43 protein-coding genes, 3 tRNA genes and 4 pseudogenes (2 of these 50 cut by a window edge) are annotated in these 57,671 nt (G+C 68.5%); 23 read left to right on the top strand and 27 right to left on the bottom strand.

All coding sequences use genetic code 11. From position 1 onward, the window contains the following. Positions 1-674, bottom strand: partial view of a glycosyltransferase gene (locus OG811_RS16780; protein WP_406066985.1) — the 5' portion only. 343 nt of this gene lie to the left of the window's left edge; only the first 674 of its 1,017 coding nucleotides appear in the window; it begins with the start codon at positions 672-674; its stop codon lies off the left edge, out of view. Between the two features lie 137 nt (positions 675-811). On the opposite strand from OG811_RS16780, the gene OG811_RS16775 reads away from it, so the two are divergent. The 3 genes from OG811_RS16775 (at position 812) to OG811_RS16765 (ending at position 3,410) form a co-directional block, all read left to right on the top strand. Beyond that, entirely contained in the window at positions 812-1,639 is an 828-nt protein-coding gene (locus OG811_RS16775; protein ID WP_406066984.1) for a DUF72 domain-containing protein, read from the top strand. A 194-nt stretch (positions 1,640-1,833) separates the two neighbouring features. Next, on the top strand, positions 1,834-2,259 hold the full coding sequence (locus OG811_RS16770; protein ID WP_406066983.1) for a VOC family protein: 426 nt from the start codon (positions 1,834-1,836) through the stop codon (positions 2,257-2,259). 458 nt (positions 2,260-2,717) lie between these two features. Continuing rightward, entirely contained in the window at positions 2,718-3,410 is a 693-nt protein-coding gene (locus OG811_RS16765; protein WP_406066982.1) for a hypothetical protein, read from the top strand. Positions 3,411-3,513: 103 nt separating this feature from the next. On the opposite strand, the gene OG811_RS16760 is transcribed toward OG811_RS16765, so the two are convergent. Together OG811_RS16760 and OG811_RS16755 are read right to left on the bottom strand one after the other, a co-directional pair. Beyond that, a complete protein-coding gene (locus OG811_RS16760) occupies positions 3,514-6,213 on the bottom strand; it encodes a ricin-type beta-trefoil lectin domain protein (protein ID WP_406066981.1) in 2,700 nt (899 codons plus the stop codon). Between the two features lie 366 nt (positions 6,214-6,579). Next, a complete protein-coding gene (locus OG811_RS16755) occupies positions 6,580-9,564 on the bottom strand; it encodes a glycoside hydrolase family 3 C-terminal domain-containing protein (protein ID WP_406066980.1) in 2,985 nt (994 codons plus the stop codon). Between the two features lie 357 nt (positions 9,565-9,921). On the opposite strand from OG811_RS16755, the gene OG811_RS16750 reads away from it, so the two are divergent. Continuing rightward, the gene (locus OG811_RS16750) at positions 9,922-11,601 is read left to right on the top strand and encodes a Na+/H+ antiporter (RefSeq protein ID WP_406066979.1); all 1,680 of its coding nucleotides are present in this window, start codon (positions 9,922-9,924) and stop codon (positions 11,599-11,601) included. Positions 11,602-11,712: 111 nt separating this feature from the next. Here OG811_RS16750 and OG811_RS16745 read toward each other — a convergent pair whose 3' ends face one another. Next, complete coding sequence (locus OG811_RS16745; protein ID WP_406066978.1) at positions 11,713-14,193, bottom strand: M14 family metallopeptidase; 2,481 nt, start codon at positions 14,191-14,193, stop codon at positions 11,713-11,715. A gap of 438 nt (positions 14,194-14,631) precedes the next feature. On the opposite strand from OG811_RS16745, the gene OG811_RS16740 reads away from it, so the two are divergent. Continuing rightward, positions 14,632-15,126, top strand: a complete 495-nt coding sequence (locus tag OG811_RS16740) for a hypothetical protein (protein ID WP_406066977.1) — start codon at positions 14,632-14,634, stop codon at positions 15,124-15,126. A gap of 718 nt (positions 15,127-15,844) precedes the next feature. On the opposite strand, the gene OG811_RS16735 is transcribed toward OG811_RS16740, so the two are convergent. The 3 genes from OG811_RS16735 to OG811_RS16725 are packed head-to-tail and all read right to left on the bottom strand — an operon-like array spanning position 15,845 to position 18,614. After that, on the bottom strand, positions 15,845-17,410 hold the full coding sequence (locus tag OG811_RS16735; protein WP_406066976.1) for a hypothetical protein: 1,566 nt from the start codon (positions 17,408-17,410) through the stop codon (positions 15,845-15,847). After that, positions 17,407-18,051 carry a hypothetical protein gene (locus OG811_RS16730; protein ID WP_406066975.1) on the bottom strand — a complete coding sequence of 215 codons (645 nt, stop codon included), beginning with the start codon at positions 18,049-18,051 and terminating at the stop codon, positions 17,407-17,409. Before OG811_RS16730 ends, OG811_RS16735 begins: the two co-directional genes overlap by 4 nt. After that, on the bottom strand, positions 18,048-18,614 hold the full coding sequence (locus tag OG811_RS16725) for an RNA polymerase sigma factor (RefSeq protein ID WP_406066974.1): 567 nt from the start codon (positions 18,612-18,614) through the stop codon (positions 18,048-18,050). Before OG811_RS16725 ends, OG811_RS16730 begins: the two co-directional genes overlap by 4 nt. Positions 18,615-19,177: 563 nt before the next feature. Here OG811_RS16725 and OG811_RS16720 point away from each other — a divergent pair. Further along, positions 19,178-19,732, top strand: a pseudogene (locus tag OG811_RS16720) (XRE family transcriptional regulator); the annotation flags it as partial. Between the two features lie 6 nt (positions 19,733-19,738). Here OG811_RS16720 and OG811_RS16715 read toward each other — a convergent pair. The 3 genes and pseudogenes from OG811_RS16715 to OG811_RS16705 all read right to left on the bottom strand — a co-directional run. Next, positions 19,739-20,419 (bottom strand): YdcF family protein, encoded by a 681-nt coding sequence (locus OG811_RS16715; RefSeq protein WP_406066973.1) that lies wholly within the window; start codon positions 20,417-20,419, stop codon positions 19,739-19,741. 126 nt (positions 20,420-20,545) lie between these two features. Further along, positions 20,546-20,950: a hypothetical protein gene (locus OG811_RS16710; RefSeq protein WP_406066972.1), complete on the bottom strand. Its 405-nt coding sequence runs from the start codon at positions 20,948-20,950 to the stop codon at positions 20,546-20,548. Positions 20,951-22,566: 1,616 nt separating this feature from the next. Further along, a pseudogene (locus OG811_RS16705) lies at positions 22,567-24,057 on the bottom strand (RHS repeat-associated core domain-containing protein); the annotation flags it as partial. Between the two features lie 35 nt (positions 24,058-24,092). Here OG811_RS16705 and OG811_RS16700 point away from each other — a divergent pair. The 4 genes and pseudogenes from OG811_RS16700 (at position 24,093) to OG811_RS16685 (ending at position 27,859) form a co-directional block, all read left to right on the top strand. Then, positions 24,093-25,385, top strand: coding sequence for an IS256 family transposase (locus tag OG811_RS16700; protein WP_406066971.1), 1,293 nt, complete (start codon positions 24,093-24,095; stop codon positions 25,383-25,385). Continuing rightward, positions 25,382-26,431: pseudogene (locus OG811_RS16695) on the top strand (TRM11 family SAM-dependent methyltransferase); the annotation flags it as partial. The gene OG811_RS16700 and the pseudogene OG811_RS16695, both read left to right, overlap by 4 nt. After that, the gene (locus OG811_RS16690; RefSeq protein WP_406066970.1) at positions 26,428-26,637 is read left to right on the top strand and encodes a helix-turn-helix transcriptional regulator; all 210 of its coding nucleotides are present in this window, start codon (positions 26,428-26,430) and stop codon (positions 26,635-26,637) included. The pseudogene OG811_RS16695 and the gene OG811_RS16690, both read left to right, overlap by 4 nt. A gap of 3 nt (positions 26,638-26,640) precedes the next feature. Beyond that, positions 26,641-27,859 (top strand): annotated as a pseudogene (locus tag OG811_RS16685) (tyrosine-type recombinase/integrase). Between the two features lie 151 nt (positions 27,860-28,010). Here OG811_RS16685 and OG811_RS16680 read toward each other — a convergent pair. After that, positions 28,011-28,086 (bottom strand) — tRNA-Lys (locus OG811_RS16680). 187 nt (positions 28,087-28,273) lie between these two features. Here OG811_RS16680 and OG811_RS16675 point away from each other — a divergent pair. Both OG811_RS16675 and OG811_RS16670 read left to right on the top strand, forming a co-directional pair. Continuing rightward, positions 28,274-29,539 carry an Ig-like domain-containing protein gene (locus OG811_RS16675; protein WP_406066969.1) on the top strand — a complete coding sequence of 422 codons (1,266 nt, stop codon included), beginning with the start codon at positions 28,274-28,276 and terminating at the stop codon, positions 29,537-29,539. Between the two features lie 251 nt (positions 29,540-29,790). After that, complete coding sequence (locus tag OG811_RS16670) at positions 29,791-31,077, top strand: Ig-like domain-containing protein (RefSeq protein WP_406075766.1); 1,287 nt, start codon at positions 29,791-29,793, stop codon at positions 31,075-31,077. A gap of 113 nt (positions 31,078-31,190) precedes the next feature. Here the strand turns inward: OG811_RS16670 and OG811_RS16665 are convergent. Both OG811_RS16665 and orn read right to left on the bottom strand, forming a co-directional pair. After that, a tRNA-His gene (locus OG811_RS16665) sits at positions 31,191-31,263 on the bottom strand. A gap of 112 nt (positions 31,264-31,375) precedes the next feature. Next, the gene (gene orn / locus OG811_RS16660) at positions 31,376-31,966 is read right to left on the bottom strand and encodes an oligoribonuclease (RefSeq protein ID WP_406066968.1); all 591 of its coding nucleotides are present in this window, start codon (positions 31,964-31,966) and stop codon (positions 31,376-31,378) included. A 72-nt stretch (positions 31,967-32,038) separates the two neighbouring features. Between orn and OG811_RS16655 the strand changes: the two genes are divergently transcribed. Beyond that, the gene (locus tag OG811_RS16655) at positions 32,039-33,307 is read left to right on the top strand and encodes a glycosyltransferase family 87 protein (protein ID WP_406066967.1); all 1,269 of its coding nucleotides are present in this window, start codon (positions 32,039-32,041) and stop codon (positions 33,305-33,307) included. Between the two features lie 32 nt (positions 33,308-33,339). Here OG811_RS16655 and OG811_RS16650 read toward each other — a convergent pair whose 3' ends face one another. From OG811_RS16650 to OG811_RS16640, 3 genes are all read right to left on the bottom strand, one after another. Beyond that, a complete protein-coding gene (locus OG811_RS16650; protein WP_406075764.1) occupies positions 33,340-34,392 on the bottom strand; it encodes a hypothetical protein in 1,053 nt (350 codons plus the stop codon). 146 nt (positions 34,393-34,538) lie between these two features. Beyond that, complete coding sequence (locus tag OG811_RS16645) at positions 34,539-35,276, bottom strand: YcnI family protein (RefSeq protein ID WP_406066966.1); 738 nt, start codon at positions 35,274-35,276, stop codon at positions 34,539-34,541. A gap of 17 nt (positions 35,277-35,293) precedes the next feature. After that, positions 35,294-36,958, bottom strand: a complete 1,665-nt coding sequence (locus OG811_RS16640; protein WP_406066965.1) for a copper resistance CopC/CopD family protein — start codon at positions 36,956-36,958, stop codon at positions 35,294-35,296. A gap of 172 nt (positions 36,959-37,130) precedes the next feature. Here OG811_RS16640 and OG811_RS16635 point away from each other — a divergent pair, with 172 nt between their 5' ends. Genes OG811_RS16635 through OG811_RS16620 form a run of 4 tightly spaced genes read left to right on the top strand, consistent with a single transcriptional unit; the run spans position 37,131 to position 40,084 of the window. Next, the gene (locus OG811_RS16635; protein ID WP_406066964.1) at positions 37,131-37,721 is read left to right on the top strand and encodes a sigma-70 family RNA polymerase sigma factor; all 591 of its coding nucleotides are present in this window, start codon (positions 37,131-37,133) and stop codon (positions 37,719-37,721) included. A 32-nt stretch (positions 37,722-37,753) separates the two neighbouring features. Further along, a complete protein-coding gene (locus tag OG811_RS16630) occupies positions 37,754-38,272 on the top strand; it encodes a MauE/DoxX family redox-associated membrane protein (protein WP_406066963.1) in 519 nt (172 codons plus the stop codon). Beyond that, positions 38,265-38,981: a DsbA family protein gene (locus OG811_RS16625; protein WP_406066962.1), complete on the top strand. Its 717-nt coding sequence runs from the start codon at positions 38,265-38,267 to the stop codon at positions 38,979-38,981. Before OG811_RS16630 ends, OG811_RS16625 begins: the two co-directional genes overlap by 8 nt. Continuing rightward, positions 38,978-40,084 (top strand): hypothetical protein, encoded by a 1,107-nt coding sequence (locus tag OG811_RS16620; protein ID WP_406066961.1) that lies wholly within the window; start codon positions 38,978-38,980, stop codon positions 40,082-40,084. Before OG811_RS16625 ends, OG811_RS16620 begins: the two co-directional genes overlap by 4 nt. A gap of 181 nt (positions 40,085-40,265) precedes the next feature. On the opposite strand, the gene OG811_RS16615 is transcribed toward OG811_RS16620, so the two are convergent. From OG811_RS16615 to OG811_RS16600, 4 genes are read right to left on the bottom strand one after another with little or no spacing between them, the layout of a single operon-like run. Beyond that, positions 40,266-41,039, bottom strand: a complete 774-nt coding sequence (locus OG811_RS16615; protein WP_406066960.1) for an energy-coupling factor ABC transporter ATP-binding protein — start codon at positions 41,037-41,039, stop codon at positions 40,266-40,268. Then, complete coding sequence (cbiQ, locus tag OG811_RS16610; RefSeq protein WP_406066959.1) at positions 41,036-41,806, bottom strand: cobalt ECF transporter T component CbiQ; 771 nt, start codon at positions 41,804-41,806, stop codon at positions 41,036-41,038. Before cbiQ ends, OG811_RS16615 begins: the two co-directional genes overlap by 4 nt. Before the next feature lie 15 nt (positions 41,807-41,821). After that, the gene (locus OG811_RS16605) at positions 41,822-42,247 is read right to left on the bottom strand and encodes a PDGLE domain-containing protein (protein WP_406066958.1); all 426 of its coding nucleotides are present in this window, start codon (positions 42,245-42,247) and stop codon (positions 41,822-41,824) included. Then, on the bottom strand, positions 42,244-42,960 hold the full coding sequence (locus tag OG811_RS16600; RefSeq protein WP_406066957.1) for an energy-coupling factor ABC transporter permease: 717 nt from the start codon (positions 42,958-42,960) through the stop codon (positions 42,244-42,246). Before OG811_RS16600 ends, OG811_RS16605 begins: the two co-directional genes overlap by 4 nt. Positions 42,961-43,231: 271 nt before the next feature. Here OG811_RS16600 and bcp point away from each other — a divergent pair, with 271 nt between their 5' ends. The 3 genes from bcp to OG811_RS16585 all read left to right on the top strand — a co-directional run bounded on the left by bcp (position 43,232) and on the right by OG811_RS16585 (position 44,483). After that, positions 43,232-43,708, top strand: coding sequence for a thioredoxin-dependent thiol peroxidase (gene bcp, locus OG811_RS16595; RefSeq protein ID WP_406066956.1), 477 nt, complete (start codon positions 43,232-43,234; stop codon positions 43,706-43,708). Between the two features lie 72 nt (positions 43,709-43,780). After that, positions 43,781-43,863 (top strand) — tRNA-Leu (locus OG811_RS16590). Positions 43,864-43,955: 92 nt separating this feature from the next. After that, positions 43,956-44,483: a GNAT family N-acetyltransferase gene (locus OG811_RS16585; protein ID WP_406066955.1), complete on the top strand. Its 528-nt coding sequence runs from the start codon at positions 43,956-43,958 to the stop codon at positions 44,481-44,483. 4 nt (positions 44,484-44,487) lie between these two features. On the opposite strand, the gene OG811_RS16580 is transcribed toward OG811_RS16585, so the two are convergent. After that, a complete protein-coding gene (locus OG811_RS16580; protein ID WP_406066954.1) occupies positions 44,488-45,477 on the bottom strand; it encodes an expansin EXLX1 family cellulose-binding protein in 990 nt (329 codons plus the stop codon). 115 nt (positions 45,478-45,592) lie between these two features. Further along, entirely contained in the window at positions 45,593-46,411 is an 819-nt protein-coding gene (locus tag OG811_RS16575; protein ID WP_406066953.1) for an MOSC domain-containing protein, read from the bottom strand. A 242-nt stretch (positions 46,412-46,653) separates the two neighbouring features. Between OG811_RS16575 and OG811_RS16570 the strand changes: the two genes are divergently transcribed. Beyond that, entirely contained in the window at positions 46,654-47,718 is a 1,065-nt protein-coding gene (locus OG811_RS16570) for an LCP family protein (protein WP_406066952.1), read from the top strand. Positions 47,719-47,956: 238 nt separating this feature from the next. After that, a complete protein-coding gene (locus tag OG811_RS16565) occupies positions 47,957-49,387 on the top strand; it encodes a sugar transferase (RefSeq protein WP_406075763.1) in 1,431 nt (476 codons plus the stop codon). Positions 49,388-49,593: 206 nt separating this feature from the next. Here the strand turns inward: OG811_RS16565 and OG811_RS16560 are convergent, their stop codons facing one another. The 3 genes from OG811_RS16560 to OG811_RS16550 all read right to left on the bottom strand — a co-directional run bounded on the left by OG811_RS16560 (position 49,594) and on the right by OG811_RS16550 (position 53,313). Next, positions 49,594-50,856, bottom strand: a complete 1,263-nt coding sequence (locus OG811_RS16560) for a DUF1501 domain-containing protein (protein ID WP_406066951.1) — start codon at positions 50,854-50,856, stop codon at positions 49,594-49,596. A 1-nt stretch (position 50,857) separates the two neighbouring features. Continuing rightward, positions 50,858-52,126: a DUF1800 family protein gene (locus tag OG811_RS16555; RefSeq protein ID WP_406066950.1), complete on the bottom strand. Its 1,269-nt coding sequence runs from the start codon at positions 52,124-52,126 to the stop codon at positions 50,858-50,860. Positions 52,127-52,449: 323 nt separating this feature from the next. Further along, the gene (locus OG811_RS16550; RefSeq protein WP_406066949.1) at positions 52,450-53,313 is read right to left on the bottom strand and encodes a GH25 family lysozyme; all 864 of its coding nucleotides are present in this window, start codon (positions 53,311-53,313) and stop codon (positions 52,450-52,452) included. Positions 53,314-53,801: 488 nt separating this feature from the next. Between OG811_RS16550 and OG811_RS16545 the strand changes: the two genes are divergently transcribed. Next, a complete protein-coding gene (locus OG811_RS16545; protein ID WP_406066948.1) occupies positions 53,802-55,850 on the top strand; it encodes a S8 family serine peptidase in 2,049 nt (682 codons plus the stop codon). A gap of 88 nt (positions 55,851-55,938) precedes the next feature. Here the strand turns inward: OG811_RS16545 and OG811_RS16540 are convergent, their stop codons facing one another. Together OG811_RS16540 and OG811_RS16535 are read right to left on the bottom strand one after the other, a co-directional pair. After that, positions 55,939-57,045, bottom strand: a complete 1,107-nt coding sequence (locus OG811_RS16540) for a glycosyltransferase family 4 protein (protein ID WP_406066947.1) — start codon at positions 57,043-57,045, stop codon at positions 55,939-55,941. A 53-nt stretch (positions 57,046-57,098) separates the two neighbouring features. Next, positions 57,099-57,671, bottom strand: the 3' portion of a protein-coding gene (locus tag OG811_RS16535; protein ID WP_406066946.1) for a glycosyltransferase family 2 protein. 258 nt of this gene lie beyond the right edge of the window; 573 of the gene's 831 nt are visible here — the last part of the coding sequence; the start codon falls outside the window, past its right edge — the gene reads right to left on this strand; it ends in the stop codon at positions 57,099-57,101.

Raw genomic sequence — 57,671 nt, 5'->3', positions numbered from 1 at the left:
ACCCATGGATACACGCTTACGTGGTCCGGGATCTCGCCAAGCTGCTCCAGGGGCACCCGACCCGCCGCGACTACCACCTGCGCGTCCATCGTCGCCAACCCGGCGACCGCCGTGCTGAGCAGCTCCGGCGTCCCGAACGCGGTGCCGAGGGACAGATAGATCAACGGCCGGGACGTCCGACGGCTCGGCCACCCGGGCAGCGGGGACGGTGTCGAGAACGGGACCGGTCGCAGCGCGATCCGACGTTCCGTGGCGAGGAAGTTCCTGTCCTGGAGGGAAGGCGGGCAGATGTCGACGTGCGGCCGACCGGTGACCTCGGTGTTCCTGGTGGGGAGTTCGAGGCCGATGCCGTCGGGGAACAATCGGCCAAACCCGTGCCAGATGCCCGGGATGCCGGCCCGATGAGCGGCGATGGCCGCCCCCGGCAGCCCCCACTCATGCACCACCAGGTCGGGGCGGAGCCGCGCCAACTCCGGTTCGAGATCCTCGGCGTACATCTCGTAGAAGGCGTCGCCGGGGCGGAACGGTCGTAGGCCGTTCGCGGCGAGCGGCGCGTGCACCGCCGGACCGGCGGCGAAGTGGACCTCGTGACCGGCCTCCCGGGCGGCAATCGCCAGCGGAATCAGCGGGTAGGTGTGACCGACGGACGCAAGACTGGCGAACAGGACACGCATGGCGCCGGACCCTACCTGTCGCACCGCCGGTCCGGTCGCGTCCGGTCGCGTCCGGTGACGCGCGTATACGGTGGGCTGCGGTCAGGCGCGGTTCACCGACGGGAAGGGCGGCCATGCGTCTTCACATGGGGTGCGCGATGTGGACCCACAGGTTGTGGCAGGGTCGCCTGTTGGCGCATCCGCTACCGCCTGCGGAGCGCCTGCGGCACTACGCCAGCTGGTGCGACGCCGTGGAGGGAAACACGACGTTCTACGCGACCCCGGCCCGGGACACCGTGGCGTCGTGGGCCGCGCAGACTGATCCCGATTTCCGGTTCGTCCTCAAGCTTCCCAAGGTCATCACACACGAACGCCGACTCACCGACGTCGGCGAACCGCTGCGCGCCTTCCTGGACGCGATCGAACCGCTCGGCCCCCGCGCCCACGCCCTCTGGATCCAGCTGCCCGGCTCGTTCGCGCCCGCCGACGTCCCGACCCTGAGCCGCTTCCTGGATCAACTCCCGCAGGCTCACCGGTACGCGGTGGAGGTCCGCCACCCCGCGTTCTTCACCGACGCCCACGCGACCCGGCTGCTCGAGGCGACCCTCACCGCCGCGTCAGCCGAGTGGATCCCCTTCGACACGACCGCGTTCTTCGCGAGCCCACCGACCAGCGACGCGGAGCGGGACGCCTGGACCAGGAAACCGCGTGTGCCACTCCGGTCGCTCGCGCTGACCGACCGGCCGATCGTCCGCTACCTCGGCCGGGACGACTCGACGCGCACGGTCGAGGGGTGGCAACGCTGGATCGACGTCACCGTCACCTGGCTACGCGAGGGACGCTCGCCGACGATGTTCATCCACACCCCGGACAACGCCGACGCGCCAGTGCTCGCCCGCCGGTTCCACGACGAGGTACGGGCACGCGTACCCGAGCTTGACGCGCTGCCCGAGCCGATACCGGTCGAGACCCTGACGCTGTTCTGACCCGAGCGGTCAGCGCTGCTCGTCGAACAGGTCGTCGAGGTGCCGTCCTCGGGCGATCAACCGGTGCTGGTCGGTGGCGCGTTCACCGGCGACGGGCATTCGATGTCGTCGGGTGCGAGCTGGAATTGCGGAAGCGCACCTTCCGCAATCGCAGATAACGTCGAACACCGAAGACATCAACGAGAGGACACCCGGTGAGCCTGCGAGGATTTGCCACACTCAACATCTGGGCAGACGACGTGGCGGCAGCCACCGCGTGGTACGCGGACTTCCTCGGCGTGGAGTCGTACTTCATGCGCCCGGGGCCTGACGGACGCCCGGCCTACACCGAGTTCCGCATCGGCGACTACCAGGCCGAGCTGGGCATCATCGACCGCAGGTACGCGCCGCCCGGTGCTGCGACGGGGCCTGGCGGCGTAATCATGCACTGGTACGTCGACGATCTCGACGCCACCGTCGAGAGGCTGTTGGCGATGGGAGCCACGGAGTACCAGCCGATCACTCCCCACGGGGACGAGGGGTTCATCACCGCAGCGGTCGTCGACCCGTTCGGCAACGTGCTGGGCGTCATGAAGAACCCGCACTACCTCGACGTCCTCGCATCGCTGAAGGCGATCTGACGCGGACGTGCTCGACCTTCCCGACGCGGCGGCGTGGGCTCGACGCACACGCCGTTCCGCCCGCCCGGATGCCTACCCTGCTCCGACACCAGGCGCCGTACGTTCTCAACCCCACAGGGCGTTGCCATGCCGACCCCCGCCCTCAACGCAACGGCGTTGCTACTTACTCGCGAACCCACGGGCCGCCCGACCGGAGGGCCCCGCGGACCTCGGCGCGCCGTCGATCCACGAGCAGCTCCCCGCAGACCGACTGACGCGGACGTGGCCGCCGGACCCGGTAGGGGTCCGGCGGTCACCGCCATCACCAGACGGCAGGATGAGTACGAGCACTCATCCTGCCGCCACCGCCGGCCGGCATGCTCGACGCCATGGCCTTTCTTCACCACAGCCGCCGACGCTTCAGATCCACGCCTCTGACCTGCGCTGCGGTGGTGCTCTGCCTGGTGTCGGCAGGATGCGTGCAGTCCAGCGATGGCGACTCGATGGCGCGGGACATCGCCGCCACCTCAGCAGAGCTCCTCGCCAAGGACCTCGGACATCGCAATCGCGTACGGGACGCCGAGTACATCGCCGCGACCGAGATCCTCAAGGCGGTGGACGGCGAGAATTCGAACGTCCGACGTGAGCCGCTGGCCTGGTCGGGTCGGACCGCCGGAAGCGAGCAGGCCACCATCGACGTCCGCTTCGTGGTGACAGTGGCAGAGGACAACGGGGCGTCCTTCGGCGACCTCGGCAACTCCGCCGGCCAGGCCACGCGGTGCTACCGCTACCTGCTCGAACTCTATCGCTACACCAAATTTGAGGAGATCGACTGCCCGGCGGTGGCGACTCCTCCGGTGCCCACCGCCGTGCCGTTCCCGACGCTGCCCCCCGATGCGCGTGACCGTCTCACCGCGGCGCTGCGCACCGCCACACCCGACACCCTCGCGGGCGCGGTGCGGGCCGCATTTCCCGAAAAGCACGTCACCGTCGACACGGTCACCCACGAGAATGCCCTCGTTGCCACGGTAGGCGTACCCGCCGAGCGGGACTGCCTCCTGCTGGTCCGGACTCCCGGCGGAGCCATCGAAATGCCGGGGTACGACCAGATCTGGCTGGAGCCGGGCGAGATGGGGTGCAGGACCGGGCTGTACGTCTCGCCACCGCGTTGAACGGGAAGCGCCCGGGTCCGCGCGTACCTTGAGGGTGGTTCAAGGACCTTGGGAGGGGTCTGGCCCGGGGCCGGGCCGGGTCGGCCCGGCCCCGGGTGGTTGGTCAGCTGCGCAGGCTCCACTGCTGGTTCGCGCCTCCATTGCAGGACCAGAGGATGACCTTCGTGCCGTTGGCGGTGGCGGCGCCATTGGCATCGATGCAGAGCCCGGACTGGACGTTCGTGATGGTGCCATTTGTGTTGACGTTCCACTGCTGGTTGAGCCCGCCATGGCAGTCCCAGATGATGACCGCGGTGCCGTTGGCCGTGCCCGCCCCGGACGCGTCCAGGCACTTGTTGCCGTACACGGTCAGCTGCTTGCTGGCGGTGTAGCTCCATCGCTGGTTCGTGCCGCCGGAGCAGTCCCATAGCTGCATCTGGGTGCCGTTGGCGGTTGTGGAGTTGGGCACGTCGACGCACCGGCCTGACTGGCCACCCACGAGTTGCCCGGTCCGCTGACCGCTGCCGGTGCCCTGTTGCCTGACGATCGAGGTTGACTCCACTGATCGATTGCCTTGAGCGTCAAGGACGTAGAGCCGGTACTCGCCCTGCGACGTCGGCACGGCAATCGAGGTGGCGATGCCGCCCGCGCTGGTCATCGTCGGGCCGGCGGCGAAGGCGGTCGTACCGGAGGGAGCGAGCCAGACCGTCCTGGTCGCGTCGCCGGTGCTTCGGATCGGGATCGACGACGTTCCGCTGCTGACGAACGTGCTGGCCGGGAGGACGTAATTCGGCGTGGAGAGATTGTTCGCCGGGATGATGTCCCGGAATGAGTCCTCAAGGCCGGAGCTCGCGGCGATGCCATAGGCCGCCGCCGGCCAGACATAATCGGAGGAGACGAGGATGTCGTGGATCGTGCTGTTCGGCAGGGTCTTTTGGGAGACCTTGTTGATGGGGCCGTAGGTCTGCGTGATGTTCAGGTCGTGCTTGCGCCCGAAGTCGTCAGAGTTGATGAGCCACGTGACATTCTTGTCCACGCTCAGGACGTTGTCGCGGAACGTGATGTATGCCGAGCCCTCGTCTGGGTGAAGTCCGTACTTGTGGCCGGCGGGAACGCCCTGGAGGTAGTTGTTGGTGATCGTGGTCCCCGGCTGACTGCCCAGCGTGTAGATGGGAGCCGTGTCGCTGAGGCGCTGCACCGTGTCGATGATGTGGTTGTAACTGATGTTGTTGTTTCTCGCCGTCGTGGTAGGCCGGTTGGGCACGATCGAGCCCGACGATCCGTCGAAGTTCCACCAGCCCCAGCCGAGGGTGATGCCTGACCACGGGGTTTTCTCGATCCGGTTGTGCTGGATGGTGAGGGTGTCGGCGAAGTATGCCGAGATGGGGCTGTGCCCGTTGAACAGGACAGCACTGTCGTAAATGTAGTTGTTCTTGATGTCGATGTTCTTCGGCAGTCCTTCGACCTGCGCGGAGTACTTCTCGCGATTGGTCGACGTGCCGTCTCCGATGTAGACGTGCTGGGGATGGCCCACGGTGATGGCGGAACCGGCGATGTCGTTGGTGTAGTTACCGATCAACTGCGTGCCCTGCACGTCGTTGACCATGTTGATCCCATCCGCGCCGGTGTGCTCGATCCGGTTGCGTTGCAGGAGGATCCCGTCGGCGTTCTGTATCTGGACGATGCCGGGGGTAACGTCGACATTCCGGTAGTAGTAGACGTGGAAGTTGCCTTTCGCGTACGCGTTGGCGCTGAGATTGCCCTGCTGCGCCTGCTTGAAAGCCGAGCCGGCGACGTTGACCAGGTTCCAATCGGAGTGCCGCACCGTCAGGCCGGAGAACGTGACATTACGCGCGTGGCTGCTCGTCGAGGTGCCGGCGACCCGCAGCACGGTGGTCACGTTGTTCGGCGCATAGACCGTCGCGGTCGACATGTTCTCGGTACTGGCCTTGTAGTAGTAGACCGTCCGGCTGCTCTTGTCGAAGTAGAACTCGCCGGGCGAGTCCAGGAACTCGTAGGCGTTCATGACCTTGTGGGTGCCGCCAACCTGGGCATTGCCGTTGTACGCACCCTGGGCGATGGCCGCACCTGGTTGCTGGAACAGGGCAACCCGGTTCGCGCCGTCGGAGCTCGTGGTCACCTGGCGGACTCCCACGATGGCCGTGGTCCAGGTCGTCCCCGTTTCGATCTCGATATCGTCGTGATTGCGGGCGACGGCGGGGAAATCGGCCATGCTGTATTTGGCGCCATCACACTGCGATCCTGATTCCCAGGCCCATGCCGCCTGGCCGGCCGTGATGTTGTACGTCCCGTAGCAACCCGCCGAGCTGATCGTCTTCGAAGCCATGTACGCCCGCTTGTCATTGACATAGAGCGCCCGCAGCTTACTGGCGCGGTCAAGCGGCGCTTTCCAGATGTTACCGCTGTGCTGGGTCCACCCGGTCACCTGGACACCACCGTCGAGGACCGGCTTCTCATTGGGGTAGGCAGCATAGATCACCCGGAATCCGTTGGTGCCGGAGTCACCCGGACCGAATTCGACCGTGCTGCTGACCGGATAACTCCCACCACGAAGGTAGACGTTGATGTCGCCGGTCATACTCGCATTTACGGTACGAACGACATCCCGCGCGCGTTCCAGAGTCCGGAACGGGGATTGGATCGTCCCCGGGTTGGCGTCATTACCATCCGGGGCGACGTAGTAGGTCGCTTGGGCTGCGGCCGAGGCCGGCATTGGATTTGCCAGCACGGCCGGCAGCACGGCGGAGACGAGCACCGCAACCGCCAACAATGACGTTCGGGCGGCGGATATGACTGGTTTCACGTGCTGTTCCTTCCACTTGTCGTCGACATGGTGTTCGATGCGCGTATCGAGCGACGAGTACGGAACAGCGACGCCACTAAGGGCCGGCGGGGGACTTCCGTCGCCCGACCGTACTACTTGCCAATCGCTACGAAAGTCTTCCTCGGAGCGTAGGTCATACGTGTGACGAATGCAATCATCAATTGGAGACCGTCTATGTACAAATACCCTTGGATCGGGGCAGAGCGCCCAGCCTGACCCCAGACCCTGCTGGCATCATCCGACGAATCCGCGCTGGTTTGGTGACCCCTCCCGCAGCCACCGGGCGGCGTAGCGGTCAGGACCGACCCGGGCCGGGGTCGACGACCGCCCCGGCCCGGGCTCCGGTCACCTGATGGAGAAGTCGGCCAGCCGCAGCGCGGAATCGAACACCAGGTACACGTCGTGGGTGCCGGCAACGCCGGCCACTTCGGTGCTGACGCTGACATACCGGTAGTCGTCACCGGTGCCGGGCACGGTGGCCGTACCCAGCAGCCGGCCGGTGGGCGAGCCCAGCCGAATCTGGATCGTGCCGGCGTCCGCGCCGGCCTTGGCGACCTTCGCGGTGAAGGTGTGGGCACCAGGGTGCAGGGCGGAACCGGCAAAGGAGATCCACTGGCCGGCAGCGGTGGCACCGACGGCCGTACCGCGAGCCTTCGTCTCGTCGACCAGCCGGACCCCCGCGTACCGGTCGAAGTTCTCCGCCCTGGTGGGCCGGGACAGGTCACGGGCCGGGATCGTCTCACCGCGCACCCGAACCGCGGTCCGGGCCCGGATGTCCTCGGCGGACGCACCGACCGACAGGTCGTAGGTCGACGACTCGACCACCCACCGGCTGCGGGTGACGTCCCAGTGCGCCAGGTCGGCGGCCGGCAGTCGCAGCGTCACGGTCCGGGTCTGCCCGGATGCCAGTTGCACCCGCTGGAACGCCTTGAGCTGGCGGATCGGCGTCCTGTCCCGCGAGGTGCGTTGGTGGGTGTAGAGCTGGACCACCTCGGACCCGGCCCGGCTGCCGACGTTGGTCACATCAACACTGACCGTTATGGTGCCGTCGGCCGCGACCGACTGGGCGCCGGTGCGGAGCTGGCCATACCGGAAGCCGGTGTACGACAGCCCGTGGCCGAACGGGTAGAGCGGCTTCGCGGTGTTGTACAGGTAGGTCTGCCCGGACGAGATGATGTCGTATTCCAGCAGGTCCGGCGGCAGTTGCCCGTCCGAGCGGTACCAGGTCTGGGTGAGCCGGCCGGACGGGTTGCGGTCGCCGAACAGGACGTCGGCGACAGCGTGCCCGGTCTCGGCGCCCGCGTGGGTGGTCCAGACGATGGCCGGGACGTGCTCCTGCTCCCAGGCCATGGTGACCGGGTAGCTGGTCTGGAGCACCAGCACCGTCCGTGGGTTGGCCTTGACCACGGCCTTGACCAGCGCCTCCTGGCCGGCGCTCAGCGCCGTGGAGGTCCGGTCATGCGCCTCGCGTCCGTTGATGAACGGGTTGCTGCCAACGACCAGCACGGCGGTGTCGGCTGCCTTGGCCGCCGCGACGGCCCGGTCGATCCCGCTGCTGACCACCTCGCGGCTGAAGTGGGTCGCGGCGGCCGGGGTCGACGAGCCGAGTTTGAGGGCACCGTCGTCGCCGACCGTCACGTACTTCTCGGCGCCGAACCAGCTCTCCTTGGTCTCGTAGCCGACGTAGCGCAGCACCACGGTCCCGTCGGCCTGCGGCTCCACCTTGAACTGCTGCTGCACGTACCAGCCGTTCGGCTGCTCGTCGCGGGTGAGGAACGGCCCCCAGTTGTAACCGAGGTATCGGCCGTTGGCGGCGTTGCGCAGCGTCACCACGTCCTGGCCCCAGTCCACCACGTCGAACTGCGCGGCGAGCGACGCGGTGGCACCGGTGGCGGTGACCGGGTCGGCGTCGGTGGTGCCGGTGGCCGTGACGTACCGACCGGTCGCCGCATCCTTCAGGGCGATCCGGTCCGCCCCGTCGAGCCCGCTGACACTGGCAGAGCCGCCCAGCCGCTCGCGGATGCCGTCGAGCGCAGTCACCTGATACGGCAGGTCGCCGCCGTACCAGTCCGAGTAGAGAGTGTCGGCCAGCGGACCGAGCACGGCCACCTTGCGGGTTCGCGCCGGGTCCAGCGGCAGTGCCTGCCGGAAGTTCTTCAGCAGCACCATCGCCTCTCCGGCGGCCTGCCGGGCAAGTCGCTGATGTTCCGGGCTGTTGATGACGTCCGGGGTGATGCCGCCGTACCGGCCGCCGCCCGGGTCGAACTCACCCAACCGGAACCGCACGTTGAGGATCTCCCGGATCCGGGCGTCGATGTCTCGCTCGGTGAGCAGGCCGGTCGCCAGTGCCTGCTTGATGGCGGTGATGGTCGGCTGCGCGTTCGTGTCATCGGTGATGAAGCTGTTGAGGCCGGCCTTGACGATCGCGGCGTTCGCCTCGGCCTGGGTGGCGTAGTACCCCTGGGAGGCAACGAGATTGTTCGGCGCCCAGGCGTCCGTGACGTTCATCAGCGGCTGGTCGGTCCAGTTGCGCACCACCGTGGCCAGGTCCGGGTCCACCGTCGCGGGACGACCGTTGACCAGGTTGTACGCGGCCATCACCCCGGTCGCCGCGTCGGCGGCGATGGCCGGCCTGAACGCGGCTCGGTCGTACTCGTTGAGCACCCGAGGGGGCACGTTCGACGAGGTCACGTCGCGACGGATCTCGTTGTTGTAGGCCAGGTAGTGCTTGAGGGTCGGGGCGCTCTTCAGGTGGTCGGGGTCCCCGCCGGTCATCCCCGAGCCGTACGCGGTGGAGATCGCGGCGGTGAGCAGCGGGTCCTCGGAGTAGCCCTCCTCGTTGCGGCCCCAGCGGGGGTCGCGCAGCAGGTTGACCACCGGGGCCCAGAGGTTGAGACCCCAGACTCGGGGATTCTGCGCGTGGTAGCCGCGTGCCTCGTCGCCGACGGCTGAACCGACCTGCTGGATCAGGTCGGTGTTCCAGGTGCTGGCCATGCCCACCGGCTGGGGAAAGGACGTACCGCTGGCCTTCACCACCGCGCCGTTGTTGTCGATGTCGGTCGACCAGGCCACCCCGTGCAGCGCCTCGGTGCCGGTCTTGAACAAGCCGATACCCAGCCGGGGGATGGCTGGCTGGTACTGATGCAGCCACGAGATCTTCTCGTCCTGGGTGAGCCGCCCGAGCAGATCGTCGACCCGGGCGTTCACGGGCAGGTGTGGATCTCGGAACGGGTAGGTGGGCTCGGCGTGCGCGGTGCCGGGAACGGCCGGCAGGACCAGCAGGGCGAGCGCGAGCGCGGTGATTCCGCGCCGGAGGCGCCTGTTCCGCATGTGGTTCTCCTCATGTCGTACGACAGGCGCCCAGTGGGCGCCGAGACCGGTGCGGCCAGGCTCGACACCCGGTTGACGGGCCTGAGCGACGGATCGTCGAAGCGCTTCGACGATCCGGCCGCGTGACCACGGCCATGATTGTTGTGATGCGCGCAACTATAGACGTGCGCCGATAGGTGGCACCAGCGCGATCCAGTTGATCAAACGGTAGGCTCGGCACTGCTGCAGGCTGAGCTGCCCGGCACCAACGGCGTCGACGGATGTCACCGATCGGATGCGACTGGCCGGCTCGGCCGCGAAGCCCACAGCCGAGTCGAAGAACTCGCGCCTCGCGCCGCTGCAGGGGGAAGTAACCAGGTGAGCACCCACTCGATATTGCTGTTCGTGCTCGCCGCCGTCGCGGTCATCGTCGCCGTGCGGTGGGTGGCGGCCCGCACCGGCCTGCCGGCGGCGGCGCTTCTGCCGCTCATCGGCATCGTGTACGCGCTGCTCCCCGGCCCCAACATCGGCCTTGATCCCGACCTTGTGCTCATGGTCGTGCTGCCGCCGTTGCTCTACAGCGCCGCACTGAACTCCTCGCTGTTGGACATCCGCCGGAACCTCCGCATCGTGGTCAGCCTGTCCGTGGTGCTGGTGCTCCTCACCGGGATGCTCGTCGGAGTCGGGTTCCACCTGTTCGTCGCCGGGGCGACACTGGCTGCCGGGATCGCGGTCGGCGCCGCCGTAGCGCCGCCCGACCCGGTGGCCGCCCTGGCGGTGGGCCGCCGGGTCAACCTGCCGCCGAAGATGGTCACGATCATCCAGGGCGAAGGGCTGCTGAACGACGCCACCGCGCTGACGATGCTCAGCGTCGCGGTGGCCGCCGCCGTGGGTGGTGAGTTCTCGTTCCCAGGGGCCGTCGGAAAGTTCGTGCTGGCCGCGGTCGGCGGGGTGGCGGTGGGAGCGGCCGTCGCCTGGGCGATCCGGCTGGCCCGACCGCTCACCGCAGACCCGTTGTTGTCCAACGCCATCTCGCTCGCGACACCGTTCGTGGCCTACCTGCTGGGCGAGGAGCTACACGTCTCCGGGGTGCTCGCTGTGGTGATCGCCGGGCTGATCGTCGGCCATCAGACGCCCCAGCTCGGGTCCGGCGCCGCCCGGCTGCAGACCAGCGCGGTGTGGCGGCTGGTCGACTTCCTCCTCGAAGGCTTCGTCTTCCTGCTGATCGGCCAGCAGCTTCCCGCGGTCGTCAAGGGCCTGCGCCAGTACGACACGTCGACCATCGTCGTCGCCGTCGCGGTGTCCGTCGGCGTGGTGCTGCTGCTGCGCCCCGCGTGGCTGGTGTTGACCCAGTCCCTCCCCCGGTCACTGCACAGCCGGTTGGGCGGCGTGTCGGAGCAGGACGATCCCGACGAGCCCGGGAGCGCCCGACAGGTCGCGCGCACGGACCGCAACGCCCGCCGGCTCAACCCCCGCGAAGTGGTGGCGCTGAGCTGGTCCGGCACGCGTGGCGTCATCAGCCTGGCCGCGATCTTCACCCTGCCGCTGACCACCAACAGCGGCGCGCCCTTCCCCGACCGTGACCTCCTGCTGCTCTGCACCTTCGTGGTCGTCCTGGTGACACTCGTCGGGCAGGGCCTGACGTTCGCGCCGCTCGTGCGGATGCTGGGCCTGCGCGCCAACGAGAGCGACCAGGCCCGCGTACGCAACGAGGCCCGCTCGGCGGCGGTCGAGGCCGCCCTGGCCCGCCTCGACGAAGTTGCCGCCGACGAGCCGGACAGCGCGGTGGCCGTCAACACCATCCGTACACAGCTGCTGGCCCGACTGGCGCGCTACCGCGGGCGGCTCGACCTTCTCGAGCAGAGCGGGTCATCCGAGATGCCCACCTCACCGCAGTACGAGACGGCGCTTCGTGTCCGGCGGACCACCATCGACGCGCAGCGCGAGGAGCTCGTGCGCTGGCGAGACTCCGGCCGGCTGCCCGACGAAGAACTCCGCGTTCTGGAGCGTGAACTCGATCACGAGGAACTGCTGCTTCCGAAGCGGTCATCCAGCTGACCTGTGGCGGCACGGGCCGCGTGACCTCAGCGCAGTGCGGGAAGCCTGTGCGCGATCATTGCCTCGCCAGTGCGTGGACCCACTGACGAGGCAATGATCACGGGAGGAGCACTACTTCTTGGCGATCTCGATCGTCGCCGTGCGGTAGTTGTTGCGCTTGTCGTTCTTCGTCGGGTCGTAGTTCTTCTCGATGTTGCCGGCGCTGTCCACCGAGAACCAGCGGAACGTCGTCGTCTCGGTCACGTGGAACACCTGCCCCGGCTCACGGAACTCGGTCGCCGCATAGCGTGGCGACTCGAGCGTGGGCCGGCTGCCGTCCGTGGTGTAGTAGATGGTGGCCGGTTCGCTCGTCTCGAAGTGCACGTCGACGGGCCCGCGGTACTTCCCGTCGCCGGGGATGAGCTGGGACGTCGGATTCTTCTTGTCCTTGCCCCAATCCGCCGCGACCCGGAACATCTCCATGATTCCGTTGGCGTACTCCATCGTCTCGGCGTGGCCGCTGACGAGGTTCGGATTGCCCTCCCACGCCGGCTGGAACGAGCCTCCCTGCCAGTTGCCGGTGGCCGGGTTGTAGACCGAGCCGCCGACCTCCCAGCCGAAGGCGTAGATCCCATAGGTGTGGTACAGGTCCTCGCGCACGTTGCCCGCGGAGGAGTAGAGGACGTCGGACGAGCCGCCGACGTTCTCTGGCGTGACGACGGTTTCCCGGTGCGCCTTGACCTGCGACAGGATCCTGGCGGCCGACTGCCAGTAGAACGCCTCGTCACCCAGCGGCGGGCGCGGCGTGGTGATCCGGCCGTCCGCGATGTAGGCGCCGGGCTGCCAGAACAGCTGACCGCCGTTGGAGTGCACCGACATCATGAACTTGATGTTCGAGTACTTCTCGACCAGCCAGATGATGTTCTTCGACTCGGGCTCGGACAGCTCCTCCGGCCCCTGGTAGGTGTCGCTGACGCAGCTGGTTGACCCACCCGCGTAGCCGTCGTGACCCGACCCGACCCGGTAGTTCCGGTTCAGGTCGACGCCCCAGGAGTTACGCCGGGCCGGATCGGCGTTCTCATCCGGGCAGTGGTTCGTCATGTTCCGGCGCTGCGAGGCGAAGTTGTAGAAGCTGTAGTTCGCCCCATCGGGGTTGTTGGACAGGATGAAGAAGACATCGGTGTTATCGACGATCTTCTTTGTTTCCTTGTCCGACTTGTAGTTGTGCACCAGACGCTCGGCCGACTCCAGCGAGGTCGTCGCGGGCACCCACTCGCGGGCGTGGTCCTGCGCCTGGATCAGCACACCGGGCTTCTTACCGTCACGGTGCTTGCCGATCCGCAGGACGGGGATCGTGACCGGGCCTCGCGGCACCTCGCCCTCCGGCGCGCCGACGCGCTTCTGGTCGAGGAAGTCGGTCAGCGCGACCGGGCCGGCCGTCGGCGCGACGATGCCGGTGCCCGCGTTGGTGCGGTACGGGTGCGCCCGGTCGATGAGGCCCTGGGACTGGGCCCGCAGTGCGTCCGCCACCTGGGTGGCCGTACTCGCCAGCCCACCGGAGGCGCCCTTCGCGAGGAGGACGCGGACCGCCTTGCCCGCGACCTCCACCGCGAGCGGGAGGTCCGCCCCCGGCCGGTCCGCGAACTCCACCGTGACGTCGTTGCCACCCTCGTGGCCCCACGCCGCCGAGCTGACGACGACCGCCGCCTGCCCCGTACCGCCGATCGTGGCCTGCGCCTTGCGCTGGTAGCCGTTCGTCTGGTTCGGCAGGTAGACGATCTCGGCGATGTCCGGGTACTGGCGGGCAATCTCCTTGGCGCGGCTGTAGAGCTGCTGCGGGTGCCGGTAGCCGTCCACGAAGTCCGACTTGTAGGACGGGTTCGCCGTCAGCGGTGGCGGGGCGTCCTCAAGCCAGTTGGAGACGAAGCCGGTGGCGACGCCACCGGTGGAACTCGTGACCTGGATCTGGTTCGGGCGAGCGTCGAGCTTGAACAGGTTCCGATGGAACATGTACTGCCCGGAGTCCACGAACCGGCTCATCGTCCGCGCGAAGCCGAACGGCGTGCCCTTGCCCGAGTCGTTTTCGAGCTGCATCCCGACGATCGGGGCTGCCTGCTGCCCCTCGGTGGTCCGTGCCTCGACGTAGAGGAAGCCCTGGCCCTTGGTGGTGAACCAGTCGGCCCGAGCGATCCGTACCGTCGCCTCGTGGCCCGAAGGCTGGGCCGCCCGCGCGGCAGCGCCCTGGATACCGCCGTCGGCCTCGTCGCTCCACGCGAAGCCCACGTCCTCGCCGAGGACCTCGACGCCCATCGCCTTCAGTTCGGTGATCTGCTCGGCGGTGACCACCGCCTCGCCCTCGATGCCGGTCGGCACGCGCTTGAGGCCGTGCTCAAGGTCGAAGCCGGCGGCGACCACCTTGTCCAGCATGTCGGCGCCGGCCAGCTTGATGTGTACGAGGCGTGCCTGCTCCCGATTTTCGAGCTGGGATAGCCCGGAACCGACTGCGGCTGTCGACCCCGTGGGATCCGCGCCAGCGGGCCCGGTCGTCACGAAGACGCCCGCCACCAGGGCGGGCAGCGCCAGGAACGCGATGCGCCGTTGTATGCGTCGCATACTCCCCCTCTTTCTGCTTGCGATGGGTGATTTGAAAGTGCTTGTCAGCTATCCAAAAAGGACAAGTGGTTGGCATTCGCGTACGTTGGGCCTGAGTACGGCGGTGGTTGGCGTTGCGAGAGGTTGAAAGGGCCCCGCGCGAGCCGAGTTCGGTGAGCGTAAGTGCGTTTTCGCCGGCATTGGCGCAGGTGAACCGAATTTGAGCATTACTTGAGGCACAGCGCGACGCCGTAGCCGGTGTCGGGACGGCCCCTACACGCCCTCACCATCCGCCAACCCCGGCCAGCAGCGACGACAGCACCCGCCGGCCCGACCTGCACCGAGCACACCCAGCAGCGCGCAGTCGCCCAGGCCGCCATGCGCGATCCCCCTTGCGGGGGAGCCGGTTGATTCCTGCGCGGGAGGGTTTTGGGCCCGGGGCTGCGCTGGAATCAGCGCATGACCTCGATGAAGTCCTCGAAGGCCGTCTGGTTCGGAACTGCTGCGCTGGCTCCCTACATCCTGATGAAGACCTACTGGGCGTTCGGCGGGAACGCTGGCCGACCGGCAGGTGAACTCGCCGCCTTGATGCGCGCCAACGGCGCGCCCGAGGCGCTGGTGTGGATGGAGCAGCATGGGATCGACTTCACCGTGCTGGGCGCCCTCGGCGGAGTACTGCTGCTGACGGCACTTACCCGGCCCTGGGGCGAGCGGCTGTCACGCTGGGCGCTGCTCGTCCCGGGCTGGGCGGGTGCCGTGGCCCTCACCCCCTACGGCTTCGCCACCATGATCGCCTCGGCCGCCGGCTTCACAGTCGGCGACGCCGAAGGCTGGTCCCGTTGGGTCGGCTACGTGGGCGGACTCGCCTTCGCCGGTCTGGGCCTCTCACTCGCCCTCTGCACCCGCTCCTACCAGCGCCGCACCCGCCCCCCGGCCGTCCTCGCCCGCTCCTGAGCGCCTCCGCTCCGCCCGCTCACGAACGCGCGCGGCTCCCCCCGATCGGCCCGTAGTCAGCGGGCGGGCTGTTCGTGGCCTTCACGCCGAAGCTCGTCACCGGGGCCGTGCTGGCAACCGGAGGGCTCACGGCCGAGAGGTTCGAGGAGCTGCACCGCTGACGTACGAGCACGGCACACCGTGCGACGCGGCGTACCAACCAGCCGCCGGAGACGCGCTGCGGTCGGCGGAGGGCATCGTGCGACGTGCGCCAACGCCCGGCGGATCATTCCGGCGCACCGGGTGCCGTTCACGAACGCCCGAGAGGCCCGTGGTGCGGGCTACCGCGCCTGCAAGAGCTGCCGGCCCCTGACGGTCTGAGCACGACGTTCCGCCCCACCAGCAAAAGCGGCAGCGACGTGACGCGGGCCGGGGCGGCCGCGCGATGCTGCACGGCCGCCCCGGTCGTCGATCTACACGTACGCGGTCGGAAGGGTGTTGGGGTTTGTCGTCACCTGGGGATCATCAAGATTTTCCGGTCAGGCCCGTCAGGGATGATGCAGGTCCTTTCTGCTGGACGGTCAGGTAGGCGTCACCGATGATCTGGCTGACCGTGTTGCCGGCGGTGTCCGAGGCCTCGTATCGCAGTGAGACCGCGCCTGCGGCTGGTTGGCGGTAGGTTGCCCGCCAACGGTCTCCGGTCCAGTAGGTCGGGACCGGCTGCCACCGTTTGCCGCCGTCAACAGAGATCGCGATTGAAGCGCGGGTCACGGGTGAGCTGGTGTGGACGGAGATGGCGGCAGGCGCGCCTGCGGTCGCGCGGTTGAGTTCGTCGAGCCGCAGGTCGTAGCGGACGCTGGTGAGGGGTAGCGGCGCCGGTGCGCCGGTGGTGGCCGAGTGGAACGTCCACGTCGTTTCGGTCCTGGGGCTCAGCACCGACCACGGCACGGTGCGCTTCGCGATCGCGGTCAGCCGATAGGTGCCCGGTGACGGCGGCACTGTTGCAGTCGAACGCCTCGAGGGTGTCCGAACCACAGAGCCTTACCCCGTCGGCGGACAGGGCGACATCACCGATCACCCCGTCGTACGGGCCGCCGAAGTCGACGTGTCCCCGCTGCGAGTCGGCGTACATCGGCAGCCGGACGCTGACCGTGTCACCGTGACGAATCGCGGGCGGCTCGCCGACCTGATTTGGCGTGACCGGTGCGATCGGCGCGGTGTTCCAGGCGGCTCGGGTCGTGCCGGCCTTGCGGTACGTGCGTGCCGGGCCGGTCTGGTAGCCGGTCTGCTCGAACGTGCAGTCGCGGTCGGTCTGGCCGAACTCGGTGTACCAGGAGACGTCCGGGTTCGGCAGGTAGTACTCGATCCGCTCGGCGGGCAGCGCGAACCGTGTGCCGTAGGAGACCGTACTCGGCCGGCCCTGCAGGACCGCGCCGAGGTAGGTGCCGCCGCAGGCGTCGACGCCCTGCGCGGCGTACACGGTGCGCACGGCCGCCATCGCCGCCACCCGTACCCGGTAGCGCAGCACAGCGGGCACCCTCCCGGCCGTGCTGTGCACCGCGTTGTACACGTCCGGACGGTCGGGCCGGGTCCACGCCGTCTGCACGTACGTGCTCAGATCGGCCCGAGCTGCGGACGGGGTCACGAAGAACTGGCCCGGGTCAAAGCGTTCGCCGCCCATCTCGTGGCGTACCAGCCGGCCGGAACCGGTCCGCTGCAGGATGCTGACCATGGCGCTGACCTGCACGGCGCGCGGCTCGTCCAGCGTCACGGCCACTGGCACGGCGAGACGTGCGTCCAGCGCGACGACCATCGTCGCGGCCTGAGACGGCGTGCCCAGCACCACCTCAGGTATCAGCACGAGCGTGCGTGACGCCGGCGCCGTGACCGAGCCGGGCGTGACGACGTTGGCGCGCACGGCGTACCGGCCTGTCGGCAGGTCGACCGCGGTGCCCTCACCCAGTCGGCCCCAGGCGACCTGCGCACCGGTCTCCAGCTCGATGATCGAGTAGGAACTCCGCCCGTCCACCGCCGGCCGGCCCCGACGATCGGTGCCCTGCAGCGCGACGGGCCACGTCGTCGCGCCAGTTCGCCTCGGCACTGCGGGCAGCGCCCGGCTGTCGCGCGTGTCGAGCACGCGGATGCCGGCGAAGGGCCGGCCACCACCCGAGGTCGCGGCGGTCGACGTAGCAGCGGTCGGTTCCATCGCCACGGCAGGCGCCGGACCGACCAGCAGCTCACCGCCGCTCACGGCGAGCGCGGTCAGCACTGCCAACACCGCCCCCGTACGACGCCGGGCGGTCACCGGCCGCCCGCCGTCGTCGGTGCTGCGGCGGACGGCGTCATCGAGGAGGTGCCCGCCGGCGTGGCCCCGTCGGCCGGCCCTGGCGGCGGGACGTTGGTGCCCGTTGGCCCTGGCACGAGATTCGCTGGCGCGACGAACATGTCGATCGTCGCGCAGGCCTGCGCCGCGCCGCCGTACCCGTCGCCCGGGATGACGACGACGCCGCCACCGGTGCCGCCCTTGCGGTACACGCAGGGGAACAGCTTCTCGGGCGCCGTGCCGGTCGTGTCGATCCAGTACTGGCGGCAGGTGTCGGCGGGGTCGGTTCCCGCCGTCCAGTGCTGGAAGGCCAGGTCGGCCTCGGCGCTGCGCTCGTTTGCGCAGGCGACCGTGCCACCCGGCACGGTCCACGTCGGCGGCGGCTCAGGGGCGAGGGCCACGACTGCGGCCGCGGCCGTGCCGGCCAGGACCGCGACACCACCAGCGGCGAACAGCACCGGCCGAAGCCGCCATCGCCGCAGACGGCGACTGTGGTCGTTCGCTGACGTCGCGGAGGTACCGGTCAGCACGTCGGTGAGGACCCGCTGGCCCTCGGCGCCGCGCGCCCATCCGGTGTCCACCGCGGGCCGGCCTCGTCGCACCAGGTCGTCGATGTCCTTCATCGGGTTCCTCCAGGAGTGCTCACAGTGCGTGGGCCGGCGGTGGCCGGCGCGGGGGACGGGCCCTGCGAGGCCCCGATCTCGTCGAACACGGCACGGAAGCGGCGACGGGCCCGATGCAGCCGGACCGCGTACGTCGGACGCGAGACGCCCAGCACCTTCGCGGCCTCGGCCGGACTCAGGTCGAACCAACCAACGGTCACCAGCACCTCACGATCCGCGTCGCCGAGCCGGTCCAGCGCCTGCCGGACCCGATCGCGCAGGGCCACCTTCTCGGAAGGGCCCTCGACCGTCCTCAGCTCACGCAGGTTGCTCAATCGGTCCGTCAGTGCGACACGAGCCGCGTTCTGCCGTCGGCGCGCCAGAACCACGGTCCGAGCGACGCCGAACAGCCATGCCCGCTCTTGGCCGGGGCGCACCCGGTCCAACGAACGCCAGGCCACCAGAAACACCTCGCCCACCACGTCATCGGCGTCGGCGTCGCCGACCCGCCACCGCGCGTAGGCATGCACATCATCGGCATGGCGGTGGAACAGGTCGGTCAACCTCGCTGTGGGATCTCGCACGGCACCTCCACGAATCGGTCCGGTCACCGGTACCTGTCGGAGGAGGCGGCGGACATTACAGGTTCACCGCCACGATCTTGATCCTTTTGGCGAACGTCGACTCAGCGGCACTCCCAGCGGCGGCAGCCGCCGGTCAGGCGCGCAGGACGGGGTGATCGATGCACCCATCGTCGGCGTCACCGTCTACCCGGACCGGGCCCGGGTCACCGCTGGCCTTTTGATGATCGGTAGACGGCGAGGTCTCCGGTAGAGGGTCCATCGACGAGACAGCGGGCCGGCTGTCCACCACAGACCCAGCCGAAGAACTACGGACCTCCGCCCTCGCGACCGGCGCCCGGTCCACGCACCCGAGCGCCGCATTCACCGAACTCGCCCAAGCGATCTGACCGCAGACCGACCCCGGTTCAACACGTCCGCCGATCCGATAACGCAACAGCGCCGGTTGCACCCTTCACGCCACGCCGGGGCATCCGGGTGCAGGGCGAGCGGGAAGATCGGCGTGCTGAACGCGACGAGTGACACACCGGCCAGCGGCCGGTCCGGCGACCGAGGGCGGGTGGTGCCGCGGCCTCGCCGCCACGGCGGCACAGTTCCTGGAACCACGACTCGCCAAACCCACCGCGCAACTGCTGTCGGTCTACGGCAGCCTGCACCTCGTCTGCGCGCTGGCCGCCGCCCGAGACGACGACCGCGCCTCGGCCGACACCCACATCGCCGAGGCCGATGCCGCCGCACAGCGACTCGGTGCCGATGGCAACCACGTGTGGACCGCGTTCGGGCCGACCAACGCGTCGATCCACAAGACGACCGTGGCGATGGAACTCGGCGACGGGCAACGCGCCATCGCCATCGGCGCCACACTCGACACCAACACTGTGCCCGTCGAGCGGCAGGTTCGGCACGCCATCGAAACCGCCCGAGCCCTTGCCCGGTGGAACCGTATCGACGACGCGATCGCGGCGCTCCTGCAGGCCGAGGCCATCGGCCCTGACCAGGTGCGCTACCACCAGCTCTCCCGTGACCTCGTCCGGGACATCCTCATCCGCCCCCGGCCACCTCGACTGGCCGTCGAACTCAGTGACCGGATGGGAGTCCGGTCGGGAGGGCCGCGCTGGTAGCTCGGCTCAGATCAGCCGGCTCGTGTAGCCGGCAACCACCAAGCGCTCGAAGGCCGCTCGCACCTCGTCCGGCATCTCTTGCGGTATCGCGAACCCGCGCTCCGCGTACACCTCGATCCGCTGCGTGTCGCCGACCAGCATGTCCACCACCCGCCGCGAGTCGCCGATGCTGCGCACGTAGTCGTCCAGTTCGAGTGGGTTCGACGCGCACACCACATCGACTTCCGGCCACATCAGCCCGCACGTGGCGTAGGCCCTACGCTGCTGGTACGGCCGCGACATGATCAGCACCGACTGCACCGCGATCTGCCGTTCGGTCAGGAGCCTGCGCGAGTACTCCAGGTTCTGGGCGGTGTTCGTCGCGCGCGGTTCCACGAGAATCGCTTCCGCAGGTACGCCCTGCTCGATGGCGTACTCGCGGTAGTGCACCGCTTCTCCACGCGGGAACCGTTCGACGGTCGTCGGGGCGTTCGCGCCGGTGAACACGATCCTGGGGAACAGGCCATCGTGAAACAAGCGCGTCGCGATGACAGCCACGCCGAGGTCATGGCTGCCCAACCCGACCCCCACATCGCACGGGCGCAACTCGTGGCGCATGTCGTGATAGCGCCACAGCGTCTCGACATCCGCCCGGATCGCGTCAGGGATCGCCTCGGCAGGTGCCGCCGCACGCCGGTTCATCAGCACCTACCAGTCCGGTCCGCGCTGGGTTCCCTCATGCCGCCAGCGTAGGGGCAGCAGGACAGCACGACGCCGCTGGCCTCGTCAGGACCAGGTGGTTTGGCGGCGGCCGGGGCGTGTGACGTGGTGCGGTCATGAACCGACCTCGACGAGGCGACGCTTGCCATTCTCGCCCGGCACCAGCCATACCTGTTCGTCCAGCCAGTGCCGATACAACAACTGCCGCGTGGTCATGGCGACAGCGTTCCGCAGCGGCTCACGGAGCAGGTCGGCCCGCAGTAGTTCCTCCCGCTCGGCGTCCTGCGCGATCAGCAGAACCGCCCCGACCGGCACCAGCCGGTCCGCACGCCGGTAGCCGGTCAACAGTCCGCCCAGCCCAGATGCCGGCCGCTCGTGCTCGGCGACAACGTCGCCGATCGTGCCACGGTTGACGTGTACCAGGAACCGCAGGCACCGCCCGTCCTGCAGCCAGACGCCGTAGCCGTCGGCCCGCAACTGCGCGAGGTCGTGCTGGCGCGACCACGCCGAGGTCTCCATCGTCGCCAGCCAACGGAACAACGACGTGTCCCGGCAACGTCAGCCCGGTTCAACGGCTCCCGAGCACCCACCGAGCGACCACCCACCACCGGCGTACGCGAAAAAGGCCCCGGCCCGGTGTGAACCACCAAGTCAGGGCCTTGATCGTTGGTGCGCCGCCAGGGACTCGAACCCCGAACCCGCGGTTACCGTACGTTACGCTCCCGAGTTCGTCGTTGATCGTCAAAACCCGTCGCTGAACTGCTTAGACCCGATCGCCGACTTGTCAATCCTTGCCACTGACAGTCACCGTTTGGCAGGGGTATTCGGGGGGTTAACGGGGGCACCGTTGACCGTTGCTAGACGCACAGTGGTGAACCCCTTGACGAAACCCATAGGGACACCCCTCCGCGCCCGGCGGCGCTTTGTCTTAAGGCTGCGGTAGGCGCACCTTTAGCAGCTCGACTGACGAAGAAAGGTTTCCCGCTCTCCGCTGTCGGGATCGTCGAGATACCGCCAGAGGCTCACTTCCCCCCGCCAACTCCGCTGGGTATTCAGCTCCAAGGTGGCACCTCTCATCTTGAACTTGACCTTTCCCCGTTCGGTCGAGCTTTGCTGCGACCTCAGGTTGCCGCTCCCCGAGATGATCTCCGTACTGCCATCCGCGCCTGGCCCGAATGTTGCATTCGTTATTGAAAATCCGCCATCGGGCTCGATCTCGACAACGCCACCCCGCTGCGACTCGAAGACGCCACACAGGGCATCTTCACGCACAGGAGGCCAGACGGCGCGACCGCACGTGCCACAACAAGAGAGGATTAGGATTAACCCACCGATTAAGAAGAACCATCGCTTCTTGGTCACTTAATTAATCAGCGCTCCCATCAACAACTTCCGCCTCCCGTGACAGCATTCCTGCAGATGGAGGGGGGCGGCGTGCCGGTTCGGGGGAAGACAGCTGGGATTTGCCCGCGAAGAACTACGGTCTGCGTCTGCGTCGGCAGCTTGTCATCCAACCGCTTTCGGGCAGGCCTCACCAAGTCATCATACCCATCGATATAGCCAAAGCCAGGAACCCGCGTCATAGACGCCGCGCTTGTACGGTTAGTGATTACGAGCTCAACGTCGGCTGCACCATTCGCCTTAACGTTGGTAGCCTTCCACATGATGTGGTATGAGCCCATCATCGCAACTTCCAAGTTGCCGTCAGTGTAGCCGTACTTCAGGAATTCGAGTATGACGAGAAGCTCTTTGATTGCAGTCGGAAGGCTAGACGCATCTCCCAAGCTCTTCTGGATCTCACCGCTTCTCTCGTTGGAATAGACCTCTTGGGCGATCAGACCCCAACTGTTCTGAAGGAAGGCATCCTTCCGCAACTGCTCTGCGAAAAAGTCGCCGTCGGTGAACCTGTAGTCTCCTGCTTTGCCAGCGAAGAAGGCATCCAGCAGCGTTACGGCACCAATCTTCTTCTTGTGACCCTTCTTAGTTGATGACTTCCCGTTGCTGTCACCCCAATCGATGTTCGCCTGTGTACCGCAGCCGCTGGGACATCCGCCTGCTCCACGATTTTTGTCGCCCGGCGCTATCGGTCGTGAATCATAGCCTCTGCAGTCGAACTCCAAACAGTCTGCAGGTATTAGGCCGGTCGGGTCGCTGGAGGTTGCGGGTGTGTTGTTGGCGTACGAGTAGGCGTTCCACTGCTGCGGGTCGGCGAGGTCCATGAGCGGGTCGACTGAGATGAACCGGCCCAGTGCCCGGTCGTACTGGCGGGCGCCGATGTTGATCAGGCCAGTGGGGTCGTTGTCTCCGCCGACGAAGCCCTTGCTGTTGGGCCAGGTGGGGTTCGATCCGCGTGGTGCGCCGTAGGGGGTCTGCCGGCGGATGTCAACTTTTTGGGTGCCGGCGTTGATGGCGACTTGTTGGGTGCCCTGGTGGTCGTTGTAGAGCCAGGTCAAGTCGGTGATCGCTGAGCTTGCGGTGCGGCTGGCAATGGTCGTGCCAGCCAAGTCGTAGTAGCGGGTGCCGGTTTTGACGCCGCCTTGGAGGCGGATCTCCTGGCCGGGTAGGTACAGGGTGGTGCCGGTGGTGTCGCGGCGGATGAGCCGGACGCCGTCGGTGTCGTAGATGTTGGTCTCGATGGTATTCCCGGCGAAGCTGACGGTGGCGAGCTTGCCCTCGGCATCCCAGCCGAGGGTTTGACTGTTGGTGGCGGTAAGGCAGTTGTTGCTGAGGAAGTGGGCGGCGGGCCGGCAGGCAGTATTGCCTGACTTGTCGTATTCGTACTTGTGGTTCAGGATCGCCTGACTAGGGGTTACAGTCTTGACGTTGGTGACGGCGTGGGGTCGTACGACTCCCGGGCCACCTTCGGGAACGGCATAACTGCGGGTGGTTTTCCCGCTGCTGTCGTTGCTGGTTTCGGTGCGCCGGCTGCCGGTGTCGTTGACGGTCCAGTCCTGCCAGTACGGTGCCGGCCCGCCGAGGTTGGCGAGGGCGGGATCCGTGTCGCAGGAAACCCCGGCCTTCGGGGTCCAGGCGGTCGTCAAGCGGCCTAGGGCGTCGTCGCGGAAGCATTGAGCGTCCGCCTGACCGACCTGCGGGGTCTCAGTGATCGACTTGATGTTGCCGGCGTCCTGGTATGTGTACTGGCGGTCTGAGACGGTGCCGGCGACAGTCGACCGCTCGATGATGGTTCGATTGACGCGGCGGGTCGCCTCGTCCCGATAGACGGTCTCTTGCGTGTAGCTGCTGTTCCCGGGGACCTTGTAGATCGAGCCTTTGCGCTCGCCGTAGGCGGTGTAGGTGGCGGTCGCCACGGTGCCCACGAAGCCGGTGAGGCTGGTGTCCAGGCGGACCGGCATGCCGGTCGTGGCGTCGTAGTCCGTGGTCAACTGTTCGTTGACGAGGCCGCCGCCGGCCGGGTACGCGATCGTCGTCGGGGCGCCGGTGAACTGGGAGTAGCCGTAGCCGTAGACGTAGGTCTGGTCGAGGCCGGCCTCGACCGGCGGGATCACGTAGTTGACGCCGGTCGGTTGGTAGCGCTCGTTGAAGTTGCGGACTTGCCACTTGTAGGCGCTCGCCGTGCCGGCTGAGTCGGGGAGTGTGGATCTAACGGTGTTTCCGGCCTGACCTGCCAGGCGTTGTGCCTGGTGAGGAGGGTGCCGTGATGACCGCGACACTGAACGACCAGACCGGACGTAGGAAGCGGCCCGAGCCGTCGGCGGAGGCGAAGGCCGCCGCCGAGTTGGTCCGGGCCGCGAAGGAACAGGGCCTGTCGTTGACCGGCCCGGACGGGCTGCTGAAGCAGTTGACCAAGACGGTCCTGGAGACCGCGCTCAACGAGGAGATGACCGAGCACCTCGGCTACGAAAAACACGACCAGGGCGCCGCCGGCGCTGGGTCGGGCAATGTCCGCAACGGCACCCGGTCGAAGACGGTGCTGACCGACACGACCGGACCAGTGCAGCTCGACGTGCCACGAGACCGGGCCGGCACGTTCGAGCCGCAGATCGTCCGTAAGCGTCAACGGCGCCTGTCAGGGGTCGACGAGGTCGTGTTGTCGCTGTATGCCAAAGGCCTGACGACCGGGGAGATCAGCGCTCACTTCGCCGAGATCTACGGGGCTTCGGTGTCGAAGGAGACGATCTCCCGGATCACCGACAAGGTCATCGAGGAGATGACCGACTGGTCCCACCGGCCCCTGAATGAGATCTACGCCGCCGTGTTCATCGACGCCATCGTGGTCAAGGTCAGGGATGGGCAGGTCGCGAACCGGCCCTTCTACGCCGCGATCGGGGTCACTCTCGACGGGGAGAAGGACGTCCTCGGGTTGTGGGCCGGCTCGGGTGGTGAGGGCGCGAAGTTCTGGATGAGCGTGCTGACCGACCTGCGTAACCGGGGCGTGAAGGACGTGTTCTTCCTCGTCTGCGACGGCCTCAAAGGCCTGCCGGAGGTCGTCACGAACGTGTGGCCCCGCACGATCGTGCAGACCTGCATCATCCATCTGATCCGCAACACGTTCCGGCTCACCTCCCGCAAGTACTGGGACGAGCTCAAACACGACATCAAGCCGATCTACACCGCCGTCAACGCCACCGCTGCCAGGGCGGCGTTCGATGACCTGGCCGAGAAGTGGGGCGGCCGGTATCCGGCGGTGATCCGTTTGTGGGACAACGCCTGGGCCGAGTTCATCCCGTTCCTCGACTACGACGTCGAGATCCGACGGGTGATCTGCTCGACCAACGCGATCGAGTCGCTGAACGCCCGCTACCGGCGGGCCGTGAAAGCCCGCGGCCACTTCCCCAACGAACAGGCAGCGTTGAAGTGTCTGTACCTGGTGACCCGATCGTTGGACCCCACCGGAGCAGGCAGAACCCGATGGACGATGCGCTGGAAACCCGCCCTGAACGCCTTCGCCATCACCTTCAGCGACCGCTTCCCAGCCGCTGAAACCTACTAACCAAGATCGCCGGAAACACCGTTAGCGAGACAGCCCCCGACCTGGTGGTCGACCCGATGGCCGGGATCGGCACCACCCTCGTGGAAGCCATGCACATCGGCCGACATGGCATCGGCGTCGAGTACGAGCACCGGTGGGCGCAGCACGCCGCCGACAACATCCGCCTCGCCACCAGCCAGGGCGCCACCGGCACCGGGGAGATCTACACCGGCGACGCCCGCCGGCTGCCCGCGCTGCTCCCGAGCGAGGTCCACGGCCGGGTCTCGCTGGTCATCACCTCACCGCCGTACGGGTCATCCACCCACGGCCATGTACGAACCCCCGGCCCCCGCCGGGGCAAGGTTCGCAAGATCCACCACCGGTACGGGGCCGACGCCGGGAATCTCGCCTACACCGAACACGCCGAACTGGCCGAAGGATTCACCCAGATTCTCACCGGCTGCGCCGCCGTACTCCAGCCCGGCGGATACGTCGCGGTCACTGCCCGCCCCTACCGGCGACGCGGGCAACTCATCGACATCCCCGGCATGGTCGCCGCCGCTGGATTCGCCTCCGGACTGACCCTGGTTGAGGAACTCATCGCGCTCATCGCCGGAGTCCGAAACGGCGTACTGGTGCCGCGGACCTCGTTCTTCCAAATGAAGAACGTCCGCGACGCCATCAACACCGGCGACCCGCAATGGCTCATCCAGCACGAAGACCTGCTGCTGTTCCAGCTCGGCGGGTCACACGACAACCCGCACGACTCCGCACAGAGCGGGTCCGCCCTCGCCGCACCGCACGCCGGCCACGGGCTTGATACCTCAACCCCCACCATCGTGGATCGACGGGCACACCCGGCGCGCCCCGCCAACCCCGGCGGCAGCGCCACCGACCACCGGCCCCACCCGGGCCGGGACGCTGAAAGGACACCCGACCCGTGCCCGCCCCACCCACACGTCATTCCCGGGTCCGAACGGCCCAACACCACTGCCCACCAGCGACCCGTCGACCCCGACCCACCACGCCCGCAGACCGGCCCATCCGCCACGGCAGACCAGCCATGAGCGCCTCGACCACCGCCGAGTGGCGGCCCGACCCCCTCCTAACCATCGATGACGTGGCGGCCTGGCTGGGCAAGCCGAAGAACACCCTCTACGCCTGGCACAGCCGAGGCAAGGGGCCTCGCGCCATCCGGGTCGGCAACACCCTGCGCTACCGGCGCAGCGAGATCGAACGCTGGCTCGACGACCACACCGACCCGGAGCGCTGAGCCATGGCCCGACCTCCTCTACCCATCGGCACCGTGGGCACGATCCGTACCGAGAAGCTCGGCCCCAACCGGTACTGCGCCCGAGCCCGATACCGCGACCACGACGGCAAAACCCGCGACGTCGAGGCCACCGACACCACCGCCCCCGCCGCCATACGGGCGCTCAAAATCAAAGTTCGCGACCGTATCGCCCCTAACGACGACGAAATCACCAGGGAGACGCACGTCAGCACGCTCGCCGCTCTGTGGCTGGAGGAGATAGCCGCAGAGGAACGGGTATCGCTGCAAAGCATCAGCAGGTACGAGATCAGCGTGCGCGTCTCGATCGTGCCGGCTTTGGGTGAACTACGGATCCGAGAGGCCAGCGCAGGCCGCCTCGACAAGTTCCTGCGCAGAATCGCCGAGGACCGTCCCTCAGCCGCCAAGAGCGCCAAGGTCGTCCTCGGCCAGATGTTCGCCCTCGCCGTCCGTCGGGGTGCGCTCACGACAAACCCCATCCGCGACACCGGCCAATTACGAAAGCCTCGCAAGAGGGTCGTCGCGCTTGATCGGGAGCAACTGGACGACGTTCGTTCGGCGATCCGGAGGTGGCAGCAGCCCACCCCGGGCAAGTCGGGGCCACGGCCTACGAGCGACCTGGCCGACATCGTTGACCTCATGCTCGCCACCGGCGCCCGCATCGGCGAGATCCTGGCAGTGCGGTGGGAAGACGCCGACCTCGCCGCCGAACATCCCATCCTCACTATCTGCGGCACCATCATCTACATCAAGGGCAAAGGCTTCTTCCGGCAGGAATGGACAAAGAGCGATGCCGGTTACCGGTCAGTCGTCCTGCCACGATTCGCCGTCGGGATGCTCTTGGAGCGCAAGCTCACAGCCGCCGCCGACCCCAACGACGCGATCTTCCCCTCCCGACGTGGCACCTGGCTGTCTCCGCCCAACGTCCGCCGTCAGTGGCGCGCAGCCCGCGCTGAGACCGGCCTTGAATGGGTCACTCCCCACACGTTCCGTAAGACCGGTTGCCACCTTGATCGACAAGGAGGCCAACACCGACAGCGCCGCCGCACAGCTCGGCCACGGAAGTAAGGAGACCACCAAGAAGCACTACATCGTCAAGCCAGCCCTTGCCCCCGACAGCTCTGCCATCCTCGAACAGCTCGGGGGCAGGCCGGAGCCAGGCGATTCCGAAGCCTGCAACCCTGGCCCGACCCCGACCGGATAGCCGGGGGCGGGCGGCGGCCGGTACGCCTACCACCCGGCCTGCCGAACCTGATCGCCCCGGCCGTTACTGAGGGGTTTTCGGGGGAGGGTTCGAAACTACATAGATAACCATAAAGGCCCTGGCCAGCTTCTTGCTGGTCAGGGCCTTTAATTGGTGCGCCGCCAGGGACTCGAACCCCGAACCCGCGGATTAAGAGTCCGCTGCTCTGCCAGTTGAGCTAGCGGCGCTCGTTCGGCAACGGGGAGAAGATTAGCACCCCTGGAAGCTGGGCTCCAATCCGGTTACCCGACTCCCCCCTTCGGTCGAGCTTTGCGGGCAAAAGCCACAAACCGACCCGCGCGCTCGCGACGGGGGCGTGGGTTGCGGCGGTGATGCGGCACGATGTCCGCCAGGTACGCGAGAACAGAGGTGGGGATGACACGGTTCACGCGAGCCGGGGCGGTGGTGGGCGCTCTGACTCTGGTGGCGTCGCTGGCACTGACCGGGTGCGGTGACGAGAAGAAGCAGCCGGAATTCGTTGGCGGGGCGTCGTCGCCAGGCGTGAGCGCCGAACCCGGCTCACCCGCGCCCTCGACGCCGAGCCCGCCAAGCGGGCCGGCGCTCATGCTGAGCCCGGCCGACGGCACGAAGAGCAGGCCGGTGAGCACGGAGATCAGCGCGAAGCTGCCGGACGGCGGGAAGGTGTCCGCGGTCACCCTGACCGCCGACGGCGGGGGCGCGGTGGAGGGCAAGCTGCGCACCGACGGTTCCGCCTGGGTGCCGTCCGCTCCGCTGAAGTACGGCACCCGCTACACCGCCACGCTGACGGCGAACGCAGCCGACGGCACCAGCAGCCAGGGCACCAGCAGCTTCACCACGATGGCCAAGCCGAAGTCGACAATTGGGTCGGGCCTGTACCTCTTCGACGACAAGAGCTACGGGGTGGCCATGCCGGTGGTCACCGAGTTCCACCCGGGCATCCCGAAGAAGGACCGGGCGGCGGTGCAGAAGCGGATGTTCGTCCGCACCGACCCGCCGCAGCCGGGGGCGTGGCACTGGGTCGACAACGGCACGCAGGCCTACTACCGGGCGCCGGAGTACTGGCAGCCGGGCACGACCATCACCGTGCGGATCGCCCTGGCGGGGGTGCCGCTGAGCAACGGCAGGTATGGCGACGTCGACCGCAAGGCCACCGCCAAGATCGGCCGCTCGTTCGAGATGAAGGTCGACAACGCCAACAAGAAGATGACGGTGTACGAGAACGGCGCGCTGGTGCGCACCATCCCGGTGAGCCTGGGCAAGAAGAGCACGCCGTCGTCCAGCGGCACGATGGTCGTGATGGAGAAGAAGGAAGCCACGGTCTTCGACACCCGCGACGACCCGGACCCGGCCAACCGTTACGTCACCGACATCAAGTTTGCCCAGCGGCTCACCTGGGGTGGCGAGTACATCCACGCCGCACCCTGGTCAGAGGGTGTGCAGGGGCGGCAGAACGTCTCGCACGGCTGCGTGAACGTGTCCTCGGCGAACGCTCGGTGGCTGTTCGAGAAGACGCGGATTGGTGACCCGATCACGGTGAAGGGCACCGAGCGCAAGCTCGCCGCCGGCAACGGCTGGACGGCGTGGAGCCTGAGCTGGTCGAACTTCATCAAGGGCAGCGCGCTGCCGGTGCCCAGTGGCGGAGCCGGCCCGGCGCTCTGAGCCTGTCGGCATCCTCGCGCCGGCCCTGCCGATGGCCGGGCCGGCGCGTACCCTTGCATTCCCGCGATGCGACGACACCGCAGCGAGCCCCTTAGTCCCACAGCGGAGACGAGTCAGACTCACGAAATGCCGGATAGTAGCAAAAATACGGCATCATGGTCGACGTGTTTCGGTTCACCCTCGGCAACCGGGCCCGGCTCTGGCGCGTCAGTAAGAGACGATGGGGCAGCGACCACGACTGTGAGGGAATCATGCGAGCTAGCCAGGACCAGCTGATCAGGCCCGGTGGGCGACGCCGCGTGTTCGCGGCGGGGCTCCTCGCCGTGGCGCTGGCCTTCACCTCTGCCTGCACCGACGGCGACGGCGGTAAACCGTCCTCGTGGCACGGCGGCGGCGAGAGCCCGGCACCGAAGGCGGCGGCGACCATCAGCGAGCCGGCGGCCGACGCCAAGGACGTGCCAGCGTCCACCGGCATCACCTTCACCACAAAGGACGCCGTGAAGACCGCCGTCGAGCTCAAGGACGCGGCCGGCAAGGCGGTCGAGGGCACCCTCGCCGCAGATGGCAAGACGTGGCTGCCGGCCGGCGCGCTGGCGTACGGCACGAGCTACACGGCGACCGTGACCGCCACCGGCGACGACGACCGTCCGGCCACCGCGACAAGCACCTTCACCACCATGGCCAAGCCCGGCAATCAGGTACGGGTGAGCAGCTTCCTCGGTGACAACCAGGTGATCGGGGTCGGGATGCCACTGATCGTGAAGTTCAGCCGGGGCATCCCGCAGGACTACCGCGACGACGTGCAGCGCCGGATGACGGTGACCTCGACACCGGCGCAGGAGGGCATCTGGCACTGGGTCAGCCCCACCGAGATCCGGTACCGGCCGAAGGAGTTCTGGAAGGCCGACAGCAAGGTCTCCTACCGGGTGCAGGCCGGCGGCCTGCCGATGGGTGAAGGCTGGTACGGCCGCGCCGACCTCTCGGTGGATGTCAAGATCGGCCCGTCGGTGATCATGACGGTGGACAACAAGACCAAGCGGATGACGGTGACCCGCAACGGCGCTGTGATCAAGACCATTCCGGTCAGCCTCGGCAAGAAGAGCACCCCGTCGTCCAGCGGCACCATGGTCGTGATCGAGAAGCTGCGCAAGACGGTCTTCGACACGTTCGAGGAGTTGGGCCCGGAGGAGGGCTACCGCACCAAGATTGACTTCGCGCAGCGCCTCACCTGGGGCGGGGAGTTCATCCACGCGGCGCCCTGGTCCGAGGGCCAGCAGGGCAGCGTGAACGTTTCGCACGGCTGCGTGAACGTGTCGATGGCCAACGGCGAGTGGCTATTCAAGAACACCCAGGTCGGCGACCCGATCACGGTCAAGGGCACCGAGCGCAAGCTGCAGAACGGCAACGGCTGGACCGACTGGAACATGAGCTGGGACGAGTACGTCAAGGGCAGCGCCCTCCCGTACGAACCCCCCGCCGACCCGGACACCACCCCGACCCCGGACGGCACGACCCCGGCACCCACACCCACCGCCTGAGCCACACGACGAAAGCCCCCTCCTCGGAGGGGGCTTTCGCGTAGGCCAAAACCTCGCCCCTGGAACGACTCAGGCCCCCTCCGAAGAGGGGGCCTGAGCAGCGAAACCAGCTGGGTGACTGATGGGAATTGAACCCACGACAACCGGGACCACAACCCGGTGCTCTGCCAACTGAGCTACAGCCACCATGCCTCCGTCGCCCGGTCGATCGCCCCGGGCGGGGTGCGGACCAATAATAGCCACACCGCAGCGCACCACGTCTAGCGGGTTCCCTGCTCCCGGGTGACAGCCACCCGGGTCAGAGTTCGGCGGCGATGCCTTTGGCGGTCTCGACGTCCGGGCCGGGCAGCGGAACGAAGACCGTGCGCCGGTAGTACTCCAACTCCCGGATGCTCTCCCGGATGTCGGCCAGCGCCCGGTGCGCGAGGCCCTTCTGCGGCTGACCGAAGTACACGCGGGGGTACCAGCGACGGCAGAGTTCCTTGATCGACGAAACATCGATCATCCGGTAGTGCAGGTGCGCGTCGAGGCGGGGCATGTCCCGGGCGATGAAGCCCCGGTCGGTGGCGATCGAGTTACCGCACAGCGGAGCCGAACGCGGATCCTTGACGAAGGTACGGACGTACTCCAGGACCAGGTCTTCCGCCTCGGCGAGGGTGACCGCCGAACGACGGACCTCTTCGGTGAGGCCGGACTTGGCGTGCATGGTCTGCACGATCTCCGGCATCCCCTCCAGTGCCGCCTCATCGGCGTGGATCACCACGTCGACACCGTCACCCAGCACGTTGAGGTCAGGATCGGTGACCAGTGCCGCAACCTCGATCAGTTTGTCCCTGCCAAGGTCCAACCCGGTCATTTCACAGTCGATCCAGACAAGGAGATCAGCCACCGGGACAGCCTACGCGCAGCCCACGCCCGGCGGCTGCGCGCTCTCGGCGGACCAGACCGCTAGGGTTTCGGAGTGCCAGCCGATCCCGTAGCACCGCCCGCCGTCACCGACGACGACCCCGGCGGCCGTACGGTCCGTCGCCTGGTCGCGGTGGTGGCCCTCCTCGCCGTGCTACCAGCGCTCTACCTGCCGGGTCTGAACCACAAATTCCTCGACCTCAAGATCTATATGTCGGCGGTTGACTGGTGGCGCGCCGGCCACCCGCTCTACGACTACGTCCAAGCTGATCGGGTGCAGGGCGAGTTGTATTTCACCTACCCGCCCTTCAGCGCGCTGCTGCTGTGGCCCTTCGGGCTGCTGCGGCTCGGCGCCACCGTGACGATCTTCACGGTGCTCACCGTGCTGGCCGTGGTGCTGACCACCCGGTGGCTGGTGACCCCGCTCATCGCCCGGCACAATCTGCCGCGGGCATTCACCCTGACCGTCGCCGTGCTGCTGGTGCTGGCGGTGGAGAGCACCCGCGAGACGATCACCTTCGGGCAGATCAACATGCTGCTGGTCGTGCTGATCCTGGCCGACCTGCTGTTCGCCGTGCCGCAGGCGCGGCGCTGGGCCGGGGTGGGCGTGGGGCTGGCGACGGCGCTCAAGCTCTTCCCCGGCATCTTCATCGTGTACCTGCTGGCCACCCGGCGGTGGCGGGCTGCGGCGGTGGCGAGCGCGACGGCCGCGGCGGCCACTCTGCTCGCGGCGGCGATCGCACCCGCGGACTCGTGGCGGTTCTGGACCCAGGAACTGTGGGACAACAACCGGGTGGGACGCACCGACTACGTCGGCAACCAGTCGCTGTTCGGCTTGCTCAGCCGGTTCACGGCGCCAGAGAAGCCGGATCGGCCGCTCTGGCTGCTGGTGGTCGCCGTGGTCGCCGTCTACGGGCTGTGGCGGGCCACCCGCGCGGCTCGGGCCGGTGATCCGTTGACGGGTCTGACGTTGACCGGACTGGTCGGTTCCCTGGCCAGCCCGATCACCTGGACTCACCACATCTACTGGTTCGTGCCGGCGGTGGTGCTGCTCACCGACGCGGCGTTGAGCGCCGACCGTCCGGACGAGGTACGCCGGCGTCGGTGGTTGGCCGGGCTCGCGCTGGGCACGGCCGCCCTGATCATCTACGGCGTGGTGACGTTCCAGGACTGGGGCACGGAACCGGTCCGCACCCATGACCCGGTGGACTTCGTTGTGCAAAACGCCTACGTACTGCTCAGTCTGTTGTTGCTGGCGACCCTACCGGTGCGCTCGGGCCACCCCGAGGAAAAATCGCACCAAATGGACAGATCTCCCCAGTAGCCCTCATAGGCGCTAATCTGACCTCATCTACCTCAAGCGTCGCTCGGGTAGCACCGCTCCCCCGGTGAGGGTGGCCCTCCGCGTCGGCAGCGCGGAGGGCCGCTCGCCGTTTCGTTCATCGCCACCGGCCGAGCGGTGGCCGCCGCGCCGGCCGGCGGCCACGCGAGACTCAGTGTCACCTCCGACGGGCGGGACAACCGGGCCGGCTCGTCCAGGTCGGCAAGGGTGGCGGGCCGGGCCGGTTCGGCGCCGATCGCCGGCCGGGAGCGTTCCCCCGCACCCGAGCCGACCGGGGTGAGCTGTCGTACGGCCGGTAACGGCGGGGTCGGACCGGGTTGCGGGAAGCCCAGGCCACTCAGCGAGGTGACCCCGAGCCGGCCGGCGAGCACCGGCACCTGATCCGGCTCGACCACGAAGACCACCTCACGCGGACGCGGCGGTCGCAGCAGGAGCAGCGCGCACACCACCAGCAGCACGCCGACGGTCAGCAGACCCCAGGTGGCTGGGCCGGCCCACCCTGCCCGCAACTCGGCGCGCAGGTCCAGCGCCAGGTCAGAGCCGCCGTCGGGGCGCATCACCACCAGGCTCATGGGCTCGTCGGCCAGGTCGTCCGCGCTCCACTCCAGCGAGCCGATCCCCTCGCGTACCCAGAAGGGCTGACCCAGCGGCGTGACTGCCGAGGCGCCCGGCGGGTCGGCGGCCGGACCGGTCGGGTCCAGCCGGACCGGCAGCGGGCCCCGGGCCAGCGCCACCCGGCGGACCGCGGCGTGCGGCACCGGCTCCAGCCAGCGGCGCACGTCGGCGGTGGGCCCCAGCCCCACGAAGCCCGGGCCGTCCGAGGTGCGGGCGTCCAGTCGCAGCCGGGTGTGCGCGGTACGCGCGAAGGGCGCCTCCTGCCGTAGTAACCGGTCGAGGTCGGTGACCACGACCGCGTGACCGGGCGTGCGGATCGTCTCGAAGCGGGCGGCGAAGGCCCCGTCGGGGTCGGCGTGTCGGGTCACCAGCCAGAACGCGCCACCGGCGAACAACACCGGAATCCCTACGACCAACAGCAGCACTCCGACGATCGCCCGCACGAAACGCATTCGCACCGTCCCCCTCCGTAGCCAGATACCCGGCCGACCTTACCGACGTACGCCATCTGATCAGGGCATATCCACAGCACGGCCGGTCCGACTCCGAAAAGCAGCTGGCCCGCCGGATGGTCCGGCGGGCCAGCGGGGGCGACGGGTCAGGACTTGGCGACCGGCTCCCGACGGGTCCGGGCGAACGCCAGCCCGCCCAGCACCAGGCCGGCAAGACCGGCGACGAGACCGGCCACACCGAGGCCGACCGCGAGACCGTTGCCCTCGTCGTCGTTCGTCGCCCCGGCCGCGGCGCTCGGCGCGGCGGAGGCGGAGGCGGAGGCGGAGGGTGCCGCCGCGGCGGCCAGGGTGAGCACCGGAGCCGGCTTCTCCGGCTCCGCACCGCCCGGCACCGGCTCGTCGATCCAGCGCGAGATGTTGCCGTCCGAGTAGGTCTGCAGGGTCTTGAAGATCATCGAGTCGACCTTCGGCAGCGGCCCCATCGAGACGGGGAACTCCTGGAACTGACCCGGCTTGATCCCCGCGTCGCCGGTGGCCGTCCAGGTGATCTTGGAAACCGCCTCGGTGAGCGGGCTGCCGTGCACCTCGATTGGCGGGTCCACCTTGCGCTTCTCGGTGGTAACCGTCCAGCCGGGCACCGGCATGGTCGACACCGAGCCGACCGGGGCGTTCTCCGGCAACACCACCTCCAGCTTGGTGGTCGAGGCGGTGTCGCTCTCGTTGGGCACCCGGAACGCCACCCGGGCGTAGCCGCCCTGGGTCGCCTCCTTCGGGTTCACCGTGACGTGAGCGGACGCCGGCCCGGCGAAGCCGAGCACAACAGTGGCGGTGGCGGTGAACGCCAGGGCGGCAGCGGCGGTTGCGGTACGCCGGAATCGGATCATGGGTTTCGCGGGCCTCTCTAACGGATGGGCACGGTGGCGGTCACCGTGGCCTGGTCGATGTCGGTCGTTCGGACGGTGATCTTGATCTCCCAGTCACCGGCGGCCGGCAGGCTGATGTCGCCGTAGGCGTGGCTGTCCGTCAGGGGCAGCAACGGGACCTCGATCGGCTCGATCCCGGCCGAGGGCAGCGCCGCGGTGGCCCGCCACTCGGCCACCGGCAGCGGCAGGTTGTCCTTGCCGTACGCGTACAGGTGCACCGAGTTGTTGCCCCGCTCGGCCGGGCTCAGCTCGACCTCCAGCGAATAGAGCGGGCTGGACAGCCTGGTGCTGAAGAAGCCGGTTTCGGTGCCGGACGGCTCGGCCACGGCGGTCCGCGCGGGCGTGGTCTGCACGAGCGTCGCGGACAGGCCCAGCACCACCACGGTCACGGCCAGCTCCACCCAGACCGCCCGGCGTACCGGTGCCGGGCGCTGCGCCGCGATGCGTCGACGGACCAACTGCCGGGAGTACGCGGCCACGGCGATCACCACCGCGAACAGCCCGATCTTGGCCAGCAGCAACTGCCCGTACGTGGTGTTGAACAGCGCCTGCAGGGTGGCCACCTCGATCAACGCCTGGACGGTGCCGGCCAGCAGCAGCGCCGAGACGGCGAGCGCCGCCCAGCGCGACCAGATCGGCAGGATCGCGCCCAACTCCCGCTCGTCGGCCTGACGCAGCAGGAAACCGGCGAGCATGAGCAGACCACCCAGCCAGACCGCCATGCTGCCCAGGTGGACCGCGTCGACCACCACGGAGACCGCCGGCGCCGGCGAGGCCGCCGGGTGCCCGGCCAGGGGCCAGGTCAGCAGGGCGGCGCCGCCGAGCATGGCCAGGATGATCGCGTCAGCGCGGCTGGCCGGCCGGGCCAGCAGCGGATGGAGCAGGAAGGCGGAGGCCGCCAGCAGGCCGAGTCGGACCAGGTGGGCGGCGCCAAAGGCGCTGCCGAACACACTGCCGAACCCCTCGCCGGTGACATCGAAGAGACCACCGCCGGCGGTGTAGGGCACCTGCAACCACAGATCGGCGAGGGTGGCGAAAGCCACCAGGCCGAGGCCGGCCCAGGCCAGTCGGGTCGGCCCGCGCCGGGAGAGCCGTCGTGGCCAGAGCGCGGCGAGCACCAGTGCCGGCCCGACCAGCAGCACCAGACCCGCGTAGCCGAGGAAACGGGCCACCTTCACCGCCGTGCCCACCACCGGGTTGGCGCGGCTGTCCTCGCCGGAGTCGACGGGTGGCGTCGAGGGTGCGCCGACCGAGTAGGTGAACGCCCCGGAGACCGGGTGGCTGTCGGCGGAGATCACCCGGAAGCTGACCAGGTAGGTGCCGCGCTCGCCGGTCGGGTCCACCGGGATGCTCACGACACCGCCGTCGAACGACGGCTCGCCCCGGTCGGCCCGGGAGCCGTCCGGCCCGATGATCCGGATCTTGCCGGGGACCTTGCGGACCGACTCGCTGAACGTCAGCACCACCTCGGACGGCGCGCTCGGCACGATGGAGGAGGCAGCCGGGCTGCTACTCTGCAGCACCGCGTGGGCGCTGGCCGGGGTGGCTGGCGCGAGCAACAAGGCGACGGCGGTGACCAGGAGGCCAGCGGCTGCGGCCAGCCGGGCGATCCAGCGGCGGGGGGCGACAGTCATGCCAGCCATGGTCGCCGACGGATGTCGCTTTCGGCGACCCGAGGCGGGTGATCGCGTCCGTGGTCGCACGTCATGACCGGGTAGTCGGCCCGTGCGGGGGAAAAGTTCCCGACGTGGCGCAGACCATCCAAGAGTCGAAGGACCCTTACTCTCCGCCGGGTGCCGCGTAACCTGGTTTGTCGTGATCCCCGTCCCGCGTGACACCGGTGGTGCCGGTCCGACGGAGCCGGCCTGTGACGCCTCCCGGGACCCGGCCACCGAGTGGGCGCTGACCGCCCGCGACGGTGACCCGGCAGCCCAGGCGGCGTTCGTCCGGCTGACCCAGGTCGAGGTCTGGCGGTTCGCCGCCGCCCTGGTCGACCCGGACAGCGCCGACGATCTGACCCAGGAGACGTACCTGCGGGCGTTCCGGGCCCTGCCCGCGTTCGAGGGTCGCTCCAGCGCCCGCACGTGGCTGCTCGGCATCGCCCGGCGGGCCTGCGCCGACCACCTGCGCACGGTGATCCGCCGCCGCCGGCTCGACGAGCGCCTGGCGGCGAACGCGTACACCGACCACCCCCACCCGGACCCGGCCGGCCAACTCGGTGCCACCGACCTGGTCCGCCGGCTCAGCGCCGACCGGCGCGCAGCGTTCGTGCTCACCCAGCTGCTCGGCCTGTCGTACGCCGAGGCCGCCGCCGTCGAAGGGGTCCCGGTGGGCACCATCCGTTCGCGGGTCGCCCGGGCCCGCGACGAGCTGGTCGAGGCGGTCGGCGACGCCCTGACCGGCTGAGCGTGGAACTTCCGGCGGAGACGGGACGACAAATGAGCGTGACTTCCATCCCGGTCGGCCGTTGGCCTGTCATCCGGCCCTGGCTCGGCGCGGCGGCCCGGCTCGGCCTCGCCGCCGTCTGGCTGATTGCTGGCGCGTCGAAGGTGGGCGATCTGGCCGCCTCGGGGCGGGCCGTCAACGCGTATCAGGTGATGCCGTACGACGTGGCGGTCGTGATCGGCGCGGCCCTGCCCTTCGTCGAGCTGGCGCTGGGCGTGCTGTTGCTGCTCGGGCTGGCCACCCGGCTCGTCGCCGGGGTGTCCGCCGCACTGCTGGTGGTCTTCGTCGTGGGGATCGCCTCGGCCTGGGCGCGTGGGCTGGCCATCGACTGCGGCTGCTTCGGTAGTGGCGGGCAACTGGCCGAGGGGCAGGCTCCCAGTTACCTTTCGGAGACCCTTCGGGACCTGGGATTCTTGGTGCTGGCCGCATTTCTGCTGATCTGGCCGCGTACGCCCGTCTCGGTGGACGGGTGGCTGTCCGGCGAACCCGCTGTGGAGGACGAGGATGAGTAGTCGCAAGGGGCAGCGGGACGCCGCCCGGGTGGTCCGTCAGCAACTCGCCCGCGAGCGGCGGCGCCGGCGCACGATCTGGGTCTCCGCCGCCGCGGTCGCCGTCCTGGTCATCGCCGGCGTCATCGGCTGGACTGTCTGGTCCAACCAGCGCTCCGGCAGCTTTACCACCCCACCCGGTGCCAACGCGGCCGGCACCGGCATCGTCACCGGCGGTGGGCCGGTCACGGTCGACGTCTACGAGGATTTCCTCTGCCCGGCCTGCAAACAGTTCGAGCAGACCAGCGGGGCGACTCTGGAGCAGTTGGTGGCCGAGAACAAGGCGAAGGTGGTCTACCACCCGGTGGCGTACCTCAACCGCTTCTCCACCACCGAGTACTCCACCCGCTCCTCGGCCGCCTCCGGCTGCGCCGCGGCCGGAGGCAAGTTCCGCGAGTACGCCAAGGCGCTGTTCGACAAGCAGCCGTCCGAGGGCGGCGCCGGCCTCCCCGACGACGAGCTGATCGACATCGGCGTCGGCGTGGGCCTCGACCGGGGCTCGTTCGGCGGCTGCGTCAACGACCGCACGTACCGGACGTGGACCGAACACGTCACCGACGAGGCCAGCCGGAGCAAGGTCACCGGCACGCCGACCGTCATGGTCAACGGTCAGCCGCTCACCAACCCGACCCCGGATAATCTCACCGCAGCCGTGGCGGCGGCCGGCAAGTGATCCGTACCCTGCTGCCCCGCGCCGGCCTGGTCGCCGCCGCAGCCTGCGCGGCCACCCTGCTCACCGCGGCGCCCGCCGCCGCGCACGGCGCCGACGCACCTGACGGCACCGACTACCGCACCCGGACCACCGGGGTCGCACCGGCGCGGCCAGGGCTGGAGGTACGCGTCGTCGAGGCGGGCGCCCGACTGGAGTTGACCAACCGCACCGGCCGCGCCGTCGAGGTCATCGGCTACTCCGGCGAGCCGTACCTGCGGGTCGGCCCGGACGGGGTGTTCGAAAACAGCCGCTCCCCCGCCACGTATCTGAACCGCACCCTCGCCGGGGACACCGCGCTCCCGGCCGAGGCCGACCCGGCCGCGCCGCCGTCCTGGCGGCGGATCGCCGACCAGCCCACGGTGCGCTGGCACGACCAACGCGCGCTGTGGCAGGAGTCCGCACCACCGGCGGCCGTACGCGCCGCGCCGGACCGCGAGCACCGGGTCCGGGACTGGACGGTCCCGCTGCGCGACGGCGCCGACCCGTTGGTGATCGGCGGAACGCTGGACTGGGTGCCGCCGCCGGACGCATTCACCTGGTGGGCGGTGACCATCGTGGGGCTGCTCGCGGTGGGCGCGCTCGGCCTGGTCGCCGCCGCCGACCCGGCCGGCGCCCGCGCGATGTCCGCGCTGGGAGTGTTGCTGGTCGCCGGCGGGGCACTGGCCGTCGTGTACCCGGTGGGGCGGGAGCTGGACGCGGGTGCCCAGGGTGTGGGCGGGGTGGTGGTCGGGCTGCTCTCCGGGCAGATCTGGTCGCTGCTCACCGGCCTCGGTGCGATCGCCGCCGGTTGGTACGCGCTGGCCCGCCGCCCGGCCGCCGACTTCGCGGTGGCGCTGGCCGGAGCCTGCCTGGCCCTCTTCGCCGGTGCGACGAACGCCGCGGTGTTCGCCCGGTCCATCGCCCCGGTCCCCTGGTCGCCCGAGGCCGCCCGCGTCATGATCGCGCTGGTGCTGATCACCGGCGCCGGCGCAACCACCGCCGGCATCCTCCGCCTACACGCCGCCTCCAGAACCCCCAACCCCACTCCCAACTCCACCCCCAACCCAACCCCTGCCCAAACCTGACCCACCCCCACCCCCGCGATCTTGCACTTTGTGTCGCCGATACGCGGCTTTTGTGGCAAATGTCGAGACAGAAAGTGCAAGATCGCCGCGGGCTGGGGTGGGGGGCGGGGTTTGGGGTTAGTCCTTGCTGCTTCGCTCCGCGAAGCGGCCCTAATCGGGAGGAAGTAGGTCTACTTCCGAGTTAGGGGTTTGGGGTGGGGGTGAAGGGGGTGAAACCGTGGGGGAGCTCCAGGCGGTGGCGGGCCAGCAGGGGCGCGTCACGCAGGAGGGCGACGGTGGGGGCGTCGGCGACGATCCGGCCACCGTCCAGGATCACTGAGCGTTCGCACAGCTCCGCCGCGTACGGCAGGTCATGCGTGACCATCAGCAGGGTCACCGGCAGGTCGCGCAGGATCTCGGCCAGCTCCCGGCGGGCCGCCGGGTCCAGGTTCGACGACGGCTCGTCGAGCACCAGGATCTCCGGGTGCATGGCGAGCACGGTGGCCACCGCCACCCGACGGCGCTGCCCGAACGAGAGATGCTGCGGGGCCCGATCCCGGTGCTCACCCATCCCCACCGCGGCGAGCGCCTCGTCCACCCGGGCGGCCAACTCCGCCCCGCGCAGACCCAGGTTCGCCGGCCCGAACGCCACGTCCTCCGCCACCGTGGGCAGGAACAACTGGTCGTCCGGGTCCTGAAAGACGATGCCCACTCGGCGGCGCACCTCGGCCAGGGTGGCCCGATCCGGTGTGACCGTCAGCCCGCCGACACTCACGCTGCCCTCGGTCGGGCTGAGGATGCCGTTGAGATGCAGCACCAGCGTGGTCTTTCCGGCGCCGTTGGGCCCGAGCAGCGCCACCCGATCGCCGCGCGGCACGTTCAGGTCCACCCCGTGCAGGGCGACGTGCCCATCGGGGTACGCGTACCGGACACCACGAACGTCCAGCGAGACAGCGGTCTGCACGACACCGATCATGACAGCACGACGGCGGTGGCGGCGATGGCGGCCGCCAACACCGGCACGGTCGCCGCGACCAGCCACTGGCTGACGCTCGCCGCACCCTCGCCCTGCCACACGGCGGGCATCCGCCCGGTGTACCCCCTCGACAGCATCGCCAGATAGACCCGCTCACCGCGCTCGAAGGCGCGCAGGAACAACGCCCCGATCCCGGCGGCGAAGCCGCGCAACTGCCACAGGAAGCGCGGGTCGTCACCCCGGGAGATCCGCGCCACCCGCATCCGCTTCGCCTCGCCGATCAGCACGTCGAGGTAGCGCAGCATGAACGTGGCGATCTGGGTCAGCACCTGCGGGCAGTGCAGCCGGTCCAACCCCACGATCAGGTCCCGGGTGGTGGTGGTCGCGGCGAGCAGCAGCGAGGCGAGCACGCCCAGGGTGCCCTTGGCCAGGATGTTCCACGCGCCGTGCAGCCCGTCCTCGGACAGCCGCAGGCCCCACACGTCGACCCGCTCGCCGGTCCCGAGGAACGGCAGCGCGACGGCGAACAGCACGAACGGCAGCTCGATCAACGCCCGGCTGAGCAACCACCGCGGCCCCACCCGGGCCAGCGCCGCCACCGCCGCCACCAGCACGACGTACGCGCCGAAGGCCCAGAAAGCCGTCCGTGGGGTGGCCACCACGGCGACGGTGAAGACCACCATCGCCACGATCTTGACCTCGGGCGGGAGCCGGTGCACCGGCGAGTCCGACTCGCGGTACAGCACATGCCCGTGACCGGCACCCATTGCGCGTACCCCTGCTCAGCTGGCCGCGTCGGCGCGGCGCCGGACGTCGTCGGACGTCGCGGGGTCGCCCTCTGCGGGCGTCGTCGTGTCGCCGTCGGTCAGTGTGGTGCCCCGGCGGCGCAGCAGCCAGAAGCCGCCAGCGCCGATCGCGAAGGTGACCAGCACCCCGAGCACCCCGGAGAGGCCGGTGGACACGAAGCTGTTCTGCACGCCCCGCACGCCGTAGTCGGCGAGCGGGCTGTCGGCCAGCTCGTGGTCCCGTGCCTGCTGGGCCGGGCAACTGCCGGCGACGATGTTGTCGTCGGCGTCGACCGTGCAGCCCTTGAGCAGGGAGGAGTCCAGCCCGTCCGGGTGGGACGAGGCGTAGTTGCTTACTACGCCGGCGAGCAGCAGGGCGACCAGCAGGCCGCCGGCCAGGAAGGCCCAGGAACGGTTCTTCATCGGACACCTCCGGCGACCGGGACGGCGGGGGTGGCGGGGGTGCGCAGGGAGCGCAGCGCGTACACCAGGTCGGGGCGCACCTTCGCGACGGTGAGCACGGTGGTCGCCGTGATCAGGCCCTCGCCGATGCCGATCAGCACGTGGACGCCGGCCATCGTGCCGGCCAGGCCGGCCAGGTTGCCGCCCAGGTCGGTGGTGCCACCCAGCCAGTACTGCAGGACGAAGCCCTGCGACGCGACCACCACACTGACCAGCGCCGCGACGAATGCGGTCACGGCCAGGCCGGCCCGCGTGCGGGGCAGCACCCGCAACAGCACCGCGATGAGCAGGTACGCCGCGGCGGTGCCGAGCACCGCCATGTTGGTGATGTTGAGGCCGAGCATCGCCACGCCGCCGTCACCGAAGATCAGCGCCTGCACGACCAGCACCACGGACACGCAGAGCGCGCCGACCCACGGACCGACCAGCATGGCGGCGAGCGCGCCACCGAGCAGGTGGCCACTCACGCCAGCGGTGAAGATCGGGAAGTTGAGCATCTGGACGGCGAAGATGAACGCCGCCACCAGGCCCGCCATCGGGGCCAGCCGGTCGTCCAGGTCGCGCCGGCCGCGCAGGACGCAGATGGTGAGCGCGGCAAGAGCGAGCGCAGCGAAAACCGCTGCGACGGGACCATCGATGATCCCGTTCGAGATGTGCATCGCCAGTGTCTCCACGCGACCTCCACACGTCAGCGGGCCCTGTCCGGGCCGGCGTGCGTCAGCTTATTTACCAACCCTCGTTGTTGCCAGACTATGGCAACAACGGATGATCTTGATCACCTTTCCAGACCAGGCTCGCTTCTGTGATCGACTCGTCTGATGCCGGGCTGTCCGCGAATCGCGGATGCCCCGGTTTCCGGAACGACGAGTCGACCTGCACGCGCCGCCGCGCACCTACGCGCGTCGCCGACGACGACTCACGCCGGCCCGGCGGTATCGTCGGGCCATGACCGTGCCCGACCGTCTCTCCCCCGGTGACCCCGCGCCCGAGTTCACCCTCGCCACCGACACCGGCGACCAGCTCTCCCTCGCCGACCTGCGAGGCCGCAAGGTCGTCCTGTACGCCTATCCGGCCGCGATGACGCCCGGCTGCACCAAGCAGGCCTGCGACTTCCGCGACTCACTCGCCTCGCTCCAGGCCGCCGGCTACGAGGTCATCGGCATCTCCCCGGACAAGCCGGAGAAGCTGGCGAAGTTCCGCGAGCGCGACGCGATCACCTTCCCGCTGGTGTCGGACCCGGACAAGGCGGTGTTGATCGCGTACGGCGCGTACGGCGAGAAGCAGCTGTACGGCAAGACCGTCACCGGCGTGATCCGCTCGACGTTCGTGATCGACGCCGACGGCAAGATCGAGCGAGCGCTCTACAACGTCAAGGCCACCGGGCACGTCGCCAAGCTCCGCCGCGACCTCGGCCTGGACTGATCTGGTCGATCCTCAGGGAGGCCGGGCTCACTCAACACCGCCGAAGCCGGACGCTCTAGACTCAGCGAGTTGGCGGGAGTGGCGTAACGGCAGCCGCGATAGGTTTAGGTCCTATTGTCCGAAAGGGCGTAGGGGTTCGAATCCCCTCTCCCGCACAGGTCAACAAGCACCGCGCGCCGACGCGCGGTTTGTCAGGTGTGTCACTGTCGCGGGTCGCGGGCCTGGTCGCCGGGTCAGGATGGCGAGCGTGAGTCTGCGCTTCGTCCTCGACCCCGACCTGACCCCGCAGCTGCGCGCTGAGATCGTCGACCTCTGGGTGGATGTCAGCAACGCCGACGGTGCGGTCGGCTTCGTGCCACCGGTCGCCGCCGACGACGTCCACGTCATCGCCGATCCGGCCTTCGCCGGCATCGCCGACGGGCCGGACCGGTTGCTGGTCGGATACTCCGGCGACCGGCTGGTGGCTTTGCTGATCTTCAGTGACAACCGTTTCCCGCTCACGGCGCACTGGTGTGTGCTGAAGCGGGTGATGGTCCACCCGGACACCCAGGGCACCGGCTACGGCTCGGCGCTGATGGGTGAGGCCGCCCGGTTGGGCAGGGAGTTCGGCCATGAGGCGCTGCACATCACGGTGCGGGACGGGCTGGGGTTGGACAAGTTCTACGGCCGCCTCGGGTATCGGGAGATCGGCCGGCTGCCGGGCGCGTTGCGGGTGGCGCCCGGTGACGACCGGGACGAGATCCTGATGTGGCTCGACCTGACGTCGGTCGACTGAGCGGTCAGCCCGCGCACCAACGGGCGTTCGTCTCGGCAGGGCGGGTGGTGGGCGTGCCGGTGGGCGGTGAGCTCGCCCTCGCCACCTCGACGGGACGGCGGGTCGGCGTCGGCGTGCCGGTGGGTCGGTTGCCGGGCGGCCGGGCCGATGCGGACGGTCGCCCAGTGGCCGCCACGGCACTGCTCGCGTACATCCGGACCGTGCTGTTCTGCACCTGGCCGGGTGCCATCCGGATGCCGCCGACGGTGGCCCGGTTTCCGTACACGTCGCTGACGCGGATGCTGAACGGGCCGGGCCCGGCACCGGAGGTGATGAGCCAGTAGTTGTAGTCCTGCCGGGCGGCTGACCGCCACGGACCGCTGTCACCCTGCCGGACCTCGACGGATCGCAGTGGGTTGCCGTGGTTGCCGACGCGGACGGCGAACCACCACTGCGACGCGCCCTCCTTGATCCGGAAGGTGAGTGGCCCGGGTAGTGGCGGGTTGACCACCGCGCGGTAGGTGACGGCGACGAGGCCCTGGACCGGGTCGGCGATCCGGGCGAACGCCTCGCGGGACAGATCGAGGTGTCCGGGCTGGCACTCCGGGCACTGGTCCATGATCAACACTCGGACGGTGCCCTTCGGGCCGGTCACGTCGAGGAATCCACCGCAGGCGGCGCCGGCGGAATATTCCGTGGGGCCGAGGGCGACGTACAGCCGGTTGGCCGGGGCGGCGGGGTTCGAGCAGTTGCCGCCGGCGCCGTTCGAGTCGTAGAAGCTCGCCTTGCCGCTGTGCGTGGCGTTGCCGGTGGGCGGTGCGGCGGCGAGCGTCCGGCCGGCGGCGCAGGCCGGGGCGGAGCCGGACCGCAGGGCCAGGGTGAGCCCGAGCGCCGCCGCGAGGACGGTGACTCCGGTGGCGACAAGCCAGGGCATCGGGCCGGACGACGACGCGGGCCGGACCTCGGGGGCCCGGTCCAGGTCGATGTCGATGTCGACAGCGCTTGCGTCCGTCACGACAGCGATGCTGCCGGACCCGAGCGTGGACGGACAAGCCGGCTAAGCCAAAGCTAAGACAGCATCGACGGACGGTGATCGGCGCATTCCGATTGCCGGTTGGTGGCGTCCCCGGTCAGGACGCGATGGTGATCGGCGCACCAACGGACAGCGCTCCACTGTCGAGTGGCACCAGATTCAGTCCGAAGAGGAGTTTCTGCTTGACGTTGCGGTACCGCCCGAGTGTGCGCAGCGGCTCCTTCGTGCGTACCCCGGTCTCCTGGTCCGTTGTGGTCACCACGCAGCGGTCGCACGGCCCGGCGGCGCGGAACCGCAGGTCGCCGATGCGCAGCGACCGGCCGACCCAGTCGTCCTCGGCCCAGGCCGGCGCCCCGTCGACCACCAGGTTGGGTCGGAACCGGGTCATCGGCACCGGCTCCTCCCCCGCCTCGGCCAGCCAGTCGTTGAGGGCGTCGAGGGAGGCGGCGTTCGCCAGCAGCAGCGGGTAGGCGTCGGCGAACGCGACCTGGTCGCCGGTGTCGTATTCGCGTTCCTCGACGGCCAGGTGGCGGGTCGGCTGGGCCAGCCAGACCAGCCGGACCGCGCGGCCGAGCAGCGAGCCGAGCCAGTCGTCGGCCGCCCGGCCCGCCGGCAGAGCCGGGACCGGGTGCTTGCGGTTGCGGAAGGTACGCACCGCGACCGGTTCACCGCCGACAGGCTCACCCACGTCAAGGTCGGGCTGCCCGTCGGCCCGCAGCGACAGACCCCCTGGACGCACGGTCGCGCGCAGGCCGACCAGCCGGGTGGTCTCCCGCTGGGTGACACCGAAACCGTCGGCGTCCACGACCATCCAGCGCCGGTCGCCGGCCAGGCCCCACGGATGCACGAACGCATCGTCGTGGTCGAGGCGGTGACAACCCTTGACGGGGTACGTGTGAATCGATCTCAGCAGCACCCGCCCACCATGCCACGCCGATCCCGTCCCCTGGGTATCAGTGGTTGGCGGGGCTCTCCCGGTAGGGGAACCGCCGACCGGTGATGTTCCCGGGAGGTGACGAGCCAGCTGAGTGGCGTCCACCGCTGCTTCATATCAGCTTGAGGCAATCGTTCGCCGGAGAAGTCTTTTGGTCAGGATGTGGAGCCGGATGGGCCGGACGGGGGTACGTGACTGCAACCCGCAATCAGTAGCATCACGGCATGCAGTATCGCCAGGAGTACGTGGAACCCCAGACCCAGTTCATTGACGTTCAGTCGTCACCTGAGCCGACTGAGACGCCGCGGTCGCGGCGCCGCCGCCCTCGATGGCAAAAGGTCGCCCTGATCACCTTTCTGGTGGTGGCGTTGCTCGGCGGTGGCGGTCTGATCGCAGGCGGGCTCTACTTCCGCTCGATCAATTCCGACATCCAGCGGGTGGACGCGTTCGCCGACGTGCCCGAGGAGGGCCGTCCACAGGCGGCGGCCGAGGGCGCGATGAACATTCTGATTCTGGGCAGTGATTCCCGTGACCCGGAGGCCACGACCGGCTCGCGTACCGACAGCATCATCCTGGCTCACGTGCCGAAGGATCGGTCCAGTGCGCAACTCGTCTCGATCCCCCGGGACACCTGGGTGCCGGTGCCGAAGTCGAAGAACGGCAACAACGGAGGCCGGGATGCCAAGATCAACGCAGCCTACGCCTGGGGTGGGGTGCCGTTGATGGTGCAGACCGTGGAGAAGTTCACCGACGTGCGGATCGACCACGTCATGATCATTGACTTCGCTGGGTTCGTCGAGATCATCGACGCACTGGGCGGCGTCGACATCGACTCGGAGAAGTCCTTCACCTCGATTCACGAGCCGTTCCGCACGTTCCAACAGGGCAAGCAACGGATGGACGGCGAGGCTGCGCTGGACTATTCGCGGCAACGCAAGCAGTTCGCCGACGGCGACTTCGCGCGCATCCGGCACCAGCAGCAGGTGATCAAGGCAATCCTGGACCGAGCCGTCTCCGGCGGCATCCTCACCAACCCGGCCCGGCTCAACTCGTTCGTCAAGGCGACGTCCAGCGCGGTGTCGGTGGACGAGAAGATGTCCCTGCTGGACATGGCGACCGACCTGCGCAACCTGCGCGGCGGAAACCTGACATTCCTGACCAGCCCCACCAAGGGCACCGGACGGGTCGGCAGCGAGAGCGTGGTCTTCGCGAACACCGAGAAGGCCAAGACGTTCTACGGTGCCGTTCGGCGCGACGCGGTGGCGGAGATCCTGGCCGCCGGGAAGTAGGGCTGGCAATTGTCCTTCCGGCTCTGGCGGCGCAGCTGACCGGCTCATATCATGCGATCGCCCGTTGGCGCGACATGCACAGCCGGGGGTAGTCACGGGGGAGGAATCGTTCATGTCACGCCATTCGGCGGTCAGGTACTCGAGCACGCCCGACGGGGCCCCGGAACAGTCAGTGGTTCCACAGCAGTCGGTGGCTCCAGCGCAGGACGCGGCGGGCAACGCGCCGACTCGTGCCACGATGCCCGGCGTCGAGCGGCCCGAGCCGGCGGTCACCGCACCTACGGTTCCCGGTCTCGACACGACTGCGGTGCTGCCCTATGCCAGCTCCCGGGCCTCGACCGGCACGCGTTTCCTCCGGGCGTGGATGATGACGGCTCCGGTCGACATCATCGCGCTGCTGGCCCCGCTGCTGTTGAGCCAACACTACTGGCGCGGGACCCTGGCCAACGCCGCCCTCACGGTGGCCATCTTCGCGGCGGGCGGGCTCTATCGGGCCCGCCGTCACGTCAGCATTCTGGACGAACTGCCGATCCTCTGCGGACGGCTGCTGGCGTCGGCGGCGGTGGTGGCCATCATCGCGGCCGAACGCCACGCTTCGGTGGAGTACGTGACCGACTTCATGCGCGGTGTTGCGCTCTCCGCCGTGTTGGTCATCGCCGGCCGTGCGCTCAGCAGGAAGTTCACCATCGTCGCGCGTAGGCGGCGGTGGGTGGAGCACAACGCCATCATCATCGGTAGTGGCCCGATCGGTGTGGAACTCGCCCGACTGCTGAGGCGCTACCCCCAGTACGGCTTGCGCTTCGTTGGCTGCGTCGACGCCCCGTCCCGGCAGGACGCCGGGGCGGTTCCGCTGCTCGGCACCCTCGACAACGTCGAACAGCTCGTCCGGCTGCTGAATTGTGACGTCCTGGTCATCGCTGACCCGGACTGCACGGAGTCGACCCTGATCGAAACCCTGCTCCAGCCGCTCGCCTCGCGCTGCGACCTCTGGGTGGTGCCGCGCCTCTGGGGGTCCCGGTCCCAGGCTGGCTATCCCGACCACATCGGCGCCATCCCGATCGCCAAGATCGGTGACACGACCCTGTCCGGGCCGCGCTGGGCCATCAAGCGGGCCTCCGATGTCTTCGTCGCCACGATGGCACTGGTCCTGCTGAGCCCGGTGCTGCTGCTCTGCGCGATCGCAACGTTCATCGACGGCGGTCGGGGCATCTTCTTCTACCAGGAACGGATCGGCCGCTACGGCAAGCCGTTCAATGTCATCAAGTTCAGGTCGATGCGCCCGGTGGATGAGCAGGAGTCGCAGACGAACTGGTCCATCGCGCACGACCGACGGGTCGGACCGATCGGGCGGTTCATGCGCCGTACGTCACTGGACGAACTGCCTCAGCTCTGGAACATCGTGCGCGGTGAAATGAGCGTGGTCGGGCCGCGGCCGGAACGTCCACACTTTGTGGAGAAGTTCTCGGCCGAGTACCCCAACTATGCGATGCGCCACCGGGTGCCGGTCGGGCTCACCGGGCTCGCGCAGGTCAGCGGCCTCCGCGGCGACACGCCGATCTCCGACCGGGCGAGGTTCGACAACTACTACATCGAGAACTGGTCGCTCTGGCTTGACGTCAAGGTGGTGCTCCGCACGGTCGCGGAGGTGTTCCGCGGTGGTGGTCGCTGACCACCACCACCGGCCAGCTCACCGTCGATCCGCGGCGATGAGCGGCAGCGACCTCCCCTGAAGGGGCGCGGCCGGGCAACCCGTTGTCACCAGGATCCGGTGACCGGGTTGTCCGGTCGCGGCCTTGTCCAGTCGAGCGCCGGCAGCAACCGGGTCGCGTCAGCACCCGCCCCGAGCAGCGGGCTCCGACGAGCAAGGGCTGAACGTCAGTCGCGCACCAGCAACGGCAGCATCTTCGGCTTGTACCCTCCGCCGACATAGCGCGCCGGGTCCGCTTCCAACACCGAGGCCAGCAGCGTACCGATGACATCACGGAAGTCCGTCGTCGCCTTGAGGTCGCCGTCGTCCAGGTCGGTCAAGCTCGGCTGCTCGCCGTAGAGCCCGCCTGCGACCTTCGGACCCAGCACGAAGACTGGTCCGGCGGTGCCGTGGTCGGTGCCGTCCGAGGCGTTCGCGCGGACCCGTCGACCGAACTCGCTGTAGACGACCACGGTCACCCGCTGACCGGCCTCGGTCCGCGTCAGCCTGCCAACGAAGCTGGCCAACGCCTGATCGAGCTGACCCAGCAGCAACTCGTGGCCAACTCGCTCCGCCGCGTGCGTGTCGAAGCCACCAAGGCTCACCGAATACACGCGGGTGGGGACCCCGGCCTCGACACATTGCGCCACGCGCGAAAGCTGTTCGGAGAGAACGTTTGCGCCGCCCGTACTCGTGGCGGGGATGTCAGGTTGGACGGCGGCACCCGACGGGGCGCCCGTAGCTGTGGCATCCCGGATGAGCTGGTCGATCTTGATGAGATTCGCATACGAATCCGCGGCCCGCGCCTGCATCTCGGATTCGTGCGGCTCGCTCCGCCCCAGCACCTCGACCATGTTCGGGGTGACTCCGGCCGGCAACTTGAGCCCACCGATACTCACGCAAGCCCCCGTACGGGTCTCCCCGGCGAGTAGAGGCGGGAGCATGGGCTCGAAGCTCACCGCAGCCTCTGGGGCGGCATTGGTGCCGTCCAACCATCGGCCCACCCAACCGGAGTTGGCGGGACCGCTGGGTGAGGCGCTCTGCCAGATGTCCATGGATCGGAAGTGACTTCGGTCCGGCTTGGCGTACCCGGCACCGAGGACGACAGCCAACTGCTGTTGGCTCCACAGCTGACTCAGGCCCTTCATCACCGGATTCAACCCCAGTGAGTCGTCCAGCCCGAGCACTCGATCAGGCTCGTAGGCCAGCTCAGGTCGGGCCGCGTAATAGGCTGAGCTCGCGTAGGGAACGACCGTGTTGAGGCCATCGTTGCCACCGTAGAGCGTGACGATGACGAGCTTCCGCGTCTTCCGGTGATCTTCGCGGCTCGCGGCGTCACTCGCGGTGCCGAAGAGACCCGCCAGGTCCAGTTGCGCCGCCCCGGCGACGATGGCGGCACCCCCGGCAACGCCAGAAGCAAGAAGAAACCTGCGGCGGGTCACTGCGTCCATGTCACGTCACCAGATATTCCGGGCTCGCCAAGCCGAGGGTCAACAGACGCTGCGGATCGGTTGTGGCCTTCAGGGCCGCGTACGTCCTGTTGGTCCAGGTGTCGATGGTGAGAATGTGCGCCATGCCTTCCGGCGTCAGCCGTTGAGCCGGGACCAACTGAGCGATCCGACCGGCAAAGTTCAGGCGCGCGTGCGCCGCCCCGACGGTCAACCACTCGGCTCCTGCCGGCCACCCCTCGACGCTCGGGGGCGCGAACGGCAACTGCCCCAGCCGCTCCAGGCCGTTGAGGGAATAGTCCAGCATGTCGTCGGACAGTTCCCCCGGCCTCAGGCCCAACTGCCGCATCGCGCCGACGAACCATTCTGTCGGCTGCTTCACCAACGTGCCGGCGCTGGCCAGGAATGCCTCGTCCGCAAAGAGCTTCCGCAGCATCGATGCGGAGTTGGGGAATGCGTGCACCATGCTGTCCCGGGTGGACTTCGGAAGCGGCTCGGTCGACGAGGCATAGCGGAACCACAGTCGCTCGGCGATGTAAGCAGGGCAGCGGTCCTGCTTGAGCAGGAAGTCGACAAGCGAGTGCGCGTCGAAGTTCTTCGTCACGCCGAGGATGTTCTTCTTTCCGGCGTCGTGCGTGGCAGGGCTGAAGAAGGTGCGGGCCCCGTCATAGTCGATTTTCCAGCCGGTCAACGCTCGGCCTGCCGCTTTCACGTCCCGTTCGGTGTACCTGCCGATGCCGAGCATGAAGAGTTCCATCAACTCGCGACCGAGGTTCTCGTTGGGCGCGTCTCGCGTGTTGGTCTGCCCGTCGAGCCAGTAGACGAGCGCCGGATCAGTGATCATCTTGTGCGCCATCACCGCGAAGTCCAGCGAGCTACGCAGACTTCGATGCTGCAGGAACATCAGTTGTGGGCGGATCACCTTCCGCACCGAGGTGGCCCAGTGCCCGTGCCAGAAGAACCACAGCTTCTCGCGGGTCTGGTGGTCAGCAACCGTGAGGCGATCCAGCCACCACTGGGTGATCCGCTTCGTCTGCTCCCAACGCTCGACACTCGCCTTGGCCCGCTGGCCGTCGGTCGGGTTGGATAGGCCGGCCAAGGGATCCGGTTCGAGCACAGGCATCGGAGACAGCAGAGCTCCCACGTCCGGCGCTGTCGGCGCCGTGAGAGTGGCGACGGTTGCGTCGTACCCTGCCGTTTTTGCCGCAGCCAACTCAGAGGACGTGGGACCGAAACCGGCGCGGCGAAGTAGCAACGCGAGGTCGTCGGCCATGCGGTAAATGTAGGCGACGCCGATGACTCGCTCCAACCCGAGGGCTCAGGAGGAAACGCGACGCACACAGGTTGTTCGCTGCCACCGCGGCGCTCGTCGCGGCACGGTGCTGATCTCGGTCACCCCGGCGAGCGCCGCCGCCTCAAGTTGGTGGCGCGGACAGCGGGTCACTCTGCGCTCCGTAGACGCCTGCCACCGGGCCGACAAGCCAGCTGCGGTTGGCCTTGGCCAGCCTTCCCTGAAGAGGTGTCAGCCTGTTGGATTGGTGGCGGAGACAACGGTCTGCGCCGGTCATCGACGAAACGATCGCTGTCCGCCTGGGCTCAACGACTGATCGGCGTGCTGGGCCTGCGGAACGGTGGTGGGCCCGGGGGCGCAACACTGACCTCGGGGCTGGTGAGCCGGGTCAGGCTCGCGTAGTCGCCGTTGAAGACGTTCTTGCTGTAGTTCCCGGGCTGGGAGGGGTCGCCGGGCGCGTACTGCCAGATGGTCTCCTGGGCCCAGCCGGCGGGCAGCGGCGGCCGGGTGGAGGTATAGCCGGCGATGTCCAACAGGAGGCCGCCGAAGGAGGCGTCGTTGTTGGTGCAGGGGTTCCAGAAGTTGGTGTTCGTGTAGATCATCATCGGTCGGCCGATGCGCGCCTTGACCTGGTCGGTGAACGTCCGAACCCAGTTGGTCAGCTCCGTGGGGGTCAGCCCGTAGCAGGTCGGGGCTCCACCCCAGTACGGCCACTCGAAATCGAGCATGGGCACGAGCGTGCGCGAGTCCTTCGCCCACTGCATGTTGTCGATGAAGTAGTTGGCCTCCCCGACCGGGTCCCGTCCGTCCGGTCGGGCGAAGTGGTACGCGCCGACGAAGAGACCTGCCGCCTTCGCCGCCGCGAAGTCGCCCTTGAAGTAGGGGTTGAGGTAGTCGTTTCCCTCGGTCGCCTTGATGTAGGCGAACGTGTTCCCCTCGGCCACCACAGCACTCCAGTTGATCGGCCCGAGGTTGTGATCGTGGCTGGAGACGTCGATGCCGCTGATCGTGTAGCCGGCAGGTGGGGTCACCAGCGCAGACACCGGGCTCTTCCGCACGCCCGGCGTGGCGCCGGCGTTGGCCCGACCACCACCGTCGGGAGCCGCCGCCGCACTTGCCGCCTGCGACGTGCTGAGCAGGCCGACAGCCAGCGCGGAAGAAACCAGCACAGCGATCCATTTTCGTGACATGGGTAGCCCGAATCTCCTTGCTCAGAAGCCAACGTCTCGCGGCCTGGTCAGCGAGACGCGGCATCGCATGGACCGGCCCATCAACCGGCGCGAAAGGACGTTCGCACCTTACGCAACCGAAGGGCATCCGCGCTGCCCCGGACTGGCCCGGATTGGACCTGGTCGAGGATGAAGCCCAGGGCTCAGGCAATCCTGCTGACCTCGAAAATAGGTCGGCGGTGGCAGCGGCACAGTGCCGCACATTCTCGGCCACGCATGGCGTTAATCACTCGTCCGCTGTTCGGCACACCGTGCATTGGTGCGAGCGTCGCCCGCTCGTCAGGACGGAGTCGTTGCGTTGACGTCGATCGGTCCGAACGGCTGAGCCATCGATGGCACCTATCGACGAAGATAGGCTGCGTCTTTGCCGAAAGGCGACGACCTTCAAGTGCGTCCATTCTGGACGCTGACCCCACGGGGAGTCTCACGTGTTCCAACTTCACCGAGCTGGTCGCTCGGTCACGGCCGGGTTCGCCCTCGCCGTAGTCGCGGCCGCCGCAACGATCTCCACCGGCGGTGCCGCGTATGCCGCTCCGTCGGACGGGAAGAAGCTTCCGAGGGCCCATTCGGTCGCCGACAAGGGCGCCATCAAGGACAGCTACATCGTGGTCCTGAAGGACACCAAGGCGAAGCCGGCCGAGGTCGACGCCAGCGCCAAGTCCCTCTCCACGCGGTACGGCGGCACCGTCTCCCACACGTACACGCGCTCGATCCGGGGCTACGCCGCCCGGATGAACGAGGCGCAGGCCAAGAAGCTGGCCACCAGCTCCGAGGTCGCGTACGTGGAGCAGAACCGCAAGGTGTCGAAGAGTGACACCCAGCTGAACACGCCGTCGTGGGGCCTGGACCGGCTGGACCAGATCTTCGCGCCGTTGAACAAGCGGTACATCTACCCGAACACGGCGAGCAACGTGCACGCGTACGTGATCGACACTGGCATCCGCATCACCCACCAGGAGTTCGGTGGGCGCGCCAGCTACGGCTACGACTTCGTCGACAACGACGCGATCGCGAGCGACTGTGACGGGCACGGCACGCACGTCGCCGGCACCATCGGCGGCACCAACTACGGCGTAGCCAAGGCCGTCAAGCTGGTTGCCGTGCGGGTGCTCGACTGCGAAGGCAGCGGGTCGTACGCCGGTGTCCTGTCCGGCATCGAGTGGGTGACCGCGAACGCGGTCAAGCCGGCGGTCGCCAACATGAGCCTCGGCGGCGACGCCAGCGCCGCGCTCGACGCCGCGGTGGAGGCCTCCATCGCCTCGGGCGTCACGTACGCCGTTGCCGCTGGCAACAGCGGCTACGACGCCTGCATGGAGTCGCCGGCCCGTGCGGCCTCCGCGATCACCGTGGGCGCGACGGACGAGGTCGACTTCCGCGCCTCCTTCTCCAACTACGGCCCCTGTGTGGACATCCACGCGCCGGGGCACCACATCCCGTCGTCGGTGGCCTCCAGCGACACGGCGATCGCCAAGTACAGCGGCACCTCGATGGCGAGCCCGCACGTTGCAGGCGCCGCCGCGCTCCTGCTGTCGGCGAACCCGGCCTGGGCGCCCACGCAGGTGCGTAATGTCATCGTCTACGGCGGCACCCGGCGGGTCGTGCGGAACACGGCCGCGTACAACACGAGCGACGTGATGCTACGCATCGGCACCACGGCCGTGCCACAGGTCACCGGCCTCCGCTCCCTGGCCAACGGCAAGAACGTCTCGGTGGGGTCGGGCGGCACCCAGCCGCTGACCGCCAATCAGCCTCCGGCGCAGATGGGCGACCTGGAGAAGTTCACCGTGGTGAGCGCCGGGACCGATTACATCGCCTTGGGGTCCTGGGCAAACGGCAAGTACGTCACCGCCACCTCAAGCGGCGCCGGCTCGTTGATCGCCAACAGCAGCACCATCACCGACGCCCAGCGGTTCCAGGTGGTCATGAACGGCGATGGCACGGTCACCCTGATCGCCAAGGTCAACGGCAAGTACGTCACCGCGCCGTCGGGCGGCACCCAGCCGCTGATCGCCAACGCCACCACGATCGGTGGAGCGGAGAAGTTCATCTGGGCCTCGCCGTCGGCGGTCGTCGTCCTGCGCGCGGCGGTCAACAACAAGTTCGTGACCACGGCGAGCGCCGGCAAGAGCGCCCTGATCGCCAACTCTACGACGATCACCGACTGGCAAAAGTTCGACATGCTCGACATGGGCGCCGACGCCGTCGCGCTGCGGGCCCACTCCAACCGGCTCTACGTCAGCGCACCATCGAACGGCACCCAGCCGCTGATCGCCAACGCCTCCGCGATCGGCACGGCGCAGTCGTTCTGGCTCTACCACTGGGACGACGGCAAGCTGGTGCTGCAGTCTCAGACCAACTACAAGCTGGTGCAGGCGCCGAACAGCGGCAACTCGTCGCTGATCGCGAACTTTGATCCGTTCTCAGCCGACCCGGGCCCCTCGACGATGTTCAGCTACGAGGTCCTGACCGTCGGCTAGCACCAGCGGCTGAGGGTCGCGTCCTGACGCGACACAAGCAAAGGGCCGCCGAGACACGTGCGATACGTGTCTCGGCGGCCCACCTGCGTCAGGAGGCGTCTGCCTCTGATCGGGAGGAGAGCGAGGCGTAGGCCGCCTGCAGCTGCCGACGAACCGCCGCCGAGCTGTGGTGCGCCACGACCCACTCACGTCCGTTGATGGCGATGCGCTCGGCCGTCTCCGGCGAGGACAACAGCGCGCTGACCGCCGCGATCCAGCCAGCCTTGTCGTCGGCAACGCTGACGTGAACGCCGTCCTGCACACCGGCACGGTCGGCCACCATGCTGGTCGTCACGCTCGGCACGCCAGCGGACATGGCCTGGATGAGCTTCAGCTGAACGCCGGTGCCCCGGAAGATCGGCGCGATGGCGACAGCCGCATCCGCGTAGTGGGGCTCGACCGCGGGCGCGTTGGCGTGCAGCTCGATGCCGTTGCCGACCAGCGCCTGAACCGCCTTCGGCGGATCCGTGCCGACAATCCTGAGCCGGGCGTCCGGGACCGCGTCCCGAATACCCTGCCAGCACTCGCGCACGAACCACATGAGGCCGTTGACGTTCGCCTCGTAACTGAGCCGACCGACGAACAGGACCGTCGGCGTGATTCGGCCTTCCTGCCGCTGCACCGAGAAGTCGCAGGGGCTCCGGACGAGGAAGGTGTTGGGCCGCTCCTGGCCGGGCAGGGACGGAGCGGACAGCATCAGGGGAACACCCATGCTGACCAACTTGTCTTCCCGGGCCCGCATCCGGCCCGCCTCCACCCGGCCCAACGCCTTCCATCCGAGGTTGGACCCGTGGGAGGCCAGTTGCTCGTAGTACTCGCTGCGGAACTCGTCCAGGTCGACGATGACCGGCGTTCGACCACAGGCCTCGACCAGGTGGACGGTACGGAAGACGTTGAGGTGCACCACGTCCGGCTGGAAGTCGTCCAGCTCCCGCCGTAGAGCGTCGGTGAGCGCCTTCGGGCTCGCATAGCCCGTCTGCAACGAGACTCCGGTGGAGAGTGCTCGCGCGGAGCGCAGCATGGAACCGACGAACGGGTTGGCGACGAGGGTCCGGTCCTTGACCGGCAACTGCTCCGCCAGCCGCGCCTCTTCGTCGCCGTGCGTCAGTGCCAGGAAGCGGACGTCGTGCTCGGCGGCGAGCATCTCCAGGATCACCAGGCTACGCGGGCGAACCGATGCCGGGATCCAGGGCGCTACAAACAAAATCTTCAAATCGGCAGTCTCCTTAGAGCGGACGCGAGGAGTCGCTGACCCCGCGTGCCATGCTTCGCGAAATAGACATCCATGCCGTCCCGGTACAGGTTGTTCTTGCCGACCGCAGCGGTGCTGGTGCTCTCCTTGTGTTCGGCGACACTCATTCCGACCGACGCGACGCCCCATCCACCGGCCGAGAGCCGCGTGCAGAGGTCGACGTCCTCGAAGTAGAGGAAGAAGCCGGGGTCGAATCCACCGATGGACCGGAAGGCATCTCCGCGTACGAGCATGCAGAAGCCGGACACCCAGGCAGCCTCGCGCACCTCGGCGGCCGGCTTGACATCGAGATACTCAAGCATCTTGAACCTCTTGCGCAGCGGTGCTGCACGGGCCAGATACTGCTTCAGGCCCTTCGGCACGAGGTGGTCGACTTTCAGCGCCGCCAGCCATTCCTTCGCCATGCTCGGCGCCGGCCCCGCCGAGATCCCGAAGCGCCCGTCGGGGTAACGCATGAGCGGCGCGACCACCCCCAGCTTCGGGTCATCGTGCAGAGTCTCCATGAGGGGCGCGAAGGACTCGGCGGTGAT

Source organism: Micromonospora sp. NBC_01638 (assembly GCF_045209745.1).
Classification (GTDB): Bacteria; Actinomycetota; Actinomycetes; order Mycobacteriales; family Micromonosporaceae; genus Micromonospora.
Note: the sequence above shows the minus strand (reverse complement) of the source record. Positions and strands in the feature narration are given on the sequence as shown.

Excerpts from the sequence above, each read along its gene's own strand:
- OG811_RS16565 (WP_406075763.1), top strand. The coding sequence starts at position 47,957 with ATGCCCGGCGTCGAGCGGCCCGAGCCGGCGGTCACCGCACCTACGGTT.
- OG811_RS16605 (WP_406066958.1), bottom strand. The coding sequence starts at position 42,247 with ATGAAGAACCGTTCCTGGGCCTTCCTGGCCGGCGGCCTGCTGGTCGCC.
- OG811_RS16745 (WP_406066978.1), bottom strand. The coding sequence starts at position 14,193 with ATGCGACGCATACAACGGCGCATCGCGTTCCTGGCGCTGCCCGCCCTG.
- cbiQ (WP_406066959.1), bottom strand. The coding sequence starts at position 41,806 with ATGGGTGCCGGTCACGGGCATGTGCTGTACCGCGAGTCGGACTCGCCG.
- OG811_RS16730 (WP_406066975.1), bottom strand. The coding sequence starts at position 18,051 with ATGAAGGACATCGACGACCTGGTGCGACGAGGCCGGCCCGCGGTGGAC.
- OG811_RS16570 (WP_406066952.1), top strand. The coding sequence starts at position 46,654 with ATGCAGTATCGCCAGGAGTACGTGGAACCCCAGACCCAGTTCATTGAC.
- OG811_RS16710 (WP_406066972.1), bottom strand. The coding sequence starts at position 20,950 with ATGGAGACCTCGGCGTGGTCGCGCCAGCACGACCTCGCGCAGTTGCGG.
- OG811_RS16650 (WP_406075764.1), bottom strand. The coding sequence starts at position 34,392 with ATGCGTTTCGTGCGGGCGATCGTCGGAGTGCTGCTGTTGGTCGTAGGG.
- OG811_RS16755 (WP_406066980.1), bottom strand. The coding sequence starts at position 9,564 with ATGCGGAACAGGCGCCTCCGGCGCGGAATCACCGCGCTCGCGCTCGCC.
- OG811_RS16740 (WP_406066977.1), top strand. The coding sequence starts at position 14,632 with ATGACCTCGATGAAGTCCTCGAAGGCCGTCTGGTTCGGAACTGCTGCG.
- OG811_RS16690 (WP_406066970.1), top strand. The coding sequence starts at position 26,428 with ATGAGCGCCTCGACCACCGCCGAGTGGCGGCCCGACCCCCTCCTAACC.
- OG811_RS16630 (WP_406066963.1), top strand. The coding sequence starts at position 37,754 with ATGAGCGTGACTTCCATCCCGGTCGGCCGTTGGCCTGTCATCCGGCCC.
- OG811_RS16615 (WP_406066960.1), bottom strand. The coding sequence starts at position 41,039 with ATGATCGGTGTCGTGCAGACCGCTGTCTCGCTGGACGTTCGTGGTGTC.
- OG811_RS16625 (WP_406066962.1), top strand. The coding sequence starts at position 38,265 with ATGAGTAGTCGCAAGGGGCAGCGGGACGCCGCCCGGGTGGTCCGTCAG.
- OG811_RS16640 (WP_406066965.1), bottom strand. The coding sequence starts at position 36,958 with ATGGCTGGCATGACTGTCGCCCCCCGCCGCTGGATCGCCCGGCTGGCC.
- OG811_RS16775 (WP_406066984.1), top strand. The coding sequence starts at position 812 with ATGTGGACCCACAGGTTGTGGCAGGGTCGCCTGTTGGCGCATCCGCTA.
- OG811_RS16675 (WP_406066969.1), top strand. The coding sequence starts at position 28,274 with ATGACACGGTTCACGCGAGCCGGGGCGGTGGTGGGCGCTCTGACTCTG.
- OG811_RS16645 (WP_406066966.1), bottom strand. The coding sequence starts at position 35,276 with ATGATCCGATTCCGGCGTACCGCAACCGCCGCTGCCGCCCTGGCGTTC.
- OG811_RS16670 (WP_406075766.1), top strand. The coding sequence starts at position 29,791 with ATGCGAGCTAGCCAGGACCAGCTGATCAGGCCCGGTGGGCGACGCCGC.
- OG811_RS16560 (WP_406066951.1), bottom strand. The coding sequence starts at position 50,856 with ATGGACGCAGTGACCCGCCGCAGGTTTCTTCTTGCTTCTGGCGTTGCC.
- OG811_RS16700 (WP_406066971.1), top strand. The coding sequence starts at position 24,093 with ATGACCGCGACACTGAACGACCAGACCGGACGTAGGAAGCGGCCCGAG.
- bcp (WP_406066956.1), top strand. The coding sequence starts at position 43,232 with ATGACCGTGCCCGACCGTCTCTCCCCCGGTGACCCCGCGCCCGAGTTC.
- OG811_RS16555 (WP_406066950.1), bottom strand. The coding sequence starts at position 52,126 with ATGGCCGACGACCTCGCGTTGCTACTTCGCCGCGCCGGTTTCGGTCCC.